The following is a 56,628-nucleotide window of genomic DNA, read 5'->3' on the forward strand; positions in this document are numbered from 1 at the left end:
CGCGAACGCACTCCCGCGCCTTGACACTGTGATGCATCCCATGCCATGATTCCGTACATCATCAATAAATTGCGTAGTGTGAAACTATAGAACATCTGATGAAATTTATTTCAGTTGTTTCACGCTCGCCCCGGGACTTGGGATAGGTGCACCATGAACCAACCGACGCAGTCTCTTCTCGTCGACCAATCCGTCATCGATCGACTCGCTGCGCTGCCTGCTGCCAATATCGGCGACGCCATGCAACGGCTGGGCATCGCTTCAGCAGACATCCAGGCAGTGTGGGAGGGCGCCAAAATTTCCGGTCCTGCCTACACCGTCTGGGTGGCGCCCGGCGACAATGCCGGAATCCACGAAGCACTCAAGCATGTCCAGCCCGGACAGGTCATCGTTGTCAACGGCGGAGGCTACACCGATCGCGCACTGCTCGGAGAGCTCATCGGCGAGCGCGCCATATCCAAAGGTGTCGCCGGATTCGCCGTCGACGGGGCGATTCGTGATGCCGTGGATCTGGGCGAAATCAATCTTCCGGTATTTGCCCGGGCCACCAGCCCCGCCGGGCCCTACAAAAATGGCCCCTTCGAAGTCAACGGAACCATCGCCTTTGGCGGTGTTGCGGTATCGCCCGGAGACATCGTCGTCGGGGACTCTGACGGATTGGTGATCATCCCGGCAGAACGTGCCGAAGACATCGCCACCGCCGCAGAAGCCGTGAATCTCGATGAATCCCAGCGCCGCGCGGCCATTCTTGCTGACCGCAATATCTCCCTTTCCTGATTGTCGAAGGTTATAAGACTATGAAATGTGCACTCATCGGACTAGGCGAGGTCGGACAGATCTATGCCGCCGCGCTGCTTGACGCGGGACACCAGATCACCGGCTACGATCCGTTCATCAGCCACGCCCCGCAGGGCGCGCTTCTAGCGCAGTCGGCAGCAGAGGCAGCCAAGGACGCCGACATGGTTCTGGTCCTGACCGGCGCCGGCGCCGCACCGAAGGTAGCCCGGGAATGCTTGCCCGTGATGAAGCCGGGCTCCGGCTACGCAGACCTCACCAGTTCATCCCCCAAGACCATGGAAGAACTGGGGTCCACTTCGGGCCAGGTCAATTTCATCGATGTCGCGATTCTCGGGCCAGTTATTGCTCAAGGGGCGAAAACTCCATTGATGGCCAGCGGCCAGGGCGCAGCATCCTTTGCCGACTTGCTCGCAACTGCGGGGGCACCGGTTGAAGTCGTGGAGGGTGGCCCAGGCAGCGCCATGGCCCATAAGCTGCTGCGCAGCGTCTTCACCAAGGGCCTTGCCTCCGTGGTGATTGAAGCTGTTCGAGCCGGTGCCGCTGCAGGGCTTGAACCATGGATCCGGGCAGAAATCTCCAAAATGCTGGCAGGCGACGGGCAGGCAACTATCGACCGCTTCCTGACCGGCACCGCCAAGCATGCAGTGCGCCGCGCAGCAGAGATGCGCTCCACCAGCGGGTACTTGGAAGACTTGGGCGTGCCCCGCGAAATGACCAACGCCTCAGCCAGCGCCATGGAGCGCATGGCTCTCGATAATAAGATGGCAGCTGGCTAGCAGCGGCGCTGGCACGCTCGGGAAGGAAACAGCATGATTGGCATCTGGGCGCTGGGCGTCTACCTCGCGGTCATCATCATTTGGACGGTGCTGATGCGCCGCAACGTCGGCGAAGCGATGATACTCGGCTTCATCGTGGCCGCAGCGTTCAGCGGCAGCCAGGTCCTGTCCGTTGGCTGGGCCGCGCTCTATGACGCGCTCACCGACGAAATCGTCTATGCAACGGTGATTTTCGTGTTCATGGGCTACCTGCTGGAACGAGCCGGGGTGATGGAGCGCATGATCAACCTGCTGGACTCCTTGATCGGCGGCAGCAAGGGCGGAGCCGCCTATGTGTCCACGGTGTCCTCGGCAGGCTTGGGTAGCATCGTGCATAATCAGGCAGCCATCGCTGCGACGGTCGGATCAATTACCATCCCGTGGATGGAGCGCTCGAAGATCGACCGTCCCACGGCTGCCACCATCGTGGCCGGCAACGCAGGCATGGGAATCACCTTTCCGTTCAGCGCCTCAATGTTCGTTCTGGTTGGCTCTTCCACGGTTGGCCCGTTGCTCTCGGCCAATGAACTACTGGTCCCCTTGATTTTCGGCGGGCTTTGGTGCGTAGCGCATCGAATGGTGGTGACCTATATCCTGGTTCGCCGCAGTGGCGCGCAAGCCACGCCAAAGGAACACCGGCAGCAATTGTCGGTGGCATTCCGGCAGGGCTGGAGCACCCTCCTGCTCTTTGTCGGTGTTGCCATTCCGATGATCATCACCAGCGGTGCCATCGCCGAGGCTCTGAGCAACTACACCCAAACCAGCGTGGCCAAGGCGATCAGCCCGATCTTCTGGATCCCCATCGCGTTGATCGCCATGGGCCTGCTGCTGGGATGCCGGCAATTGCCGCGCAGCCTCAAGGCCTGGTCATCCATGCTTGAGGACTCCATCCCCCGCTTTGGCATTGTCGGCGTCACCGTGCTCTTCGCCTTCGCCGGGGCCAATGCGCTGGCCAGCACCGGACTGCCCGAGCAGCTGACCGCGGTGCTGAACCAGCTGTCTCTGCCGGTGTGGCTGCTCGCACTGGTGATCGGGCTGATTGTCATTGCCGTGGCGGCTCCGCTCTCCTCAACGGCGACCATGGCTGCCGTGGGCACCGTGGGAGTGGCCGCCCTGGTGGCCGCCGGAGTTCCGGCGCCGACGGCCGCCGTTGCCGTACTGGTATTCTCCTCGTGCGAGGCGGCTGTTCCCCCGGGCGGAGCGCCACTGTATGTTGCCTGCGGCATCGCCGGAGTCAACCCGTACAACACCTTCCGCCGGATGATGCTGTTCTACGCGCTGCCGCTGTTGGCCATTGGCGTGTTGATCGCGTCCGGGATCTTGCCGGTCTAGCTATACAAGGAGCCAAAATGTACCAATTAATACTTCGTAAAACCTTCGTCGCCTCGCTGGCCCTGGCTCTCTGCGGCGGAATGGTGTTTGTGCTGCTGCAACTAGCCGGGATTATCCTCGGCAACGCACCGCTGCTGACCGGGCCCAATGCGGTATTCAAGACGGTCCTGTGCATCTGCGCATCCATCGCCTCGATCGCCGCCTACCTGCTGCTCCACGTGGGCTCCACCCCGGTGAAATATGCACAGGAGAACGCCCCCAAATGAGCGAGAAGAAAAAATACCCGACTCGTGCCGAGCTCAAGCAGCGTCCGGGCCAGCTTGCCGGCACCTCTTGGGGCCTGTTCAGTTCTCCCTCTGCCGGCGCTCCAGATAAGATTGATGCGGCAAAACGCGTCCAGGCGGCCGCGTCGGTGCGCCTGGGCGAATGCTTCGGTCTGGATTATCCGATCGATGCCTTTTCGCCGGGGATGTCCAAAACCCGTGGCGCGCCAGAGCACCATATTTTTGGCAATCATCCGGCCCATCGCGACGACTATCTGGATGGCTTCTACCTGCAGGGCTCGTCGCAGATCGATGGGCTTCGCCACCGCCGTTCGGACGAGGTCGGCTTCTACAACGGCGTGCCCGACGAAAAGATCGTCCCGGGAACCACCGAGCTGGGAATCCAGTACTGGTCGGATCAGCCCATCGTGACCCGTGGCCTTCTGGTGGACCTCGACGGGTTTGCCAAGGCCCGGGGGCGGCAGCTGGATCACGCAAACGGGGAGCAGATCCCGCATTCCCTGCTGCTCGAAGCCCTGGACCACCAGGGAATCACGGCAGAAGAAGGCGATGCGCTGATGGTCCACACCGGCTGGAGCCAGTGGTTCCTGGCGCTGTCCCCCGAAGAGAAATCCAGGCAGCGCGACTGCGTCAAGGCTACCGGGCTGGTGCAGTCCGAACAGCTGCTGGATTGGGCCTGGGATTCGGGGCTGAGCATCCTGGCGGCAGATAACTTTGCCGTCGAATGCCTGCCGCCGGCCGCCAACTCCCCGTTCCTCGCCTCGGCTCCGAATGACCGCGGAATGATGCACCAGGAATTCCTGGCGAAGCTCGGCCTTCCGCTCGGAGAGCTGTGGCGCCTAGGCCCGCTGGCACGGCGAATGAGCCAGCTGCGCCGCTGGGAGTGCCTGCTGACGATCAAGCCATTAAACGTTGTGGGAGGCACCGGCTCGCCGGCCAACGCCACCGCGGTACTTTAATCCCCAAAGTCCCGCTGGGCCGCCGAGGCAGCCCAGCGGGACTTGGTTTTCCGGGGATGTCTTTAACTACAGCGCCTTGGGACCAATCTCGGCCAGGAACTGGCCCGGGCCGGGATTGGCGGCCGCGTCTTCGCCGCCCAGGTGCCTGACCACGCCCCACAGCGCATTCAGGCCCGTGGTCACCGCGCCTTCAGCCCAGCCGGCAGTCCACGACACGTCGTCGCCGGCCAGGAAGATGCCGCGGTGCGCAGCATCCATGCCCTGCTGGTCGAAGTGGGTGTACAGGCGCTGCTGGTAGCGGTAGTGACCGGGCAGGTTGGCCTTGAAAGCGCCCATGAAGTTCGGATCGGACTCCCAGGACACGGTGATCGGCTGGCCCACGATGTGGCTGCGGATATCCACGCCCGGATAGATCTTCTCCAGCGAATGCAGCATCAGCTCCATCCGGCGCTCGGCCGACAAGGACAGCCACTTCAGCGCATCGTCGTTCCAGGTGTAGGAGAGCAGGATGACCGCCGGCTGGTCCTCGCCGTTATCCAGCAGGTAGGTGGCGCGGTTCAGCCGGTCGGTGAGCGTCATGGACATGACGTATTCTCCGGTCACCGGGTCGCGATCCTTCCAGAACGGGCGATCCACCATCACGAAGGTCTTCGAGGACTGCATGTAGTGGCTGCGCTCGATCGCGGTCCACAGTTCTGCGCCGAACAGCTCCTCGTCGGTGTCGATCCCGGTGGACAGCAGCCAGGACTGCACCGTGGAGACCACGGCGCCAAATTCCGCGGTACGGCCAAAGCGCTCGGTGACCTCAATGGTGTTCGCGCCGTTGAAGCCCGGGTTGCCGGTGCGGTAGACCTTGGCCACCGCGCCGCGCGGGGCGCCTCCGTGCAGCGAGGACAGGCTGGTCCCCGCCGGCCAATGCGCCATCTTTTCCGGCGCGTGGTTCCACAGGGCCTCGGGCAGCTTGGCCGCTCCCCCGGAGATGCCGCGGTGGTAGTCGTCGGCGTCGGTGTAGACCACGCGCAGGATCTCCAGGATCGAGTTGGGGAAGTCGGTGTCCCAGCCGCCGGAGCCGAAGCCCACCTGGCCAAAGGCCTCGCGGTGCTCGAATCCGGCCTGCTTGAAGGCCTCGGAGTTCGCGATGAACCCGTAGAAGCTTTCCTCGTCGAACTCCTGGAGCATCGAGTCCCAGAGTTCCTTGATCACCTTGGCATCGCGGTCGCGGATGGCCTGCTGCATCTGCTCGAAGTGGGCGTCCTCGCGCAGCGCCTGCTTCCACGCGTCGGCCACTTCCTGGTAGAAGACCGGCAGGTCGGCCGGGTCCTCCACGTAGATCTTCTGCCCCTTGAGCTCGATCACCGTGGAGTCGGTGGGCTCGGCCAGCGGGTTCGGGAAATCGTAGGTGTCCAGGCCCAGCAGCTCGATGTAGTGGTACAGTGCCTTGCTGGAGACCGGGAAGCGCATGCCGCCCAGGTCGCAGGTGATCTGCGGGGCCGCGGCGAAGCTTGCGGTGCGCAGCCGCCCGCCGATCTGGTCGGCCTCGTACACCACCGGCTTCAGGCCCAGCTTCATCAGCTCGTAGGCGGTGACCAGGCCGGAAAGCCCTGCGCCGATCACTGCCACCTCGGTGCCGTAGAGCGACTCGGGCACCGAGCCCAGGCCGGCGTCATTGGCCAGGTAGAGGTCGTAGCTGAACGGGAAGTCCGGGTTGAGCATGGTGATGGGATTGGTGCTGTTCATGAAAAATCCTGTGTTCCTACTTGCTGTTCAAAAGATGGCTGTCGATATATTCCTGCTTGCTCAGCTTCCCGAGCACCGAGCGGCGGCGTCCATAGGCCAGGTACAAGATGATGCCCACGGCCATCCAGGCGCCGAAGACCAGCCAGGTGTGCCAGCCCAGCTGGCTCATCAGGAACAGGCAGGCGGCCACGCCGAGGATCGGGGTGATCGGGTAGAGGGGCACCTTGAAGGTGCGCGGTGCCAGCGGCTGCTTGCGGCGCAGGTACATCACCGAGACGCCCACCAGCGCGAAGGCGAACAGGGTGCCGATGCTCGTCGCGTCGGCCAGCGCGCCCAGCGGGATGAACCCGGCGGTGATCGCCACCAGGATGCCGGTGATCAGGGTGCCGATCACCGGGGTTCCGGTGCGCCGCGAGATCTTGCCGAAGGCCGCCGGCACCAGCCCGTCGCGGGACATGGACAGCAGGATGCGGGTCTGCCCGTAGAGCACGGTCAGCACCACCGAGGCGATGGCCAGCACCGAGGCCAGCGCGAAGACCAGCACCAGCCATGGCTGTCCGGTCAGCTCGCCGACGATCTGCACCAGCGCCGCTTCGGTGCCCTCGAACCAGGTCCACTCGCGGGCGCCGATCGCGGAGACCGCCACCAAAACGTAGGTGATGGTCACGATCAGCATCGAGAGCATGATCGCGCGCGGCAAATCGCGCTTGGGGTTCTTGGCCTCTTCGCCGGCCGTGGAGGCGGCGTCAAAACCGATATAGGAGAAGAACACGCTGGAGGCCGCCGCGGTCACGCCGGCAGCGCCCATCGGCAGCAGCGGCTCGAAGTTGCCGGCGTTGAAGGCGCTGAAGGCGACGATCGAGAAGAAGACGAGGATGCCGGCCTTGATGACCACCACCACGGTATTCACAATGGCCGATTCGCGGGCGCCGCGCACCAGCAGCAGGGTGGCCAGCACCACGACGATCAGCGCCGGCAGGTTCACCACCCCGCCTTCGGCCGGCCCGCCGGCCAAGGAGGCGGGCAGCTGCATATTAAAGGCCCGCAGGGTTTCGTTGACGTATTCGCCGGCGCCCACCGCCACCGCGGCCACCGAGACCGCGTATTCGAGCACCAGGCACCAGCCGCAGATCCAGGCGATCCCTTCGCCCATGGTCGCGTAGGAATAGGAGTAGCTGGAGCCGGCCACCGGCACCATGCCGGCCATTTCCGCGTAGGACACGGCCGAGAGCAGCGCGGTCACGCCAGCGATCACGAAGGAGATCCAGATGGCCGGGCCGGCGATCGGCACGGTCGCGCCCAGGATCACCAGAATGCCGGTTCCCATGGTGGCGCCGACGCTGATCATGGTCAGCTGCCACATGCCCAGGGTGCGGCGCAGCGCACCGCCCGATGAGCTGGATTCCGCGTCGCCGATCATCTGCTGGATCGGCTTGCGGCGCCGCAGCTGCGGGCCAAGGCCAGTGGCTTGTTTCGGCCTGGCGCCAGTGGTGCTGTTCATCTCGGGTCCTCGCTGCAATGTGGATTGTGCTGCACTGTGGTTTTTCTTCCGCCTTCAAGCCTAGATCTGTGATCCGGCTCTCAAGCTGTAAGTTTTGAACTAAAATAGTTTCTCATGGGACATTCCGCACCACAGCAATCAGCGTCCGACGCGACGGCTCCCGGCATCACGCTGCGCCGCTTCCTGCGCCAGCTGCCCCCGGAAATTTCCCTGGTCCACGACGCCGGCGATCGGCCCTTGCGCTGGGTCGAGGCCAGCGACATGGACGATCCCACCGACTACCTGCTCGACGAGGAAATGATCCTCACCAGCGGCTACCCGCTGCTCGGCCACGATCAGGACCCCGAGCAGGTCCGGCAATTCATCGCCCGGCTCGCGCAGGCCAAGGTCAGCGCCATGGGCTTCGGCCTCGAGCCCTACTTCACCACCATCCCGCCCACCGTGCTCGACGCCTGCCGCGAACATGACCTGCCACTGCTGGAAATTCCGCCCAGCGTCCCCTTCGCCGCCATCGGCATCGCCTTCGCGCAACTGGTCGAGGCCGACAATGCCGCCCAGCTGCGCGGCAGCGCCGAAGCCAACCGCGCCCTCATGCGCTGCCTGGCCCACCCTGATCCCGAAGCCCAGCTGGCCGCCGTCCTCTCCCAGCGGCTCAAGGCCAGCGTCCGCCTGCTCGGATCCGAGGGAAAGGTCCGCCATGAGGCCTCCACCGCCGAAACCGCCAACCTCGGCGACCGGCTCAAATCCGAGCTTTTCGAACAGGCCGCCAGCGGCTCCAGCAACCAGCAATTTGCCATGCACCGCTCAGATTCACAGGTTGACCTGGCTTTTCCGATCCGTGCCACGCTAGCCTCGTCCGGCCGCGCGCCACTGCTGGGCGTGCTATGCATCGGCTTCGCGCGCACCCCTTCAGCCTTTGACCACAACCTGATCACCACCGCGCTGGGCCTGCTCGACGTGCTCGCGCGCGAACGCGCTGCCAGCTCCCCCGCCTCAACCCAGCTGGCCACCGCACTGCTTCTGCGTTCGCGCGCCACCCTCGAAGCTTCGGACCTCGCCCTGCTGGCTGCAAGCCTTGGCGGCGGCACCACGCAGCCCATCCGCGTTGCAGTCATTTCGCCGCTGGACGACTCCGCCGAACAACCGCTTGCACTGCACCTCACCCACCTCCAGTCGCTCCTGGACACCCGCCTGGCAATGCAGCAGGACGACCACTTCATTGCGCTCACCCGGGCCAAGCCGACCCAGGCCATATTCGATCGACTCAAAACTTCCGGGTACGTCGCCGCCTTCAGCACCCCCGAACCAGCTGACCTCCAACTCGGCGAAAAACTCGGCGATCTGCAAGCCCAGGCCACCGGACTACTCCCCCGCATCCGCGAAAAGCGCCAGAGCCTCGATGCCCGATCCATTCCGCGCTCTTTCCTTTCCCTCCTGCCGCCGCAGGCAGGCAAGCAACTCGCCGAAGAGGCTCTCGCGCCAATCCTTGAACTGCCCGATGCCCGTCGCGACCTCTATCTGGAGGTGCTTCAAGGCTGGCTGGAGGCCAACGGATCGTGGGACCAAACATCAAAGAACATCGACCTGCATCGCAATTCTGTGCGCCGCCACATCGCTACCATCGGCGAGGTTCTCGACAAAGACCTGAACCGGGCAGACGTGCGCCAGGAGCTCTACCTCGCACTGAACTTCCTCGCCAGGAGCTAGGCAGAACCAGCCTGGCTCTGGTTAAAGTTTTCCACATTACTCGAAGACATGTTCGAGATTACGAAGTATAATTAGAATATGTCCGAAGCAAAGGCGCACGGAGATAGCCTGCCCCCAGCGGTAGGGCCGGAGGAGTTCGAAAACCACTGGCTCGCACTGCAGAAAGAACTGGCGTGGATGCAAGACCACGGCGGTAAAGCGGACTGCGTCCGTGGCATTGAGGTGCTCGAAGCCCTCATAGCTTCTGCCCGATTCCAGCAAGCCTGTCTTTCCTATCAACTGGAGAAAGAGTTTGTTCGCGATCATGAAGAACGCGGAGTCAACTTGGATGATCAGACCCGCGGCGCAGCCGGCAGCGTGGCCATCGCCCGCAAACAATCCCCAACTGGATTCCGCAACTACCTAGTCAACTGCCGCATCTTGCTAGAAGACGCACCTAATATTGCCGCCGCTTTTTCCAGGGGTGAACTTACCGAACCCCAAGTCTTGGCAATCCTCAACGAGCTGCAGACCGTCAAAGCGCAACGCCGTACAGAATTTGATGGGATCTACGGCCAGAATCCAGACATGTTCGAGTCCATGGGACGGAACCAGATCAAGGACACCGTTCGGAAATTCACGCTCTCCTACAATTCCGATCCGGTCTCCAAGGAGCATAAAACCATCGAAGAGCGCCGATTCGCTCGCATGGAGGTCGATGAAGCGTCCGGCAGCGTGAAGCTAACTGCGCAGTTCCCGCTGCTTCCCGGCATGGGACTTAGAAACTATCTCTACAAGGAGTCCCGCAAGCTCAAGAAGAAGGGCGACAAGCGCACTCTCGAACAGATCAGGGCAGATATCCTCTTTAGCTACATGATGATCGGCGAGCCTTCAAAGATGCCAATCAATTTGCAGGTTGGCGTCATCATGACTGATCGAGCCCTGTTCCAGGGCGAACGGGAACCCGCATACCTTGATGGCTACGGATACATCCCCGCACAGGATGTGCGTGAATGGATCGGCGGACACCAAATCGAGAACGAACTGACCTTTGAAGAGATGGAAGCAAGGCTTACTCGGGAACACATCGAGCAGATCGAAGTGCTGACTGAACTTTCCAGGATCTACACGGCACCCGGAGATCAGGATTTGATAAGCATGGATTCCAAAGCCCGGATCTTCCCGGAGAAGCTCAAAAAATTCATCAGCATTCGAGACCGGCATTGCCGCACACCTTTTTGCGACGGACTCGTCGAAGAAGCAGACCACGTGAAGCAGTACGCAAAGGGTGGAAAGACCAGCGTGCATAATTGCTGCGGCCGCTGCAAGGTCTGCAACAAAACGAAAGAGGCCCGCGGCTGGTTTGAATTTACCCTCTTGAAGGACCAGCACACCATGCTCATCAATCCGGTATCCGGGATGTCATATCGGTCCACAGCTCCGCCAGCCACCGGATACATTCACAAGCCTTTCCCGCAGTTGATGACCGATTCAAAATGGTTCAACGACTTCAAGGAAAAACTGAGCCAGCGCGATGCCCCGGAAGCCACTGCGGCATAACCGCAATTCCAAAACTCAAGGTGTTTCCACACGGCGCTTCGCCGTGTGGAAACACCCTAGAAGTTGATCATTCCGCAGATTGCCATTGATCGTAAAGGTCCCGTCGAGCCTGCGAAAGATACGGAACTTCAGCTCTGATCTGCGCCAAAGAACTCACGTCAATCTCGGCTGCAAGAAGTTCTGCACCAGATCCTGCTTGGGCCAAGACGGCACCGTCAGCACCGGCGATGACGCTAGTTCCCGCCAAGTCGAATCCAGCTTCAGAACCGCAGTGGTTCGCATAGGCAATGAAAAGCTGGCTTTCCATTGCACGAGTCGGAACCAAACGAGTGCATACCTGCTCATAACCGCGCCCCATGGCCGTCGGGACGAGCAATAGTTGCACCGAACGACGAGCGGCCTCACGGACAACCTCAGGAAATTCCACATCGAAGCAGATCACCATGCCCAACGTCATTCCCTTGTAATCGAATGATGCAGGAGGGTTGCTGCCCGCGATGAAAACTTCATGTTCTTCAGCTCCAAAGAGCTGGACCTTCTGATAATGAGCACGCTTCACTCCGCGATCATCAAGGAAAGTTGAAGTGATCAGCCAGCCATCATCAGTGATTTCGGGAAGGGAGTAAACCAGTGCTATCGAATGCTTCGCCGCAATGTGCGACAGCCGCTCATGCGCGGAGGGCAACAGGGAAACATCCAGCGAATCACGCAGGACGTAAGGCGCATAGCCCACGACAAAAAGTTCGGAGGTGAGCAAGATTTTTGCGCCATCTCCAGCGGCACGCTCCGCAGCTTGATCGATGGCATCGAGATTGCGCTCAATCCCCAAGACCTCTGCTTCGCCCTGCATAACAGCGATGCGCATGTGGCTCCCTCCGAGCATCATTGATGACTAAGATTAACCCTATTTCGAACACATCATCACTCGAATAGGGTGTTTGGCACCGAACCAGAGCTGATGAGTACTTTTCGCACCAATGAGCACGCCTCCCGGAAACACCTCCCTGGACGGCGCCATCACAACTGCTTAGTGGCAGCTTCAGCGAGAAGCTCGACCACGTGGCGGTATTCCTTTCCGGTTGCCCTCGTCATTCCCAATTCACAGGTGCGGTTGCACGAAGCATGGGCCGCGGCATCAAGATCGCGAACCTCGGCTGCTTCGCGCGCGGTTGCCGAATCGGTCAGCTCAGGATGCAGCATGCCGCGATCCCCGGCGAAAGCACAGCAGCCCCAATTCATCGGGGTATTCACCGTCTGCGCCACGGCCTCAGCAATTTTCTGCAAGTCCGAGTTGAGGCCCATCTGGGTCGACGAACAGGTCGGGTGCAGGGTCAGAGAGGAAATCTTCTCGATCCGAGGCAGCTTCTCCAGCAGGTGCTTCGAGGTGAACGCCAACAAGTCGATCACCTCGTAACCATGCGCCTCAAGGGTGTGTGCAAAGCCTTCTGTGCAACTGGACGCGTCCGAAATCACCGGCAGGTTCTTGCCAGGCATAGCCGCGCGAACTTCTTCGAGCACCCGAGTGGCCATTGTTTCATGCCCATCGGCATAGCCCTTGGAAGTCCATGGGGTGCCACAGCACATGGATTCGATGCCCGGCGGAACAAATACCGAGACACCCGCGGCATGCAACAACTTGGTGAAGGCCGAAGCCACACCTTCGCCCTCGCCGGCCGGTCCGAACATCGAGTTCACACAGGCCGGGAGGTAGACGGCCAGCGGTTCGGAGCCAGCAGTACCCAGATTGCCCGCCAGTGGCTTGCGGGCCTTGCCGCCGCCAGGAAGTTCCGCATCGTAGCGTGGCATAAAGTCGGTGCTCACGACCTTGCGGGCCGCATCGGTGATGCCTCCCACCAGAGTGGCCGGGAATTTATCGGCAATGCTGAGCGCTATCGAGCCGGCCCGGGTAGCAGGGCCCCAGCCCTTAGCAGCGGCTTTGAATCCGGCGGCCAGCACCGGGTGCGCGTCTTCGCGGCGCAGGCGCTTGACCAGCAGGCCGGTGTTAATGCCGACCGGGCAGGCGGTAACGCACATTCCGTCCACGGCACAGGTCTGCACGCCGTTGTATTCGTAATCGCGCTCCAGCTCGGCGGCCAATTCGGCGTTGCCCTCAGCCTCGGCCTTGGCGATGGCGCGACGCACCACGATGCGCTGGCGCGGGGTGAGAGTCAGGTCCTTGGAAGGGCAGACCGGCTCGCAATAACCGCATTCCACGCAGTGGTCAGCCTCAACTTCAATGGTTTCATTGAGCTTGATGTTGCGGATGTGCGCTGCGTGGTCCTCGTCGATGATCACGCCCGGGTTCATCATCAGGCGCGGGTCGCAGGCGGCTTTGAGTTCCAGGTGCACGTCGTAGAGTTCGTCGCCGTACTGCGCACGGACAAATGGCGCCATGGCGCGGCCGGTTCCGTGCTCGGCCTTGAGGTTGCCGCCCTTGGAGAGGATCAGCTCGACCATTTTCTCGTTGAAGGCGTTGTAGCGGTTCAGTGCCGCATCGCCCTCGAATCGGTCGGTGAGCATGAAGTGGATATTGCCGTCCTTGGCGTGCCCGAAGATCACCGAGTCCTCGTAGCCGTACTCGGTGAACAGTTCCTGCAGGCTGCCACAGGTTTCGGCCAGGGATTGAACGGGGACGACCACATCTTCGAGCAGGGCGGTGGTCCCGGAAACACGGGCACCGGCCACCGAGGCGTAGAGCCCCTTGCGGAATTTCCAGGCTGCCTGGCGGTTCTTGGCGTCCTGGGAGAGCAGCGCCGGGGCGCGCAGCGCAGCCGAATCCAGCAGGCGCTGGCCGGCGTTTTGCAGTCCAGCCAATTCCTCGGCAGCGTCGGCATGGTATTCAATGAGCAGCGCGGCCTGTTGATCCACGTCAAAACCCATAATGGCATCGGGGACACCGGGCACCCCTTGGCCCACGCGCAGCGAGGTGGAGTCCATGAGTTCCAGGGTGGCGGCACCGGAATCCAGCAGTTCGGGCAGTGCACGGGTGGCCAGATCGAGGTTATCGAAGACTGCCAGGGTGGCGACCGCCAGTTTGCGGATGGGCACGGTGCGGAACACTGCCTCGGCGACAAAAGCCAAGGTGCCTTCGGAACCGATGATCAGATGGGCCATCAGCTCGGCCGGGGTGCCATAGTCCAGGAAGGCGTTCAGCCCATAGCCCATGGTGTTTTTCAGGGCGAAGTGCTTCTGGATCTTGGCTACCGAGGCCGGGTTGGTGCGCACGCGGTCCAGCAGCTTGTCCAGGGTGGCGACCAGCTGTGGCTCGGCGGCGGCCAGCTGGCGGTCGGCGTCGGGATCGGCGGTATTGATCATGGTGCCCGAGGGCAGCACGAAGGTCATCGATTCCAGGGTGCGGTAGGTGTTGAATTCGGTGCCGCAGGCCATGCCCGAGGAGTTGTTGGCGATCACTCCGCCGATGGTGCAGGCGGCCTCGCTGGCGGGATCCGGGCCGAGCTTGGTGCCGTAGACTGCCAGGCGCGCGTTGACCTGGCGCACGGTGGCGCCGGGCTGGACGCGCACGCGTGCCCCATTATCGAGCACCTGGATCTCGCGGAAGTTGCGGCGCACATCGATCATCAGGCCGTCGCCGCTGGCTTGGCCGGCCAGCGAGGTGCCGCCCGAGCGCAGGGTGACCGGCTGGTTGTTACTGGCTGCCGCACGCAGCAGGGCCGATACTTCGGCGGCGTCCTTGGCCAGGATCACGGCCTGCGGGGTGTACAGATAGTGCGAGGCATCCGAGGCGTAGGCGACGCGGTCGATGGATCGGGTTTTGACGCGCTCAGGTTCGCTGACGAGGTCGAGAATGCTGGATGAAACCGTAGGTTCACCGAGTGCCGGCGTGCTCAATGCCATGGTGCGCTCCTGTGTGGAAGGCAAGCAAAACCTGCCCAAGAAGGAAATTGTCTAACAAGTACACATGCCATCGTAGTACGATTCATGGGATACTTGCATAGTTATTTTCTGCCGGCGCGAAAGGATCCCAGTGGCGGCCCGTTTAGGAGTGGTTTCGGTGGTCCAGGCGATCATCGCCTCGCTGCGCACCCGGATCTTCAGCGGCGAGCTGGCTCCCGGCACGCCCTTGGGCGAAGTGGATGTGGCCGCGCACTATGAGGTCGCCCGGCCCACGGCCAAGGCCGCACTGGAAAATCTGGTGGCCAGCGGCCTGCTGACCCGCAATGCGCACCAGAGCGCCCGGGTTACGCGCCTTTCCTCGGCCGACGCCCGCGATATCTACCGCACCCGCGCGATCATCGAGGCCGAAGCGGTGCGCCTGCTGGCCAGCACCTCCCGGGTTCCGGAAGCCGCCCGCGAGGCCAACGCGGAAATCACCGCGCTCTCGGAGGCTTCGCCGATCCAGATCGTCGATCCCGACGTGCGATTCCACAGCGCGCTGGTCCAAGCCTTGGGGTCTTCTCGCACCAGTGCCATCTATGGCCAGCTCAGCGACGAGATCCGACTGTGCATGACCCAGGTCCAGGACGCGACACTGCTGAACACCTGCGACATCGCTGACGAGCACGCCCGCCTGCTGGAGAGGATCGCCGCCGGCGACCAGCAAGGCGCCGCAGAGCTCTTGGCCCGGCATCTGGAAAATGCCAGCAACCGGCTCGCCGCGCATCTAGATAGCCTGGCGGCAGGTTTCCAGCAGGCGTAGCCAAATTTCGCTGATGGTCGGGTAGGCCGGAACCGCATGCCACAGCCGATCCAGCGGGATTTCACCGACGATCGCGATGGTGGCCGCATGAAGCAGCTCGGCCACATCTTGGCCAACAAACGTCGCCCCGATCACCACCTGGCGCTCCTTGTCGATCACCAGCTGGGCGCGCCCGGAATAGCCATCGGCATGCAGGCTCGCACCGGCGACCTGGCCCAGGTCATAGGCCACCGTTTGCACGGGGATTCCAGCGTCCTTGGCCTGGGATTCGGTCAGCCCCACGGCAGCCACCTCTGGATCGGTGAAGATGACCCGCGGAACGGCGTGGTGATCGGCCGTGGCGGCATGCGCACCCCACGGCTTGGCTGACAGCGGGGTGCCGTTCAGCCGGGCTGCGATCGCCGCCCCGGCAATGCGCGCCTGGTACTTGCCCTGGTGGGTCAGCAGTGCCCGGCCGTTCACATCGCCCACGGCGTAAAGCCAATCGGTGCCGGCAACGAGCATGGTGTCATCAACGGCGAGCTTGGCATCCAGCCCGACGGCCTCCAGCCCCAGCTCAAGGGTGGCAGGGGTGCGCCCGGCCGCCACCACCAGTTCGCTGGCGCGCAGCGATGATCCATCGTCCAGGGCGATAGCGACCATGCCATGCTGGTCGCGGTCAACGCGAGTGGGGGTGGCCCCGAAGCGCACCTGGACTCCCGCGTCCTTGAGCCCGGCGGCGGCATATTCACCGGCAAATGGTTCTTCGCGGCCCAGCAACGGACCGCGCGAGATCATCGTGACGGCGGATCCCAGGGAAGCGAAGGCGAAGGCCATCTCGGTGCCGGCCACCCCTCCGCCGAGGATGGCCAGGGATTCGGGAACATGGTCCGCCGCGGTGATTTCGCGCGTTCCCCAGGGCCGGGCTTCGGCCAGCCCCGGAATGTCCGGGAGCTTGGGGATCGATCCGGTGGCCAGCGCCACGGCGCGGGCGGTGAGAATCCGGTCGCCGACCTGCACCTTGCCGACCCCCAGCAGCCGGCCGCGGCCACGGATCAGCTCGATCCCGGCGGACTTCAGCCATTGGGCCTGCCCGTCGTCTTTCCATCCGCTGGTGAATTGCGTGCGCCTTGCCAGCACCGCGCTGGCATCAAGTTTTCCGGTGGCCGCTTCGCTGGCGCCGGGCAGCCGCTGGGCCGCGCGCAGCGCATGTCCGCTGCGCAGCAGCGCCTTGGAGGGCATGCACGCCCAGTAGGAGCATTCCCCTCCCACCAGTTCGGACTCGACGATGGCCACGCGCGCCCCCTCGCGGGTCGCATAGTCGGCCACATTTTCACCCACCGGTCCAGCGCCGATGACAATCAGGTCGTAGTTCTCTTGCTCGCTCATGCTCTAGCCTTTCGAAGCTTGAGGCCCAATAGGATCAGCTGGCCTCGTGGCTCCCGGGCTCATAGCCGATCAGCCAGTGCAGCCCATAGCGGTCGCGCACCTGCCCGTCGCTCGCGCCCCAGAGCTTCACCGAGAGCGGGTCGATGACTTCGCCTCCGGCGCTGAGCTGGTCGAACCACCGGTGCAGCACCTCGGGTTCCGCGGTGCCCAGCAGCGAGAGCATCATCCCCTCGGCGCGAAACGGCCGATCCGCCGCGGAGGCATCGGATCCGGCCAAGCAGACCACGCCATTCAGCTCGCCATGGGCGATGGCCTGCGGGTCGCCATGGGCGATGGCCTGCGGGTCGCCATCGGTGCGGTTGAATTCCGCAAGGGTGTACAGCGCGAGCTCGCCACCGAATATGCCGGCGTAGAAGTCCAGCGCTTCGCGGGCGGTGCCCGGGAAATGGATATAGACCTTGGGACCTTGCATCAATCGCTCCTAATTGGCTGGAAATTCTATGATCTGGCTGCGGATCAAGAAGCGCTTGCCTTCCGGAGCCTCTACCGAGAACCCGGAACCGCGCCCGGCCACCACGTCAACGGTCAGCTTGGTGTGCTTCCAATACTCGAACTGCTCCTTGGACATCCAGAATTCGATCTCGCCCAGTGATTGGCCCTGCCCATCATCCAGGGGAAGCAGGCCGAGCAGGATATCCGAGCCGCCGGTGCGGAATTCGCCGGCCGGATAGCACATGGGAGAGGAGCCGTCGCAGCAGCCACCGGATTGGTGGAACATCAGCGGGCCATGGATCCCCCAGAGCTTGCGCAGCAGTTCCAAGGCCTCGGGGGTGAAAGCCACCCGGGAGAAGCTTTCCCCGTCGATGCCCGCCCTGGTTTCTCTCGCGGTACTCATGATTCGCTCCTGCGTGAAGTTGTTGTTGCCAGTGTCCTCCATTTGATCAATGCAGTCCACGGTGCTGGGGCGGTGTCCGGCCTTAGAAGAAGCCGAGCTTGTCCTCCGAGTAGGAGACGAGCAGGTTCTTGGTCTGCTGGTAGTGGTCGAGCATCATCAGGTGATTCTCGCGCCCGATGCCCGAGGACTTGTACCCGCCGAAGGCCGAGTGCGCCGGGTAGGCGTGGTACTGGTTGACCCAGACGCGTCCGGCCTGGATGGCCCGGCCGGCACGGTAGGCCACGTTGCCGTTGCGGCTCCACACACCCGAGCCCAGCCCGTACAGGGTGTCGTTGGCGATGGAGATGGCATCGTCGTAGTCCTTGAACTTGGTCACCGCGACCACCGGGCCGAAGATCTCCTCCTGGAAGATGCGCATGTCATTGGTGCCCTCGAAAATGGTCGGCTGCACATAGTAGCCTCCGGAGAGCTCCCCGCCCAGATCCGCGCGCCCGCCGCCGAGCAGCACCTTGGCACCTTCAGCCTTGCCGATCTGAATGTAGGAGAGGATCTTCTCTAGCTGGTCATTGGAGGCTTGGGCGCCCATCATGGTGTCGGTATCCAGCGGGTGGCCCTGCTTGATGGCCTTGGTGCGAGCCACCACATCCCCCATGAAGCGGTCGTAGATGCTCTCCTGAATCAGCGCGCGCGAGGGGCAGGTGCAGACCTCGCCCTGGTTCAGCGCGAACAGGGTGAACCCTTCCTGGGCCTTGTCATAGAAGGCGTCATCCTTGGCGGCGATGTCCTCAAAGAAGATGTTCGGGGACTTGCCACCCAGCTCCAGGGTCACCGGGATCAGGTTCTCCGAGGCATACTGCATGATCAGCCGGCCGGTAGTGGTCTCGCCGGTGAAGGCGATCTTGCGGATGCGCTTGTTGGATGCCAGCGGCTTGCCCGCTTCCACGCCGAAGCCGTTGACCACGTTCAGCACGCCGGCGGGCAGCAGATCGCCGATCAGTTCCATGAGAACCAGGATCGAGACCGGGGTCTGCTCGGCCGGCTTGAGCACGATCGCGTTGCCGCCAGCCAGCGCCGGGGCGAGCTTCCACACGGCCATGAGCAGCGGGAAGTTCCACGGGATGATCTGCCCGACCACGCCCAGCGGCTCATGGTAGTGGTAGGCGGTGGTGTCATCGTCCAGCTGGGAGAGGCTGCCCTCCTGGGCGCGGATGGCGCCTGCGAAGTAGCGGAAGTGGTCCACCGCCAGCGGGAGGTCGGCATTCAGGCATTCGCGGATGGCCTTGCCGTTGTCCCAGGTTTCAGCCACGGAAAGCATTTCGAGGTTTTCCTCGATGCGGTCGGCGATCTTGTTCAGGATCACGGCGCGCTGCGCAGGACTGGTCTTGCCCCAGGCGCCGGCCGCAGCATGGGCCGCGTCCAGGGCGATCTCGATGTCCTCGGCGGTGGAGCGGGCCACCTCGCAGAAGACCTTGCCGGTCACCGGGGTGACGTTCTCGAAGTACATGCCCTTGGACGGGGCGACCCATTGCCCGCCAATGTAGTTCTCGTAGCGCGGCTTGAAATCGACCAGCGCGCCGTCGGTATTCGGGTTTGCGTAAATGCTCATGGTGACTCCTTTGTCAGTGGCTGATGCCGCGGATTCGGCCCCGCAGCCTCTTGAGTGAGACTGTAGTCACAGCTACGTTGCACTCAGGTTGCAATGCAGTCCGGCCCCCTAGGCTTCGAGCCCCTGGATCTCGGCAACGATCAGCGAGCGCGCTGGAGAGCTGGCGGGAAGCTCGCGCAAGGCGGCGCGCAGCAGGTTGGAATCGGCGAGCTGGCGTCCGAGATTCAGCAGTTGCTGGGCGCTGCCCCGGTCCATCACCAGTTCGCGCAGCGCGGCCTCTGCGCGGTAGCGCAAGGCGAGGATGCCCGGTGCTTGCGATCGCTCGAGCATTCCCGGGGAATACAGCTGCAGGGCAGTTTCGATATCGCCGCTTTCCAGCGCGCTCCACAGGCGCCCGATGGTCGTTTGGAGTTCCCATTGCAACCGGTATGGGCGCGAGGTCAGCGATCGGCCCGGGGATGAAGCCAGGACCTTGCGCAGCCGGACCATTTCGGCACGGACCGTGCCTTCAGCAGCGGCATCTGGCCGCTCGAAAAGCTCATCAACCAGCTGGGCGCTGGATAAGCCATCACGATGCTGGGCCAAAAGCGCCAGAATCTCCGCGTGGCGCAGGGAGACGGGGCAGGAGCCGAGGTGCGCGCCGTCCGGGCGGCCCAGGTCCAGGTAATCGGGATCGGCCACCACCCCGGCCCCGGGAAGCAGCAGCTGGGTTTCTGCCGCCATGACGGCCGCCTGCAAAAGCGGCAGCGAGTGCGTTGCGATGGCTTCCGGTCCACCGGTCAGGTCGATGGCGCCAATCACCTGTCCGGTGCGCGGATCCCGGATGGGCACAGCCGAACAACTGTACTGCTGGGCCTGCTCATACAGATGCTCCGCCCCCGAAACCTGCGATCCGGAACCAGTGGCCAATGCCATGCCGGGCGCGGAGGTGCCCACGGACTGTTCCGCCCAGTCGGCACCGGCCGTGAAGCCCACATGCTCGGCTTGGCTCATCGTGCCATTGCTTCCAGCCACCCACAGCAAGGTTCCCCCGGCATCCGCGAGGGCGACCAGAAGATTGGCATCGGTCGCGGCCGGCACCAGCAGTTTCTCGAACACGGGCCAGATCCGCTGCAGCTCGCTGCGCTCACGCGCAAGGCGCAGCCTGTCATTGCTCAAAACCGGCGGGCCCTGGACTGAGCCAGCTTGGGCCAGCGACCGCCTCCAGGATTCACGCACGTCATTGCGCAATGGAAGGTCGCTGATTCCAGCTTCCTTCGAGGAAAGCAGCTCGCGGGCCTTTTGCGCGTGCAGATTTGCGTTGGACCAGTCGATGGCTGACGCGCCCATGCTCCCCCTTCGCTTCGCTGGAAAGATGGTTCTGTGCGGTTCCCACCAGACTAGGCGAAGGGCCGGAACTTGAGAAGAGCACAGTTCCAGCTGCTACTTCAAAAGGTCGATCAGGGCATCCTCGTGGGTGAGCTGCAGGTGGTGCCCAGCGGAGGGAAGGGCATGCAGTTCCACCTCGGGCTTAGACCCCAGGTGCTCGATTGCCGAGGGCAGCAACGGGTCTTCGGTTCCCCAGATAATGCTCAGCGGCCCGTCATAGCGATCGAGCGCCTCCCGCAATTCTCCGCGCCATCGCCCGGAACTTGCCAGAGCCAGGTGCGCAGCTGCCGCTGCGGCGGAGCTTCGCTTCAGATCGCTGGCGCTGGAGGCCAAGGCCGTGGAGCTCGCTGCACTTCCGGTCAATTGGCGGGAAAGCCGTGCCGCGCTGGCATGGCGCAAATAGCTTCGAACCAGCGGCTGGAACTTCGCCGCCCTCCCTGCGGGCCCTTGCAAGAAGAACGGCGCGACCAAGGTCAAGGAGCGGATCCTGCCTGGGTGCTGATCGGCGGCGAGCACTGCAGCGGCTGCTCCGATGGAGTGCCCGATCAGGTCCACCGGCCCACCTTGCAGAAGGGCGGCGAGCCAGCGGTCCCAATCCGCGATGCCGTTCCCGCCACTGAGTCCAAGGCCTGGCAGGTCAACGGCCCTTCCTCCAATTCCTTGGGCAACGCCGGCCCAGGTATCGGCATTCACCGGAAGTCCAGGGAGGATCAGCTTGCGTGCCTCGCGGTCGCCCAGTTCAAAGGTTCTCACTCCCCCGACATCGACAAAGCGGCGTGCATCAGCTGGTGCGGCTCCGAATCGGTGGGCGGCCAGATAGTCGGCCCAGCGCTCTAGCGAGAGGCCAATATCAGGCATCTGGAGTCCATGCCGGTTGGCGAATTCGATCGCGGGCCCGGTCGGATAGCGATCCGCGGACATGAAATGGAGCGTTTCCGGATCGGCCTTGGTAATCCATGAAGGAAGCGCCTTGATAAGCCCCACGGGCAAGCGCAGCTTGGGAACTTTCGCGCCAAGATGGCGGCCAGTGCTGGCCAGCAGTTGCCCCAGTGGCGCGGTGGCGTCATCCAGCAGCCAATAGGATGCGCCAATTGCTTCCGGAGCAATAGCCACGGCCTCCATGAACGCGGCCATGTAGTCGACCGTGAGCACCGGCAGGAAAGTCGAGTCGCCTGCAGGCAGGGCAGCGGTTTTCCCTTCCCAGAGTTGTTCAATGGTGCTGGCCAGCCCAATGTGCTGATCTGTTTCCCCGGTAATGCTGTGGCCGATGACGCTCGCCGGATTGACGATGCTCCAAGGAATTCCGCGGTCGTTGCCCAGAGCCTGGAATACCGCGTCGGACTCCACCTTGGAGGCTTCGTACGCGCCAAGTGTCCGGTAGAGCCGATCGCGATAATCTTGCGGCCAAGGAATGAGCGAGGGGTCCTGCCCGCCGACTCGATATCCTGAAATATGAACGATGCGTTGCAGTTCAGGCAGCGCTGCGGCAAAATCCATCAGCTTCTCGACGATGCCGACGTTGGCGCTGCGGGCTTCTTGCGCGCTCATGCCGAATCGGTAGGTTCCGGCGCAATTGTGGATTTCGGTGATGTCTGCGAACGCTGCTGGTCCGCCGGCCAGGATTTCGGGGGCGCCGAAGTCAACGATCGCCGTCTTGATCCCTGGTGCCGCGCCGTGCAGGTCCAGCCATTTTTTGAGCCTTGCTGCAGATTCAGGACTCCGGACAGCTGCTGTCACCTGCGCTCCGGCTTCCAGCAGGGCAAGGATGAGGTGCCGTCCGATAAGCCCCGAGGCTCCGAAGACCAGTGCCCGGCGAGAATCCGTGCCGTGCATCAGTTCTGTGTCCCTTCGCCCTGGCGGCGCAGGCCGATGAGCTCTCCTACGACGTCCGCCGCAGCCAGCAGCGGCTGCGTGTTCTTCATCGCCCGGGAAAGGATGGCCGCCCCTTCGATGGTCGAGACAATCACCGTTGCCAGGGACTTTGCCTGGGCGCGATCCACGCCGTCTGCTTCGAGCAGGGCGGCGGTCGGAGCGATCCATGATTCGAAAGCTGTGGCGCAGGCCTGCCGCAGGCGTTCACTTGAATCCCCCATTTCCAAGGTCACCACCGAGACCGGGCAGCCTAAGCGGAAGCCGCTGTCGCTGATGATGGCGGCCAGCGCTTGGATGGCGAGCTTGGCCGCTTCGCCAGCACCGCCTGCGCTCTGGGCAGCCTGGATAATCATGGCCTCGAATTGCTTGGCGGCCAGTGCTACCGCGGCAACCCCCAGCTCCTCCTTCCCATCGGGAAAGTGGAAATATACCGATCCCTTTGGTGCTGAGGCGTGCTCGCTCACGGCGTTGAGGCCGGTGCCGCTGTAGCCGCTGGTCTGGATAAGTTCAAGCATGGACTGCGCGAGCCGTGCCTTGGTGAGGTCCCCTTTGGAAGTCATGGAGTTAAAAATAGACCAGTCTATATATTTTGGCAATCCGGTCTCGCGAGCAACCTGTGCGGCGCAATAGCCCTGGATCGCTACCCAATGGGAGATAAGTCTTCCATTTCTCGCTAAAAATATAGGTGATAAGTAGACTACTGGCAATCAATTTTGATCCGCCTCTTTACTCGCGTCGCGCCATGGGGGTAATATACAACCAAATGGTTGTATATGAGTTGAGCGAAGAACAGACAAACAAGGTCTTCCGCGCCTTGGCCGATGCCACACGACGAGATATCGTGCGGCGGACCCTTCATGCCGAGGTGAGCGTTTCGGAACTTGCCGCAAGCTACGACATGTCTTTTGCGGCCGTTCAGAAGCACGTCGCAGCACTGGAAGCCGCTGGCCTGGTCATAAAAATCGCACGTGGCCGCGAACGCATAGTTCGCGGGCAGCCGGACACCATCCGGCACGCACAAGAACTACTCTCTTCCCTCGAAGACATCTGGCGCCAGCGCATCAGCCGGCTCGATGATTTCCTCGCCGACGAGGACACATAAGGAGCATTCCCATGCCTGTCACATCCGTAGTCAAAGATCCCGAAGCACTCTCGCTCACCGTCCACGCCGAATTCCCGGTCAAGGTTTCCCGGCTCTGGGACGCCTACCTGGACGCCCGGCAGATCGAGAAGTTCTGGGGACCGGTCGAATACCCGGCAACGTTCACCCGCCACGACGCAACGCCCGGCGGCCGTTCCAACTACCACATGACCTCGCCCGAAGGCGAAGAGTTCCACGGTTATTGGCTCTGGCACGAAGTCGTCGAGCACAAATTCTTCGAAGTCAGCGACGGCTTTGCACATGCCGACGGCACCCCGAACTCCGATTTGCCGGTCAACCGCATGGTTTTTTCCTTCGACCCGACCGCTGAAGGATCAAAACTGACCATTACCGCCGCCTTCGATTCCGCCGAGGAACTGGAACAGGTCGTGGAAATGGGCATGATCGATGGCACCCGTTCGGCCATGAGCCAGATAGAACAGGTCCTGATGGACTTGCGCAACTATGCCCAGAATTTCGGAACCGATACGCAGATCCTGTCGGACACGCAGGTGCGCATCACCCGCCTGGTTCGCGGGACGGTCGAGCAAGTCTGGCGGGCCCACCATGACGAGCAGCTCATGAAGCGCTGGATGCTCGGCCCTGACGGATGGCAGATGACCGAATGCGTGACGGCGCAAGAGGCCGGGGAAACCTACCGATACTGGTGGGAACCGCTCTCGGCCGATGCCGGCTCGGGCTTTGGATTCACCGGAACCGTGCTTGAAACGCTGCCCCGCTCCTACGAACGGACCACGGAGCAAATGATCGACACCCAGTACCCGGCCACGGTGAACGAGCTGACGCTGACGCCAAATCAGGGCGGCACCCTGCTGACCGTCCTCATCACCTACCCGGACGCGCAAACCCGCGACATGGTGCTCGCCACCGGAATGACCGACGGAATGGAGGCCAGCTACGCCCGGCTCGAATCGATCCTCTAGTTGGCGATTCGCCCCACATCCGGCGCCGAGGCGCGCGCAAATATGAAACACTTGGAAGCATGAGTTCTCACAACGCGCGCGCAGGCCTGGACAAGAAGGCCGATCAGGTTCAGGACATGTTCGACAAGCTGGCTCCACGCTACGACTTGCTCAATACCTTGATGACCGGCGGCATTGTGAACTACTGGCGCAAGATCACCACCGAGGCCATCGCGCCGAAGCCCGGCGAGCGCATCCTCGACCTGGCCGCCGGCACCGGAACCTCCTCGGTCCCGCTGGCCGAGGCCGGAGCGAAGGTGACCGCGTGCGACATGTCCAACGGCATGCTCGCCGAGGGGCGCAAGCGCTACCCGCAGTTGGACTTCGTCTACGGCGACGCCCACGACCTGCCCTTCGAAGACGACACCTTTGATGCGGTCACCATATCCTATGGGCTGCGCAATATCGACGACACCGAAAAGGCGCTGTCCGAAATGCGCCGTGTGACCAAGCCTGGCGGGCGCATCGTCGTCGCCGAGTTCTCCACCCCGACGGTGGCCCCGATCAAGGTGGCCTACCAGCAGTTCCTGCCGCGCGTCATCCCGGCGCTGGGCTACCTGGTATCGCCAAACCCGACCGCGTACGCCTACCTGGCCGAATCCATCGCGGCGTGGCCGAACCAGGAAGACCTGGGCACCAAATTCCTCAACGTCGGCTGGAAGAATGTGGAATACCGCAATCTGACCGGCGGCATTGTCGCTGTGCACCGCGCCTGGAAGTAGTTCTTCCGCAGCTTTGGCTTTTCGGCCCGCATCCACCGATGGATGCGGGCCGAATGCCGTTAAGCGCCCGCCGGGGGTTACGAGCCGAAATCCTTCCTGCTACACTCGATGGCATGGATACCTACTAAGCCAGCCAATGACCACGCGCCGATTCTGACCGGTGCACCTTGTTCATTTCGGCTACCGGCTTCGGTATCCATTTCTTTTCGGCTCCCGTTGAACGTTGAGCCAGCTTTTTGATTCCGCCAGTCGGCAGCCTCTTCACCAAACGTGGGAGGAATATATGTCTTTGACACCACCAATCACCCTGAAAAACCTCAGTTTCGCCTGGCCCTCGGGGGAACGCGCCTTGGCCTATGTGGACGGCACATTTCCCTCCGGCCGGACCGGGTTGATCGGCGCCAATGGCAGCGGCAAATCGACGTTGCTGAAATTGATCGCCGGGCAGTTGCAGCCCACCAGCGGAACCGCAGAAGCCAACGCGCCACTGGGCTATCTTCCGCAAACCCTCGCTTTGGAGCAGGACACCACCGTCGCGCAGCTGCTCGGGATTCATCGAGTCCTGGCCGCCATCGAAGCCATCGAATCGGGCAGTGTCGATCCGGCAGATTTCGATGCGGTCGGCGCGAACTGGAATGTGGAAGCCCGGGCTCGGGCTGAGCTGGCTCCGCTGGGCTTTGGCGGCCTGGACCTGGGCCGCGAGATAGCCACCTTATCGGGCGGGGAAACAATGCTGCTGGCTGTGCTCGGCCTGCGCTTGGCGGACTCGCCCATCACGCTGCTCGACGAACCCACAAATAACCTCGATCGGCCAACCCGTGAGCTGCTCTACGATATGGTGCGCTCGTGGAAGGGCACCTTGGTCGTGGTGAGCCACGATATCGAGCTGCTCGAGCTCATGGAGCATACGGTGGAGCTGCACGACGGGGAGCTCAGTGTTTTCGGCGGCCCCTTCAGCGCCTACCGCGAGCAACTCGAAACCGAGCAGCAGGCGGCGCAGCAGGCAGCCAGAACCGCCCAGGCATCCTTGAAGGTGGAAAAACGCCAGCGGGTCGAAGCGGAAACGAAGCTGGCGCGTGCCAAGCGCCAGGGACGGGCCGTCCAGCTTTCCGGCGGAATGCCCAAGATCCTGGCCAACCACCTTCGCCAGAAATCCGAGGCCAACGCGGGAAAGATGCGCTCCAACCTGGATGGCAAGGTCGATTCCGCCCAAGCCAGGCTCGATGATGCCGATCAGCGCGTGCGGCAGGTCGAGCACATCAACATCGAGTTGGCCGATCCGCTGCTGCCCTCGGGCAAGCAAGTGGCGATGCTGGGTTCGGCCGATCGCCAGTTCATCATCCAGGGAGCAGAACGAGTAGGCCTTGTCGGCCCCAACGGCTCGGGGAAAACCACGCTGCTCAAGGCGATGCTCGCAGGAGTTGATACCGGACCCTCACTGGGCGGAAAGCTCTTCCTGGACCGGGTTGGATATCTGCCCCAGCGCTTGGACGGCTTGGACGAGGAGTTGAGCGCCATGGACAATGTGGCCGCTGTGGCGCCCAAGGCAACCGCGAATCACGTGCGCAACATGCTGGCCCGGTTGCTGTTGCGCGGCTCCAGCGCCGACCGGCCGTTGGCGGTGCTTTCCGGAGGCGAGCGCTTCCGGGTATATCTGGCGACGCTGCTGCTGGCAGAACCCGCCGCGCAGCTGCTAATCCTCGACGAGCCCACGAATAATCTGGATATGGACAGCGTGCGCCAGCTCGGCGAAGCGCTGGGCGCCTACAAGGGTGCGTTGCTGGTAGTCAGCCACGATCAGCATTTCTTGTCGCAGCTGGATCTGGACTACTTGCTGGAGGTGGGCCCGCACGGGAGCTTGGTGAAGTCCTACCCGAATCCGGCGTGATTCCCCCACGGCGGTGTGCTGTCGGTCTAGACTTGTTCAAAGCACACCGCCGAGGACCCCGAAAGCAAGTTGACCATGTCCTATCCCCAGCGCACCGTCGAAGTCATCAATACCGGCCTCGTGATCGATCAGTCCGCAACCCTGCTCTGGCAGGACATCAAACGTGCCTTCATCTATGAAACCGGCTCCGGCCAGGATGCCCTCACCTGCGCTGAATTCATGCTGGTTGAGGGCTACAGCGTGGAAATAAACAGCCAAATGCCCGGCTGGGATGCAGCTCTTGAGCATCTGCCCCAGCGCATCAGCAATCTCGTCGACGAACGCTAGAGACCCCTAGGAGTACTGCCATGGCAACCATTGTCTTGTTCCACCACGTCCAAGGGCTTACCCCCGGAGTCCAGGCAATGGCAGCGGAATTGCGTGCCGCAGGGCATGCGGTTCACACGCTTGATCTTTTTGCGGGCAAGCTGCCCAAGGATCTTGAGGCTGGCATCCGCATGGCCAACAAGCTCAGCGAAGACAAGATCCAGGAACGCGTTGACAAGCTGTTCAGCAAATTGCCCGAAGAGCTGGTGTACATCGGCACTTCGTGGGGCGCAGCGCTGGCCCAGCAGTGCGCGCAGCAGCGTCCCGGAGCGGTAGCTGCCGTGCTTCTGGAATCCTTCGTTGGCCTCGACGCTGAATGGAGCTTCGGCCCATGGCCGGAAAATGTTCCGGTGCAGATCCATGGCATGGACGAGGATCCATTCTTCGCCAAGGAAGGCGATCTGGAAGCCGCGCAGGACTTTGCGCAAGGCGAGGGCCGGGAGCTGGCCCAGCTGTTCACCTACCCCGGAAACAAGCACCTGTTCACCGATAGCTCGTTGCGATCCCACGACTCCGAGGCTCGCGCCTTGGTCATGGAGCGCATGATCAAGTTCCTGGAGCCCTACGCCTGAGTGCTGGGGACGCCGTAGTTCCTGAAAATGAGGCTGGGACGCCAATGGCGAATCAGCGGCTCCAAAGTTGAGCGCTGATCCAGGCTCTTATATCCGGGGCGTTCAAAAAGCACCAAAGCATCCGTTGTTCGCCCATATGGCTGGGCGGCCTGCCCAGCCCCGCAGTTAAGACGAAAATAGGATCCAACTTGCAGGGGCAAGCTGGATCCTATTTCATTTTTGTGCGCCCTGCGGGGATCGAACCCGCGACCAATGGATTAAAAGTCCAGTGCTCTACCAGCTGAGCTAAAGGCGCACGGCACAAGGCCAAAATCCATACTACCCGATGGAACCGCATGAGTATTAATCGGCGGTTTCCGCCGGTGCACTGGCGATGAAACTGGCTGAATCGCGGGCGATATGAGGCGCAACACCCGTTAACGAAGCACCAAGGTTCAGCGAGTATTCTTGAGCCCATGAAAGGTGCACGCGCAGGATCCAAAGTTGCCCAGGATGCCGGATACCGCCATCACAAACCACGCCCATTCGCGCCAGAGGAATTCGAGCCCTACGAAGGCGGGGCCGATCCGGCGCGCGTTTCGGAAGCCGCCCACCTTTCAGCCCAGGCCTTTGTGCGCCGGGGCATCGAGAATAATGATCCGGACGTTTCCCACCGGCTGATCGCGGTGGCAGAAGACGAGGGCCTGGAAGTCCTGGCTGAGCTGTGGAGCGAGGCACCGGCCCATTCGCTGCCCGGTGCCCTGTGGAGGCTGTACGCGGTACGCGCGGCGACCATGGGCAAGCCCGAAGTGCACTCGGCCCGCTTCCAAGCCGGTGCCCACCGCGCGCAGGTGGAACGCATCGTCGCAGGTGTTGCCGAGCCGCCGACGGCTGAAGAGCTGAAGAAGATGACCGGGTCGATTCTTTCCGGCGCTTTTGACGGAGACTTTGCCCACGCGCTGGAACGCACCGCGGCTTACTGCCGGGTGCTGGTCCTGGGCATGACCGAGCACGCAGACGCCGCTGACCTGTCCAATAGCGAACGCGGGACCAAGCTGACCCAGCAAGCCCGAGCCTTGAGCAAGACCGCCGACGACTTGGAAATTTGTGCCCGGCTTTGGCGGCAAGACGCGTTGGACTGAAATACCGGATCGGAGTTCTAGGATGGACGAGGAACTAGTCCCGCAATTTTAGGCAGGTGCGCGTGGTCGCCGAATCGAAAGCGAGCTCTTCGGGGATTATGCGCTGGCTGGTGATCCTGATCGCCACCGGGCTGCTTTCGCAGACCGCATTGAACCTCGTTCGGCCGGTCACCACCTATAAGCTCATTTCCTTCGGTTCAGGTTCCTTCACCGTGGGTGCGGTGACCGCAGCCTACGCAATCCTCCCGCTGTTCACCGCCATGATGCTGGGAAGGGTCAGTTCGCGCATCCGCAGGATTCGATTCCTGATGGTCGCCGGCGTGGGACTCATCGCCGTTGGCGGCTTGGGCATTAACCTCGCCCCCAATGCGCTGGCGGTGGCACTGGCCAGCGCCGTGCTGGGCTTGGGGCATTTGATGTTCACCATTGGCGGCCAGTCCTCCATTGCCCGCTATTTCCCGGACAGCGACCTTGACAAGGGCTTCGGCTGGTTTACCGCCGCCTATGCCGCCGGGCAGTTTGCCGGCCCGCTGATCGCCGGCATGGTGCTGGGCTCTGGCACGGATGCCGTTTCGGCGGAACGAATCGCGGATATCGGCCTGTCCCTGTGGATCGGCATGGGCGCCGCATTGCTGGCGGTGCCGTTCCTGCTCCCGAATTGGCAGCCGCGGGTTTCCAAATCGGTGTCTGCCGCCTCACCGGAGCGTTCTTCGGCGTCAATTGGCTCGGTGCTGCGGATCAAGGGCATGGCATCGCATATTTTCGCGTCGATGACGCTGCTGTCCATGCTTGACATCCTCACCGCTTTCCTGCCGCTGGTCGCCGAGAAACATAGCGTCACACCGGCTGCAGTCGGTGTGCTTTTGGCCATCCGGGGTTGCGCCTCGGTGGTGTCCAGATTGTTCATTCCGAAACTCTCCGCGCATTTCGAGCGCCGGCAATTGCTGGTGACCAGCCTGTATGTCTCCGGGGTTTCCATCGCGCTGGCCCCGGTCTTCATCGACGTGCTGTGGGCTTCCGGCCTTGCCCTGCTCATTGGCGGCTTCTTCCTGGGGCTGGGCCAGCCGATGACAATGACGATGATTTCCACCTCGGTGCCACCGGTGGACCGCGGTGCGGCGTTGGCCGTGCGATTGATGGGAAACCGGCTCGGACAAGTGGCTTTGCCGGTGATTTCGAGCACTGTGGCCGCGGGCTTGGGGCCGGCTGGCGCGGTGTGGTTCTGTTGCGCGCTGTTGTGCTTGAGCGGGGCAGAAAAGAATCTGCGCCATTAGCGTGAGAAAACGCACGCGCCGGCCGCTGTGGTTGACAGCAGGGGCGTTGGGCGAGAAAACTAGGTAGCGGTGTCGGGCCGCTGGTAACCCCGGGCTCCAAAATTCTGCCGCTTCGAGCGGCCTTCCGCCGAGAGGCGTTCCCGGTCCGACATCATCAAGCCCCGGCGTTAACTTCCACGTCGTAAACTGTTCTGCGTTGGTACCCGAAGCAGTCGATCCGAATGGTGCGCCCAAAAGTGAAGTTCCAGGTCTTTCCCTCCTCCTCGCGTGGCATCGAGCTGCTACGCGCGTTGACCACCACTATTCGTGGATCGGTGGAGAGCGTGGCCGAAATGATCGGCAGCCCGAGCACCCGTTCCGAGCGCCTGCGCGATCTGGCGGGCGCCGAGGCCGAAGCTTCCGACCTGGTGCACGCGGTGATGACCCACCTGCGAACCAGCTATGTCAGTCCGCTGCCGCGCGAGGACATGTACGCGCTGTCGCGCTTCCTGCACGAAACCATGGAGCATCTACGCGGCACCGGCGAGCTGATCATGACCGTTGGCTCCACCCCGCTCTCGGAGCGTTCCTCGGAGCAGCTGGAATTGATCTCGCAGCTCGCGGAGCTGGCCTCCGATGCGGTGCAGCGGCTGAACAACCTTGATGACCTGGAAGATAACTGGCTGCAGATGCTGCAGTTCTCCAAGCGCGCCTCGCGCACCCATCTGGTGTGGGGCCATGAAATCGCCAATTTTTCCAAGGCCAGCACCATTCATCGGCATCAGCTGGTTGCTGACCAGCTGATGCTGACCGCCAACACCCTGCGCCAGTTCGCCGATCACCTCGGCCGCGTGCTGGTCAAGGAGTCCTAAGGCCCATGACCCTGATTTCGGTCCTCACGGCGATTGCTGTTGTCCTGACACTGGCCTACGCGGTGCTCAACGGCATGCGTGATGCTTCCACCGCGGTGGCAGCCTCGGTCAGGACTCGGGCGCTGCGCCCGGGCATTGCGGTGTCCGTGGCGGCCTTTTTTGCCTTCCTGGGCACCATGGGCACCTCGGGGTTGAGCGTGGCTCTGGTGCAGGAATTGAACTTCAATGTGCCCGAGGGCGTTCTCGGGTTGAAACTGCTGATTTGCAGCCTTCTGGTGGCAGGGGCGTGGGGCATCTACTGCTGGTGGCGCGGCCTGCCGATCAGTTCTACCCATGCCCTGCTTTCAGCCCTGGTAGGTGGCAGCGGCGCTTCGGCGTTGATGGGCGACCAGTCGGTGGGCAACGCGTGGGGGCTGCTGCTCTCCTCGGTGATTCTTCCGATGCTGCTCGCCTCGGTTATCGCCTACACGCTCTCGTATCTGCTGGTGTTCCCGGCGACCAGGCTGCTGCGCTACAACACCTCGCGATCGGTGAATGAAGGTTCCCGCGCGGGGCAGGCTGTCGCGGCCGGGGCCGTGGCCCTGGGCCTGGGGCTCCAAGATGGCCAGCGCACCGCCGCCCTATTGAGCCTGGTGCTGATTACTGGCCGGGCGATGGATCCGGGACCGGTAACCCTGGCCATCCAGCTTTCCGCGGCGTTCGCCTTGAGTTTTGGCGTGCTTCTGGGTGGATGGCGGATTACCTACACGATGGGCCGCCGCCTGGTGAATTTTGATCCGCTGCGCGGCATGATCGCGCAGGGCGTTGCCGCCCTGATGCTTTTTGTAGGTTCGCTCGTGCTGCACCTGCCGCTGTCAACGAACCAGTCGGTAACCAGTGGCATCGTCGGTGCCGGACGGAACCAGGCCTTTGAATCGGTCGTGTGGCGCAATGTGTTCAGGGTGTTCCGGCACTGGCTTTTGACACCGGTTTCCTGTGTTGCCGGCGGGGCGATCCTCACCCTGGCGGTGCGCCCGCTGCTTGTTGCAGGCTAGTGCTCGCCGGGGCTGAACAGGTCCTCGATGCGGCAGTTGAAGACAGTGGCAAGCTTGAAGGCGAGGGGCAAGGATGGGTCGTAGCGCCCTTTTTCCAGGGAGATGATGGTCTGCCGGGATACACCGAGCTGGTCGGCAAGCGACTGCTGCGAGAATCCGTGTTCCTTGCGGTAGTCACCGAGGTTGTTCTCCATTAGCTTTCGACTCGCTTAATTACCAGGTAGCGGATCGCGAAATCCACCATGGCCACGAGGACTATGCCGGCTAGGGCCAGTCCCAGCGAGACGGCTGCCGGAATGAATGAAAACAGCGCTGCGCCAAGGCCGCACACGATCAGCAGATCCTGGAATACCCCGACGGCCGCCTTGTCATGCCATTGGCTCTCCACGGATATCTCCGGATTTCTTGTGGCACCGCGCAAGGTGTTCCGGTCCAGCAGCAACGCCCAGCAGGCTGTTGAAATCACCGGCAGCAAACCTGCGGCCATGATCAATGCGGCCAGCATGAGATGGTCCGGGGCATTGAGCCGGGCGAACAGCAAGCCGGCGCCAGCCGACAGCACCACGCCAGTGACGAGGCTGGCAGCGACCAGGGCGCCCGGGCCGCCGCCAAAGCGCGAACGGCCCCACCTGCTTTGAGTTGCAGCTTTCATCTCCACACCATTGCTCCCATTCGACTTGATGTAAACCTTACTTTACTGACAAGCACGCTTTACAGTCAAGGGTGCTTTACATGAGGAATTAAAAACCAACGGCGCACCAGTACTGGTGCGCCGTTGGCGGTGATCCCCTCCAGGATCCCCGGAAGACCCCCCTTCCGGTTCGTCTATCGCCAGCTCAAGAAGCGGCGATATCCGAAATCTTTATCCGAAGCGTCCGGAGACGTAGTCTTCGGTGGCCTTCTGCTCCGGGTTGGAGAAGATGGCGGTGGTGTCGTTGAACTCGATGAGCTTGCCCGGCTTGCCGGTGCCCGCAATGTTGAAGAATGCAGTCTTGTCGCTCACTCGCGCAGCCTGCTGCATATTGTGGGTCACTATCACCACGGTGAAGTCGTTCTTCAGCTCGTTGATCAAGTCCTCGATGGCCAAGGTCGAGATCGGGTCCAGTGCCGAGCAGGGCTCGTCCATCAGGATCACGTCCGGCTTCACGGCGATGGTGCGGGCGATGCACAAACGCTGCTGCTGGCCACCGGAGAGGCCGGAGCCCGGCTTGTCCAGGCGGTCCTTGACTTCGTTCCACAGGTTGGCGCCGCGCAGCGACTTCTCCACCAGGTCATCGGCGTCGGAGCGCGAGATCTTGGTTCCGTTCAGCTTCACGCCGGCAAGCACATTGTCCTTGATGGACATGGTCGGGAATGGGTTCGGACGCTGGAAGACCATGCCGATCTGGCTTCGCACGGTCACCGGATCAACACCGGCACCATAGAGGTCGTCTCCGTCCAGCAGCACCTGGCCCTCGACGCGGCCGCCGGGGATCACTTCGTGCATGCGGTTCAGGGTGCGCAGGAAGGTGGACTTGCCGCAGCCCGACGGGCCGATGAAAGCGGTGACGGATTTCGGCTCGATGTTGATCGAGACGCCCTCAACGGCCAGGAACTTGGAGTAATAGACGTTCAAATCTTTGACGTCAATGCGTTTTGCCATGATGTATTCCTTGAAAAGTTTGGAGTTGTCCGGACCGGAGCCTTAGCTCAACGGCCCTTCTTTGGAGCGAAGATCGAGGCGACCAGACGGGCGATGAGGTTCAAAGCCATCACCATCAGGATCAGCAGCAGGGCCGCGGCCCAGGCGCGCTGTACCGACGGGTCGACATTTGTCGGGCTGGTCGGGGTCAGGATCTGGTAATAGATGAAGGTCGGCAGCGTGGACATCCAGTTTGCGAAGACGTTCATGTTGATCTGGCTCGCGATGCCTGCGGTGACCAGAATTGGCGCGGTCTCGCCGATCACGCGGGCGATAGCCAGGGTGACGCCCGAGGCGATTCCGGAGATCGCGGTCGGGATGACCACCTTCAAGATGGTGCGCCAGCGGCGCACACCCAGTGCGAAGGAGGCTTCGCGCAGCTCGTTCGGGACGATCTTGAGCATTTCCTCGGTGGAGCGGACTACGGTTGGAATCATCAGCACGCTCAAGGCCACCGCGGCCACGATGCCCATGCGGGCATTCGGCCCGAGGATCAGGCCGAAGAAGGCCGCCGCGAACAGGCCGGCGACGATCGAGGGGATACCGGTCATCACGTCGACGAAGAAGGTGATCGCCTTGGACAAGGCCTTTCCCTGTCCGTATTCGACCAGGTACACGGCGGTGAGCATGCCCACCGGAACCGAGATCAAGGTGGCCCAGAGGGTGATCAGCAAGGTGCCGATCACTGCGTGGTAGGCGCCGCCGATAACTGGCTCGCCGTTGTCCACGGTCTGGTTGTCAATTGCGCCGGTCACCCCGTTCATGGAAGAGAACAGGAAGTGGCTGTTGATACCGGGCAGGCCCTTTTGCAGAACGGTGTAGAGCACCGAGGCCAGCGGGATCAGCGCCACGATGAAGGCGGCGTAGATCAGGTAGGTCCACATGGCGTTCTTGCCGCGGCGCTTGCCTTCCACCACGGTGGTGATCACGGAGGCCGCGACCAGGAAGATGATTGCCGAGTAGATGGCAAAGGCGGCGACGTTGAAGCCGGTCAGGGTGGAGGCTGCGGCGCCGATGATGATCGACCCAGCGGCGATGGCCCAGATGGCCCACTTTGGCAGCTTGCCCTTGGCCAGGGAGTTGCGCTTGCGCACCGGCGGGGTGGAATTGCCGCTGGCCTGGTTGCTGAGGTTGGTTGTGGTGGCACTCATCAGTTAGCTCCCGAGAATTCCTTGTGGCGGGCGATGATTGCGCGGGCGATCATGTTCACGATCAGGGTGATCAGGAACAGGACGAGGCCGGCGGCGATCAGCTCCGAGAGGCGCAGCCCGAAGGCTTCTGGGAAGTTCAACGCGATTTCCGCGGCAATGGTCTGGTTGCCGGTTTTGATCAGCGATGGGATCAGGTTGCCGGTGGAGAGCACCAGCGCCACGGCCATGGTCTCGCCCAAGGCGCGGCCCAGGCCCAGCATGACTGCCGAGATGATGCCCGGACGGGCGAAGGGAATCACCGCGGTGGTGATCATTTCCCAGCGGGTTGCACCCAGGGCCAGCGCTGCTTCCTCGTGCAGCTTCGGAGTCTGCAAGAAGATTTCACGGCTCAGCGAGGTGATGATCGGAAGCACCATCACGGCCAGCACGATGCCGGCGGTGAGCATGGTCTTGCCGGTCTGCGAGGCAGGGCCTTCGAAGAGGGGGATGAAGCCCAGATTCTTCGACAGCCATTCAAAGCCCGGAACCAGGGCCGGTGCCAGGACCATGTAGCCCCAGGCGCCGTAGATCACCGATGGGATCGCGGCCAGCAGGTCGATCAGGTAGCCCAGCGGGCCGGCGACCTTGCGCGGAGCGAAGTGCGAGATGAACAGTGCCACGCCAATGCCGATCGGGGTGGCTACAACGAGCGCGATGGCCGCTGCGATAACGGTGCCGATAACAATCGGCCAGATATAAGCGAAGAATCCATTGCCGCCGGAAATCTCGGCCGGATCGGCGAAGAACGTCGGCAGCGCCTGGATCAGCAAGAAGACCGCGACCGCGAAGAGCGTGATCAGGATCAGGACACCGGCAGCCAGGGCGGCGCCGGAGAAGATCTTGTCGCCTGCGCGGCCGGAAGTCGATGACTTGCTTGTCAAAGCATTGGTAGTCATGGCTAAAGCCTTTACGAAACGGGGGTGAAGCAGTTTTCACTGCTGGGGGTGGAGGGGTGTTGCTGGTGCGGGTGGCTGAGTCACCACCCGCACCATGTGCCGGTTGCCCGGCAGGAGTCCTACTTGGCTACGGTGATCGAGTCGATCGCCTTGGCAGCCTTCTCGGCGATGCTTGCCGAGATCGGGGCGTTGCCGGCCGATTCCTGAGCGGTCTTCTGGCCCTCATCGGAAACCACGTAATTGCCGAAGGCCTTGACCAGGTCCACGGTGGCCTGATCCTTGTAGCTGCTGCAGAAGATGTGGTACGAAACCAAAACGATCGGGTAGGTGCCCGACTCGGTGGTGTCGCGCTTCAGGTCCAGTGCGAGATCGTTCTCGGAGGCGCCTTCAACCGGGGTTGCGGCTTCCAGGGCCTTGGCAGCTGCATCAGCCGAGATCTTGGTGTACTCGTCGCCCACCTTGACGTTCACGGTGGACAGGCCGCCCACTGCAGAGAAGTCAGCGTAGGTGATGGCACCGTTGGTGGAGGTGGTGGTCGAAACCACGCCGGAGGTGCCCTTGGCGTTCTCCGACTGGATGTCGCTTGGCCAGTCGCCGGAAACGTCGTAGCTCCAGACATCGGCTGCAGCGGCCTTCAGGTACTCGACGAAGTTCTCGGTGGTACCGGACTCATCGTTGCGGTGAACCACGGTGATGGCGGTGTCAGGCAGTTCCACATCTGGGTTCTGCTTGGCAATAGCCTCATCGTTCCACTTGGTGATTTCCTTCTTGAACACCTTGGCGATGGTGGCTGCGTCCATGTTGATCTCTTCAACGCCTTCGAGGTTGAAGGCAACAGCGATCGGCGAAACGTAGGCCGGGATGTTGAAGGCGCCGTCCGGGCCGCAAACTTCCTTGGCCTTGGTGGCTTCTTCTTCCTTCAGGTAGGCATCCGAGCCGGCGAACTGTGCGCCGCCTGCCAGGAAGGCTTCGCGGCCTGCGCCGGAGCCATCTGGCGAGTACTGGACCTGTGCTTCCGGGTTAGCGGACTTGAAACCGGTTGCCCAGGCTTCCATGGCCGACTTCTGGCTGGAAGCACCGATACCGGTCAAGGTGCCGGTGACGCCAGCTGCCGACGAGCCGGCTGCGCTCTCAGAGCTGGCAGCGGTTGGATTGTCTGAACCGCAAGCGGTCAGTGCGATTGCCGCGACAGAAAGGACGGCAGCTGCACTGCCAAGGCGATTGAGCTTCACGAGTTGTACTCCCCATGTTGAATACTAAATGTAAGAAACTTCTGAGCGGATTCTGCCCCGCTTCATATATGACGGTAAGGAGCCAAGGTAACCAGCTCACCCGGTGAAGGTGAACAAGAGGTTAACAGCTTCTACGTCGGCTGGTGATCCTGCTCACGGAAGCAATATGGGCGCATGTTCATCGGCTTCGCGGCTGGTCCGTGGGAGACTGTGCCTATGGCTATTGGGAGCACGCCGAAGCGGATGCCGGCAAAGGTTACCGGCTTCCTCGCCGCGCGAAACCGCTCGGGGCTGCTGCGCGCGCGCAATTCGCTGCCGAGAATCCTGCGCATGACCCTGGGCGCCATTGGCGCTTTCTGGATTGCAGAGAGCATCTGGGGACACACGCAGCCAATTTTTGCCGCCACCAGCGCCCTGATCTCCCTGGGCTTCGGCGCCTCCACCACGGTGCGCAAAACCGCCGAAGTTGCCCTTGGGTGCACCCTCGGCGTGGCCCTGGGCGATACCTTGATGCACTGGTTCGGCCAGGGGATCTGGCAGGCCGCCCTGGTGATGTCGCTGAGCCTGGTTGTCGCCCGCTACCTGGATTCGGGCACCATCTTCTCCACCCAGCTGGGCATGCAATCGGCACTGGTGGTGCTGCTGCCGATCAGCGTCGATGGCCCTTTTGCCAGATCCATCGACGCACTGACCGGGTCCCTGCTGGCCCTGCTGGTCATCGTCTTCTGGCCCACCGACCCGCGCCGCACCCCGGTCGCGGCGCTGAGCGAACTGTTCAAGGAACTCTCCGAAGCAATCCTCGAATGCTCGTGGGCGATTCGCGACGATGACCGCCGTTCGGCCTTCCATGCGCTGATCAAGGCCCGCGGAACCCAAAAGCACCTCGATCAGCTGCCGGGCGCCTTCAGCGTGTCCAAGGAAATCGCGACGATCTCCCCCGCTGGCCGCCGGCACCGCCACGAACTGAACCGGCTCTCCGAGCGCTTCAACCATTACGACTGGACCGCCCGCAACCTGCGCGTTTTTGCCCGCCGGCTGGCTTCGGTGCTCAGCAACGGGGCCTTGACCCCGCAGGGCGCCCAAGCCCTGGCACCGCTGCTGCGCGAAGTCTCGGAGGCGGCGAACTCGTTGTCCCACTCGGTGCGCGAGCAAACCGTTGCCGGGCAGCGGAAATATGAAAAGGCCGCCGTGCTGCAGCTTGAGAATGCCGCGGCGCAGCTTGATCCGCAAGCCTTGGGAGTTGAAGGCTTGCAGGGTGAAGGGCTGGTGCTGCTGCTGCGCCCGATGATCGTGGATCTCCTGGAAGCGGCCGGGCGCAATCATGATGAGGCCATCGAAGCCCTGCCCAAGCTGTCTTGAGCAATTTTGTCCTCCCGGCTCGATAGCATGGGCCTATGGCCAAAACCTCCACACGCAGCAAGTCCTCGCCCACATTCAAATGCTCTGAATGCGGCTGGACCACCATCAAATGGGTGGGGCGCTGCGGTGAATGCCAGGCGTGGGGCACCGTTGAAGAAGTAGGCGTCGTCTCGGCGCGCACCGTGGCCGCGGCCAAGGTGGCGCATCCGGCCAAGCCCATCGCCCAGATCGACGGTTCCGAAGCGGCCTTCCGCCCCAGCGGCGTCTCCGAGCTGGACCGCGTGCTGGGCGGCGGGCTGGTCCCGGCCGCCGCCATCCTGCTGGCCGGCGAGCCGGGTGTCGGCAAGTCGACGCTGCTGCTGGATGTGGCGGCCAAGGCCGCGCAGACCGGGCTTCGGGTGCTCTACCTGACCGGCGAGGAATCAGCCGCCCAGGTCAAGTCCCGCGCTGAGCGCATCAATGCCATTGCCGACACCCTGTACCTGGCCGCCGAAACAGACCTCGCATTGGCTCTGGGGCAGATCCAGGAAATTGATCCGCAGCTGCTGATCCTCGACTCGGTGCAGACCTTCTCCTCCGCAGAGATCGACGGGGCGGCCGGCGGTGTCTCCCAGGTGCGCGAGGTGGCCGCCTCGATCATCAACGCCGCCAAGACCCGCGCCATGTCCACCATCATGGTCGGGCATGTGACCAAGGAAGGCTCGGTTGCCGGACCCCGACTGCTCGAGCACCTGGTGGATGTGGTCTGCCAATTCGACGGCGAGAAGCATTCGCGCCTGCGCATCCTGCGCGCGCTGAAGAACCGCTACGGCGCCACCGACGAGGTGGGCTGCTTCGACTTGAACGAAGACGGCATCGAGTCCCTGACCGACCCGTCAAAGCTCTTTGTCACCCGCACCCGCAATCCGGTTCCCGGCACCTGCATCACGGTGACCCTGGAGGGCCGCCGCCCCCTGGTGGCGGAGGTGCAGACCTTGCTCTCGCGCAGCAATGCCCCGGCTGCCCGCCGCGCCACCAGTGGGCTGGACGCGGCTCGAGCGCAAATGGTGGTCGCGGTATTGCAGGCGCGGGCGCATATGGATTTATCCGCCATGGACTCCTACATCGCCACGGTCGGCGGAGTGAAAATCGCCGAACCGGCCTCGGATTTGGCCTGCGCGCTGGCCTTGGCCTCCTCGATGAACGAGTTCCCGCTGCCGCAGGATTTTGTGGCCTTCGGCGAGGTGGGGCTGGCCGGCGAGGTCCGCCAGGTGCCCGAGATCTCCCGCCGCATCACCGAGGCGCAGCGCCTGGGCTTCTCCTTTGCGATGGCTCCGGCCACCCCTGAGCCGCTGAAGAACATCCCCGACGGGATCCGTGTTTTCCAGGTGGAGAACATTGCCCAGGCCCTGGATATCGCCTTCGCCCAGCGGCAGAAGCCAGCACGATAAACTAGAGCGTTGCCGCCCGCCGAAAGGACGCACGTTGAAAGCGAACTCATCCCCCGGTTTTCTTGCCATCCTGGCCCAGATCGCCCCGGGCACCGAACTTGCCCAGGGGCTCGAGCGCATCCAGCGCGGCCGCACCGGCGCCCTGATCGTGCTGGGCCATGACAAGGTGGTTGAATCCGTCAGCTCCGGCGGGTTCAGGATCAACACCGAATACACTCCCACCCGCCTTCGCGAACTGGCCAAAATGGACGGGGCGATCATCCTCGATGGCACCGCCCGCCAGATCCTGCAGGCCGGGGTGCAGCTGATGCCCGACGCGCGGATCGACACCCAGGAATCAGGCACGCGCCACCGGACCGCAGAACGCGTGGCGGCGCAGACCGGGTTCCCGACCATCTCGGTGTCCCAGTCCATGCAGACCATCACGCTCTATGCCGCCGGCGAGCGCCACGTGCTGGAACCTGCCGAGCGGCTGCTGGCGCGAGGCAACCAGGCCATCGCCACCCTGGAGCGCTACCGGCACCGGCTGGACCAGGTCACCAGCGCCCTGTCGGCTGCGGAAATCGAGGATGTGGCCACCGCCCGCGAAGTATTGGCGGTGTTGCAGCGCACCGAAATGCTGCGGCGCACCAGCGAGGAAATCTCCCGCAATGTCCTGGAGCTGGGCATCGACGGGCGCCTGCTGGCCGCCCAGCACGCAGAATTGCTCTCCGGCATCCAGATCGACAACCAGCTGCTGATGCACGACTATGCGCAGGCCGAAGGCCAGGAGCTGGATATCGACGTCGCCCTCGAGCGCCTGCACGAGGTCTCCGACGCGCAGCTGATCGACCTTGAGCCCCTGGCCAAGATCCTGTTCCCGCAGGGCACCATCGGACAGGACGACCAGCTCACGCCCAAGGGCTACCGGCTGCTTTCGCAGATTCGAACGGTGCCCAAGGCCATTGGCGACCGGCTGGTGGCGTCCTTCGGCAATTTGCAGCTGCTGATGGCGGCGTCGACTACCGCGCTGATGGAAATCGAGGGTGTCGGCGAACAGCGTGCCCGTTCCATCCGCGAAGGCCTGGCCCGCATGGCCGAGTCCTCACTGCTGGACCGCTACATCTAGGGGCTACTCCAGGGTGAAGCTCACCGGTTCGGATTCGATTTCTCCGATGGCCGCGGTGAACTTGTAGGTGCCCGGGCGCGGCTGCACGCTCACGGCTTTGCAGCCCGGGGCCGAGCGATCGCGGTTCCAGGTGAAGCGGGCATCCTCCTTCTGCCCGGGGGCGAAGACCAGCTGGACATCCTCGCCGTTTTGCAGGCAGTCCACGGTGGAGAAGACCCTGTCGGCGCCGCTGGAGATCAGGAATTCCTGCATGCTGGTGCCCACGTTCAGTTCGCACTCGCGCTTGGAGGTATTTTCGACGCCCAGGATCAGTACCGGATTTTTGCCCGCGGCATAGCTCTTCGCGTCCGTGGAGGCGGTGACCTTGACTTCGCCCGCCTTGCACTTCTTGCCCGCATCCTGATCGGAGTCCGGGCTTTGGGCAGGCGCGCTGGACTGCGCCGTGGGGGCGGGTGCTGCAGGATCTTCTGGATCCGGTGACAGCAAGCCGGCAATGGCGGCAATGCCCCAGATGATCAAGCCCACCAGTACCAAGGCGATCACCGCGAAGGTGATGCGCCGGCGCCGATAGACGCTGGCTGGAAGCTTTCCCCCTGATGCATTGCTCATGGCTTAAGGCTAGTTCATTGGCGCCCGGGAACCCGGTAATGGCAGGGGAATCGAGGCAATGAAGCGTCGTTGGCTACAGTGGTGTGGTGCAACAAATCCATCGCCAAATCAATCAGTGGTACCAGAAGAACTCCCGGGACCTGCCATGGCGTCGAGAAGGCGTGAGCGGCTGGGAGGTGATGGTCAGCGAATTCATGCTGCAGCAGACCCCCGTGGTGCGTGTTTTGCCGGTCTGGGAGGAATGGATGCGCCGCTGGCCGCAGCCGCAAGATCTGGCGGCCGAACCGCTGTCCGAAGCGCTCAAGGCCTGGGGCCGGCTGGGATATCCACGCCGGGCCCAGCGCTTGCATGCCGCCGCCGTGGAAATCACCACCGAGTACAACGGCCAGGTGCCGCGCACCGAAGACGCGTTGCGGGCCTTGCCGGGCGTCGGTGACTATACGGCTGCGGCTATCGCCTGTTTTGCCTTTGGCGAGCCCACCGTGGTGGTTGATACCAATATCCGCCGGGTTCATGCCAGGCTCTTTGGCGGCATGGCCCTGCCCGAGCCCAGCCCGCGCGCCAGCGAATTTGCCCGCGCCCGGCAGGTGCAGCCAGAGGATGCCGAGCAGGCCAATGCGTGGAACATCTCGGTGATGGAACTCGGTGCGCTGGTGTGCACCGCGCGCAGCCCCAAATGCGATTCCTGCCCCGTCTTTGAGAGCTGCGCATGGATTGCTGCCGGGCAGCCCGCCCCGCATTACACTCCCAAGGGCCAGGCCTGGAAGGGCACCGACCGCCAGGTGCGCGGAGCGATCATGGCGGTCCTGCGTGAACATGAGCACCCGGTGCCGCAGGCTTCCTTCCTGGCGGACCTTGGCTGGCAGAAGCATCCCGCCTATGTGGCGCTGGAAAAATTGCAGGCCGAATCCCAGCAGCGCGAGCGGGCACTGGCCGGATTGCTCAAGGACGGGCTGGCAGTGCTCGAGGATGGCGGCGTGCGCCTGCCATCCTAGCTATGCTTGGCGCATGAACGATTCGGTTGCCCCGCCCGCTGCCGCCCAGCAGGCGGCACGTCACCCGCTCTTTGAGCGCTTGGCCCGGCTGGGCTACGTCGCCAACGGCATTTTGCACGCCACCTTGGGGGTGCTCGCCTCCGTGGTGGCCGCCGGCGGCAAGGCCCAGGCCGATCAAAGCGGCGCGATGCGGGCGCTATCGGCCCAGCCCTTTGGTGTTGCGCTGCTGTGGATCTGTGCCATTGGAGCCCTCTTATTGGGGCTGTGGTCGCTGGCGCAGCTGCTGCTGCCCGGTAAGAAAACGCGAGAACGGCTCAAGCTTGCGGGCACCGGGCTGGTCTTCCTTGCCGCAGGGTTCACCTTTGGCCGTTTTGGCCTGGGCAATCCCAGCGACTCGGAGCACACCGCCACCAGTCTCAGCGGCGAGCTGATGAAGTCCTTGGCCGGCAGGGCGGCACTGGTGGCTCTCGGTGCGGTGCTGCTGGTGATGGCCGGCTACTACATCTACAAGGGCGCCAGCAGAAAGTTCCTTGATGACTTGCACCGGTCCAGCCGGCGCGAAATCTCTTGGGCGGTCAGCTATTCCGGGATGATCGGCTACCCGGCCAAGGGGCTGGTTCTTGGGGCCCTGGGCTTGCTGTTCATTGTGGCCACTATCCAGGGTGATCCCGAGGAAGCTAGCGGCATCGACGGCGCGCTCAAGGCGATCCGCGACCAGGATCATGGTTCGGTGGCCTTGGCTGCCATCGCCGCTGGGCTGATCAGCTACGCCCTGTACCTGATATTGCGTGCCCGCTATGACCGGATGGACTAGCCGGGGCTAATCCAGGGCGATGATCATGCGGGTATTGCCCAGGGTATTGGGCTTGACCCGGGCCAGATCCAGGAATTCGGCGACGCCCTCATCGCGCGAGAGCAGGATTTCCTGGTACACCGATGGGTCCACGGCGCTTTGATCGGCCATCACGCTGAAGCCCTGGCGCTCAAAGAAGGACACTTCGAAGGTCAGGCAGAAGACGCGGGCCACGCCTACGGCCTTGGCCCGGCGCAGCAGTTCCTGCAGCAGCAAATGGCCTACGCCCATGCCGCGAACCTGATCCGAGGTGGCCAGGGTGCGGATCTCGGCAATATCTTCCCAGATCACGTGCAGGCCGCCACAACCAACAACATTTCCGTCCGCGTCTTGGGCTATGACGAATTCCTGGATGGACTCGTAATAGGTGACCGCTTCCTTATCCAGCAAGATGCGCTCTTCGGCCAGCGGCCGGACAAGGTCGCGAATTGCCGGGACATCACTGGTTTTGGCGGAGCGGACGGTAAAAGTATTCACCTTTCAAATCCTATGCCCGATGGCCGGCAGATCCGAAGCCGGTGCCGGATATGTCATAGTGCCCGGGAAGCAGGCTCGCTGGTGCAAGAACTTGGCTAGAATCGCGGTAGCGCCTAGCAAAGGATGAGGATGATAGCCAGAGAAGCACGCCCCGGATTCGGGCTGCTGGCCATCCTCCTGGCAGCAGTCGGCATTGCTCCGCTGCTGAGCTATGGGCTGAACGCCACCAGCGATCTGGTGATCCGCGACCTGGGCATCAGCGAATCCCAGTTCGGGCTCTTGGCTACGGTCTGCTTTGGCTGCGCTGCCATTGGCAATCTGGCTTTCGGGAAGTTCTCCGATGCACAGCCCGATGCCCGGTTGATGCTGATCATCTTTGGCACCGCGGCCCTGGCCATGGGCTTGGCTGCGGTGGATGCCGGGTATGCGCTGCTGCTCGCGGCGTCGGGGATCGCTGGCTTCGCGCAATCTTTTCCCAATGGGGTGACCAACCGGATCCTGGCCCAGCGCGTGCCCAGCGCCTGGCGCATTGGCTGGACCGGAATCAAGCAGTCCGGCGTGCAGGTCTCCCAGCTGGTGGGCAGCCTCGTCTTCCCCCTATTGGCCGCGTTCATCGGCTGGCAGGGTGCCTCCTTGGCCGGGGCGGTGGTGGCCGCTGGCCTGGCGCTGCTGGCACTGCGCATTCTCAAGTCCGCCCCGTTGCTCGCGGCCCCGGCACCCGGCAAGAGCAGCCCGAGCGGCACGGAGAACAGCGAGCCGGCAGCCGGCGCGGCGGCCTCCACGCGGTTCATCATCTACGCTTTGAGCCTTTTCGGGTTCATCAACGGTGTGGGCGTGCAAGCCACAAACGTCTATTTGGCGCTGTTTGCGGTGCGCGAATTGGATTTCTCGCTGGTGGCTGGCGGGCTGACCGCTGCCATGGCCGGGATCGTGGGGGTCAGCGCACGGGTTGGCTGGGGGCAGATGATGTCCCGCGGAGTTGCCGCGCCCAAGCTGCTGCTTCTATTGGCGCTGCTGGCCACCTGTGGCGGCACGAGTTTCCTGTTGGCCCAGCAGCTGCATTCGCCGATTCTGCTCTGGGTTGCGGTGGCACTGCACGGTGCCTCGGCGCTCGGGGTCTCCGTGGTGCTGATGGCGGCGCTGCTCCGCGTGGTTCCGGCCAGCCGCTTGGGCAGCTCCAGCGGCCTGGTCTCCGCAGGGCAATTCGGCGGCTTCACCGTGGGACCCTTGGCCATGGGGCTTCTGGTTGGTTCTCCTGGCGGTTTCACCGCAGGGTGGATCTGCGTTATCGGGGTGTACCTTTGCTGCACGCTGTTGGGCGCCTTCCTGGTCCTGCGTTCGGCTCGGAGGCGATAGCCCATGGATACCCAGGCGCTGAAGGTTCTGGCTCACCTTCGCCGGGCCAAGGATTTGATGGACCGGCACTACGATCAGCCGCTGGACGTCCCGGCGATGGCCAGCAAGGCAGTGATGTCCCCCGCGCACTTTTCGCGCGAGTTCAAGCGGGCCTACGGCGAGACGCCCTATTCCTACCTGCTGACCCGGCGCATTGAACGGGCCATGCACCTGCTGCGCTCCGGGGTCACGGTCACCGATGCCTGCATGCAGGTTGGCTGGAGCTCCCTGGGTTCTTTCAGCACGCGCTTCACCGAGGTTGTCGGCGAGACGCCCACCGCCTACCGGGAACGCGATCACGAGGATTCGGAACATATCCCGGCATGCATCGCCAAGATCCTGCTGCGGCCTTCGAGATTCTGAGCAGTTTTGAAGAAGCCGTGGACACCGTCCAGCTTCTAAGCTGAATCCATGGCAAATATTTCAGTTCAGCATTTCCCGCTCATCGTTCTCGACGTGGACGAAGCCCTGGCTTTCTACCGCGACGGCTTGGGCCTCGAGGTCGTTTCAGATGTAGCCAACGGCGCCTTCCGCTGGGTCTCCCTTGGCGTTCCAGGACAACCCGGCTTGAATATCGTGCTCTCCGCTCCGGGAGCCGGCCGCTCGGACGAGGATGCACAGGTCATTGCGGAGCAGGTGGCCAAGGGCGCCTTCGGGCCATTGGTCTTTTCCGTGGCTGACCTTGATTCGCTCTTCGAGTCGCTGTCGGCCAGTGGCGCCGAGGTGCTGCAGGAGCCGGCTCTCCAGCCGTGGGGTCCGCGCGACTGCGCATTCCGCGACCCTTCGGGCAACATGATCCGCATCAACCAGGCAGCCTAGGAGCCAAAGATGGCAAACGAAGAAAAGACCGGCTTCAGCGACGCCGAGAAAGCCGCGATGAAGGATCGCGCGGCAGAGGTCAAGGCGACGAAGAAGCGCATGACCAAGGCGGAGAAGGCCGCCGCGGCCCTGGCCGCGGTGGAAGAAAAGATCGCCTCCTACGAGGGCACCGACAAGGTGCTGGCCCAAGCGCTGCATCGGATCATCACCTCAACGGCGCCCGAGCTGGAACCCAGAACCTGGTACGGGATGCCGGCCTACGCCCTGGACGGCAACATCCTGTGCTTCATCCAGGATGCGGCCAAGTTCGGTGCCCGCTACCTGACCCTGGGCTTCAACGATGCGGCGAAGCTGGATGACGGGACGCTGTGGGCCACATCCTTTGCCATCACCTCGTTGGATGGGCAGCAGGAGCAGATGATTGCGCGGCTAGTCAGCAAGTCCGTGGGACGCTAGCTGTGCGCCAATAAGGTCACACCGGTTTCGGCATACCACGCATCCCCTGAATCCGTCCTAAAGTGGATGCGCTCTCATGTGTGATGGCTTCTCTGAAAATAGGTAGCCATCACTCGTCGGAGCACTCAATGCTCCATAATCACTGGCTTTAGTGGTTAAATACGCCAAAGATGCTTAGCACGCAGTAAAACAACTTCTTCAAGTTCTTCAAGTTCTTCAAGTTCTTCAAGTTCTTCGGACTATGGATTTCTAGCTTGATTCATCCGTAACGTCGTATTCCTCATGAACCGCATCTTCCGAGCCAGGCAGGCTCGGATGATAGGGAACTACAAGCCAATTGGCCCAGTCGGCCGGGCGCATAGGCCAAGCGTCCACAAGCCATTTAGGTGGTTTCGTCGCAAAACCAACTGTGACTCGCTTGGCCTTCAGGTCCCAGAAGGAAGCTCCGGGATCAAATATGCGGATACCCTCCAAATACAGGAATTTAAAAGGCAGACATTGTGAAGCCTCCACAATGTCCTTGAGTGACGCCACTGAGATGAAGCTGACTATCTCAGGCCATTGATTTGACGGAGGGGAAACGTGAACTGTACGGGAGTTCTCAACGTTGAGTTCTTTCAAAGCTGATAGCTTTTCCCAAGCAAATCGAGTTTTGGACTGCGTCAATTGACGCAAGGTCACCGTATTCAGCGCACTGGGGGCCAATCCAAGAATGCCCATTGGAGCGCCTTCAAGTTCCAAAAATTGCAAATCAGGACATTGGATCAGGGCCTCGCTCACACCCTTAACATACGTGGCAATGACTCGTACCAATGGAAGCTTGGATACATTTCCCTCGTCGTCGAGAAGCGCCTGTTTCTTCGCGTAGATGCTAATTACTCTCACGTTGCGGAGTTGGCTTATGCCGGTGAGGTCAACGATCGGTTCCGCGCCGCCTTGCTCATCGAGTATGAAGTTGATGAGTCCAACGTCAGGGTGAACCGCTTTAATCTCATCAGAAAAGCGTCCGTCTTCCGGCAGTTTACGAATACGTACACACGTTAGTTTCTCGGTCCGGTCGCTTCCAACCCGGGTTCTTTCCCGCTGAACGTTCCAAACGAGGCCTGTTTCAGATTCAAACTTTGCGGACATGACTTCCCATTCACATCAGGCCGGCTTGGCCGGCAATGCCTGCTAGACGGTAGCATGCCCTATGGCGGCGTGGCCAGGGCCTGCTCCCTGCCCTAAGATCAGACACTTGATTATCCGAGCAGGAGATTCTACGCCTCGAGTGTTTCCTGCTTTGCCCGTGGCAACGACCACGCCAGGACCGGAGCCGAGAGCCCAAATACGACGACTAGTCCAAGCAGCCCCATGCCCACCGGCAGGGAACCAGTTTCCTGTGCTTCCCGCCCCAGCACGGTCATGAGCATGGATGCGCCCAGCGAAAGAATGCCGAACCCTGCCGCGAGGAAGCACACGACGATGGCTTTGGGACCTGGATACCAATGCCCCAGGGAGAGGAAGTCGCGATAGGCCAAAATTCCGATCAGCAAGCTGATGGCGGCGACTGCTCCAATGACCAGGACTGCAAGCCACAGCGGGCCATAGCCGGCGCCGTCGGGGCCCGCATGCCGAACCAGCTGGCCGGGCAATAGCGGTCGCAGCACTGCATAGAGCACGGCGTACGCCACGATTGACAGGCCCGAAATAGCAACCAATTGGCCGATTCCGCTTCGCTTCATGGAATCAGCCTACGATAAATGGAATTTAAGGCAACGAGCCGCGGAACCAGTTTCATCTGGTTCCGCGGCTCGTTGATAGTCAGGTGCTGCGCTTAGCTTTCCAGCGCGGCCGGTGCCGGCTCACCTTCCAGCTGGCCGGTACCGCCCTCAGCGTGGAAGACGAACTTCTGGTCCGCCCCCTCGCCTTCGACATCCACCGTGACCTTCTGTCCGGCAAGGATCTGGCCGAAGAGGATCCGCTCGGAGAGCTGGTCTTCGATATCGCGCTGGATGGTGCGGCGCAATGGACGGGCACCCATGGCTGGGTCGTAGCCGCGCTGTGCCAGCAGGCTGCGGGCAGCCTGCGTCAGCTCGATCGTCATGTCGCGTTCCTTCAAGCGCTTGGCCAGGCGGCCAACAAACAGGTCGACGATCTCTTCGATCTCGTCCTGGTTCAGCTGCGGGAAGACCACGGTGTCATCAACACGGTTCAGGAATTCAGGGCGGAAGTGCTGGCGCAGCTCTTCCTGGACCTTGGCCTGCATCCGCTCATAACCGGTCTTGGTATCCGCGGCCGACTGGAAGCCGGTCATCACACCCTTGGAGATGTCGCGGGTACCGAGGTTGGTGGTCATGATGATGATGGTGTTCTTGAAGTCCACCACGCGACCCTGGGAGTCTGTCAAGCGGCCGTCTTCCAGAATCTGCAACAGCGAGTTGAACAGGTCGGCGTGGGCCTTCTCCACCTCATCGAAGAGCACGACGGAGAACGGACGGCGGCGGACCTTCTCGGTCAGCTGTCCGCCTTCTTCGTAGCCGACGTAGCCTGGAGGGGCACCGAACAGTCGGGAAACGGTGTGCTTCTCCGAGTATTCGGACATGTCCAGAGTGATCAGCGCATCTTCCTCGCCGAAGAGGAACTCTGCCAGCGCCTTGGCCAGCTCGGTCTTGCCGACACCGGTTGGGCCGGCGAAGATGAACGAGCCGCCTGGGCGGTTTGGATCCTTCAGGCCTGCACGGGTGCGGCGGATCGCCTGGGAGATGGCCTTGATCGCCGAATCCTGGCCGATCACGCGCTTGTGCAGTTCGTCTTCCATGTTCAGCAGGCGCGTGGACTCTTCCTCGGTCAGCTTCACTACCGGGATGCCGGTGGAGTTTGCCAGAACTTCGGCAATCAGCTCTTCGGTGACCTCGGATACTTCATCCATGTCACCGTTGCGCCACGACTTTTCCTTTTCGTTGCGCGCCTCGATGAGCTTGGACTCCTTGTCGCGCAGCGAGGCTGCGCCTTCGAAGTCCTGCGCGTCGATCGCCGCTTCCTTCTCCAGGCGTACGGTCGCGATCTCCTCGTCCATTTCCTTCAGGGCGGGAGGCGCGGTCATTCGCTGGATGCGCAGGCGGGCACCGGCTTCATCGATCAGGTCAACTGCCTTGTCTGGCAGGAAGCGGTCCGAGATGTAGCGGTGGGCCAGCGTTGCGGCAGCCTGCAGCGCGCCATCGGTGATGGTCACGCGGTGGTGTGCCTCGTAGCGGTCACGCAGGCCGCGCAGGATCTGCGTGGTCAGCTCAACGGTTGGTTCCTTGACCTGGATCGGCTGGAAGCGGCGCTCCAGCGCAGCATCCTTCTCGATGTTCTTGCGGTACTCATCAAGGGTGGTGGCACCAATGGTCTGCAGTTCTCCACGAGCCAGCATGGGCTTGAGGATCGAGGCAGCGTCAATAGCGCCTTCGGCGGCACCGGCACCCACGAGGGTGTGGATCTCGTCGATGAACAAGATGATGTCGCCACGGGTGCGGATCTCCTTGAGGACCTTCTTCAGGCGCTCTTCGAAGTCACCGCGGTAGCGCGAGCCGGCCACCAGGGAACCGAGGTCCAAGGTGTACAGCTGCTTGTCCTTGATGGTTTCTGGCACGTCGCCGCGGACGATCGACTGGGCCAGGCCCTCGACGACAGCGGTCTTGCCAACACCAGGCTCGCCGATCAGTACCGGGTTGTTCTTGGTGCGGCGCGAGAGGACCTGCATGACGCGTTCCATCTCGTGCTCGCGGCCAATCACCGGATCAAGCTTGCCTTCGCGGGCCGCGGCGGTGAGGTTGCGTCCGAACTGGTCCAGCACTGCTGAACCAGCCGGGGTGCCTTCCTGCTGCCCGGCCGAGCTGACACCAGCGGAGGCAGTCTCCTTGCCGCCCTGGTAGCCCGAAAGCAGCTGAATGACTTGCTGGCGCACGCGGCCGAGGTCGGCACCCAGCTTTACCAGCACCTGGGCGGCTACGCCCTCGCCTTCGCGGATCAGGCCGAGCAGGATGTGCTCGGTCCCAATGTAGTTATGTCCCAGCTGCAATGCTTCGCGCAGCGACAATTCCAAGACCTTCTTGGCGCGAGGAGTGAACGGGATGTGACCGGAAGGCGCCTGCTGGCCCTTGCCGATAATCTCCTGAACCTGCTCGCGTACGGCACCCAGCGAAATATTCAGCGACTCTAGCGCTTTTGCGGCTACACCGTCACCTTCGTGGATTAGGCCGAGCAGCAGGTGCTCGGTGCCGATGTAATTGTGGTTGAGCATGCGCGCCTCTTCTTGGGCGAGCACGACAACTCGACGGGCACGGTCGGTAAATCTCTCAAACATCTTCGGCACACTCCTTGCTTACCAATAATTCGATGCTACGCATCTAGCGCCTTCAATTCGCCCTTGTTCGCCACGGGGATAACCCGATCAGTTGCTTCAGTCCTGATTGCCGGCTCCGGGAAACGGGAACGAATGCATTTTAGTTATTGCACAAACACTATTATCTTCAACCAAATTAAATGGATATATCACGATCGCCGTTATAAGAAAATGAGTCGGCACATAGAATGTGCCGACTCATTTGAAGTCTATCTGCAACCGAATGAATTACTTCGTGCGGTTGCGTCCGCCTTTGCGCATTGCAGCGTTGTAGGCATCTACAACTTCCGCATTAAGGCGCCCGCGGGCGTTGACCTTAATATTATTCTCTTTTGCCCAGGCGCGAATAGCTGGAGCTTCGCTGGTTGCAGTCTGCTTCGACGAACGCGCAGCTTCTACATACGGTTCAATAGCCGCGTGGAATTGTGCAGCATGCTCGTCGTTCAAATCAATTTCGAAGTGCTGGCCAGCAACACTAAAAGCAATTGATTCGGTTGCTTCGCTACCATCAATATCATCAATCAGGGCAATTTGAACCTGACGTGCCATCTGAGGATTCCTCCGAGCTTGAATGTGCTGGACTATCTGGTTTGAACCCACCAGTCCTTTTCAATGTTCAAGCTTATACAAATAGCGACTGAGAATTCTAATTCTGATCAGAATTCACAAGCTTCTTTCAGGAATACCCTAATTCTCGTTAGACGGATTATTGGAATCCGAACGATTTTGAATAAGCGCATCTGCTTCCGCTTCGGCTTGGCGCTCTTTTCGGTCCGCGTTTGTAATAGCTTTCATCACGTACCAAAAAAGCAACGCCAGACAGATAGTCGGAACAATTGCCTCGATATATGGCATTTCTATGCCTCCGGCTTGAGCAGTGGGAAGAGAATGGTTTCGCGGATGCCGACATTGGTAAAGAGCATCACCAAGCGGTCAATGCCCAAGCCGATGCCGCCCATTGGCGGGGCGCCATATTCCAAGGCACGCAGGAAGTCTTCATCGAGCTGCATCGCTTCGGGATCGCCGCCGGCGGCCAGCAGGGACTGCTCGGTGAGGCGCTCGCGCTGGATGACCGGGTCGATCAGCTCGGAGAACGCGGTTCCGCGTTCCATGCCGCCGATGATCAGGTCCCACGCCTCGATAACCCCTGGCTTCGAGCGGTGCGGACGAGCCAATGGCTGGGCCAGTGGCGGGTAGTCGCAAACGAAGGTCGGGTCGATCAGGGTCGGTTCGACGATCTCGCCGAACAGCTCAATCACCAGCTTCTGGGCACCCCAGGCCGGATCGATCTTGACGTCGTGCTTTTCGGCGATTTCGCGCAGCACCGAAGCCTCGGTGTCGGGGGTGATCTCGACGCCCACGACCTCGGACAGGCCCGGGTACACGCTGAGCCAGCGCCATTCGCCATCCAGGTTGGCGGTGCCCTTGGGGGTCTCGATGCTGCGGCCGGCTCCGATGGCGTCGGCGGCATTGAGGATGATCTCCTTGATGCGGTCGGCCATGACGTACTGGTCTGCATAGGCTTCGTAGGATTCCAGGGTGGTGAATTCCGGCGAGTGGGTCGAGTCGACGCCTTCGTTGCGGAAGATGCGTCCAACCTCGAACACGCGGTCCACGCCGCCGACAACGCAGCGCTTCAGGTAGAGCTCGGTGGCGATGCGCAGGGTCATTTCCTGGTCAAAAGCGTTCAGGTGGGTCTTGAATGGGCGGGCCGAAGCGCCACCGTGGACCAGCTGCAGCATCGGGGTCTCAACCTCGACGTAGTTGTGGTTCTCGAGGGTGTTGCGCACGGCGCGAACAATTGCTGCGCGCTTGTAGACCATCTCGCGGGCTTCATTGCGCACGATCAGATCGGCGTAGCGCTGGCGAACGCGGGTTTCCTCGTTCAGGTCGGCATGCAGCACCGGCAATGGGCGCAAAGCCTTGGAAGCCATCTCGAATGCATCTGCCATGATTGACAGCTCGCCGCGGCGGGAGGAAATCACCTTGCCGCTGACAAAGACGTGGTCACCCAGGTCGACCAGGGACTTCCATGCAGCCAAGCGCTCTTCGCCGACATTGGCCAGCGACAGCATGACCTGCAGGCGCACGCCTTCGCCCTTGGGGCCGCCCTCCTGCAAGGTGGCGAAGCACAGCTTGCCGGTGTTGCGCATGAACACGATGCGGCCGACAACGCCCACCACATCTTCGGTTTCTTCGCCGGCTTCGAGGTGCTCGTATTTGTCGCGGATTTCCAGCAGGGAGTGGGTGCGGGCCACACCCACAGGGTAGGCTTCCTCACCCTTGGCCAAGAACTGGTTGCGCTTATCGGCACGAACCTGTCGCTGGTCGTTGGGATCAATGGGCTGTGCGGGATTATTTTCGGAAGTCACAATAGTCCATTCTACGTGTCATTGTGCACGGATAAAGCCCATCATGATCAGACTTACACCCCGAAGTTCAGCCAGCGACGACGGCAGGGCACCGGAAAAGCGAACTTTCCGATGCCCTGCCAGAGTGTTTTGAATATTACCAGATTTCAACGCGCTGCGCTGGATCCAGCCACATGCCATCCCCCGGCTTCGTGCCGAAGGCCTCGTGGAATGCCTCGAGGTTCTTGGGAACCTGGTTGCAGCGGAACTCGCCCGGCGCGTGCGGGTCGGTGCGCACCCGGACCACAGCGGTTTCCGGGCGGATGAGGGTGCGCCAGCATTCAGCCCAGGAGTAGAAGAAGCGCTGGTCGCCGGTGACACCGTCGATCACCTCGTCCTCGGTGATTCCGCGGGCCGCGAGCTCGAGCTTGTACGCCTTATAGGCGATGCCCAGTCCGCCCAAGTCGCCAATGTTTTCACCCAAGGTCAGGGCGCCATTGACATTGTGCTCTGGCGCTTCGGTAGGCGAGAGCGCGTTGTACTGTTCTACCAGCTTGCCGGTGAGCTTCTCGAAAGCGGCGCGATCATCATCGGTCCACCAATTGGTCAGCTGGCCGCTGCCGTCAAACTGCGATCCCTGGTCATCAAAGCCGTGGCCGATCTCGTGTCCGATCACCGCGCCGATGGCGCCGAAGTTCGAAGCGATATCCCGGTCCACATCAAAGAACGGCAAGCGCAGGATGGCTGCGGGGAAGGCGATCTCGTTCAGCAGCGGGTGGTAGTAGGCGTTCACCGTCTGCGGGTACATGAACCACAGCTCGCGGTCAACGCCGTCGTCGATCTTCTTCAGCTCGCGCTTGAATTCGAATTCGTTGGCGGATGCCAAGTTGGCGATGACGTCCAGCTCATCGGTGGTGATGGACGAGTAGTCGATCCACTCGTTCGGGTAGCCGATCTTCGGGCGGAACTTCGAGAGCTTGTCCAGCGCCTTTTCAATGGTCTGCTCACCCATCCACGACAGCTCGCCAATGGAGATCCGGTAAGCCTCGATCAGACGCTGCACCAGCTGGTCCATGGCGGCTTTGGCTTCTGGCGGGAAATTCTCGGCAACGTAAAGCTGGCCGATATCCTCGCCGACCGCGCCTTCGGTGAAGGCGACACCACGCTTCCAGCGGTCCTTGATCTGCTCCACCCCGCCGAGCTTGGCGGAATAGAAGGAGAAGTTCTCATTCACGAAGTCGCTGGAGAGGTAGGGCGCGAAGGAACGCAACACCTGTACGCGCAGCCAGTTCTTCCATGCTTCCAGCGGCTGCTCGGCGACTAGTCCCGAGAGCCCCTCGAGGTAGCTTGGCTGCCAAACGACAACTTCCCCATAGTAGTTGGCATCGATTCCGGCACCAGACAGCCACTCTTTCAGCCCAGCGAAGAGGTCAAAGAGCTGCTCGCCGCTCAAGAGGTTGTAGCGGGCCTGGGCATCGCGGACCTTTACCCGGTCCCAGTGGTATTCGGCGATGGCCGTTTCGAGCTCGACGACTTGAGCCGCGGCTTCCTCGGCGCTGTCTAAGCCGCCGAGGCTGAGCAGGCGCACCAGGTGCTCGCGGTAATCGGAAACGGTCTCTGCCAGTTGCTCGTCGTGGTAGTAGGACTCGTCCGGAAGGCCCAGGCCGCCTTGGAGGAAGGTCAGCAGGTTGCGCTCCGGATTGCCCGCATCGTTCATGGCCCCGATCTCGAGGAATCCGCTGATGCCCTTGCGGTAGAACGAACCAGAGAGTTCAAGCAGGGATTCGACGCTTTGGATTTCGGAGATGGCCTGCAGGTATCCGGCGATCGGTCCCGCACCGCGCTCTTCGATGACCGCTTCATTCATGAATGAGCCATACAGGTGGGCGATGCGTTGTGTTGCTCCATCGGTCGCTGAGCCCGACTCGTAGGCCTGGACTGCTTTCTTGATGATGGCGTGAACGGCTTCTTCTGCCTGGTCGCGCAGTTCCATGAAGGAACCGTAGATCCCTTGGTCTCCGGGGATAGTGGCGGTTTCGAACCACTTGCCGTTGCTATGGCGGTAGAGATCGTCCTGGGGACGAATCGAATCGTCGCGATAGCGCAGCGGGCTCGTTGTCTCAGTGGTCAAAGCAGGGCTCCCTCGGTAGCAGATCTCGTTTTATCTACTACACACTGTAACCAGTTCCCCGATGAAATTGAGCGTGAGTACCGCTGGTGCGCGGACGGCTTAAACAAGTTTGGGCCCCGACACACGATCGTGTCAGGGCCCAAACCATATATTCAAGTTAAGTCCGGCGGTGACCTACTCTCCCACACCCTCACGAGTGCAGTACCATCGGCGCAATGGGCCTTAGCTTCCGGGTTCGGTATGGGACCGGGCGTTTCCCCCACGCTATGACCGCCGTAACAATCACGAAGCACACAAACCAATCCCTGGTCGTGTTTCCAGTGCCAGGGCCAAAGCCCTGCACCTGCAAAAAGTTTCATGGTTTCAGAGGTTGTTGTCTCGTAACCGCATAGTGAACGCGAGCAGCATTGAAAACTTCATTAGTTCAATATTGCATTATTGTGTGTTGAAAGTCATCGGCCTATTAGTACAGGTCAGCTACACAAGTCTTCAGTCCTTGCTTCCACATCCTGCCTATCAACCCAGTGGTCTAGCTGGGGGCCTCACACACTCAAGGTGCATGGAAATCTCATCTCGAAGCAGGCTTCCCGCTTAGATGCTTTCAGCGGTTATCCCTTCCCAACGTAGCTAATCAGCGATGCACTTGGCAGTACAACTGACACACCAGAGGTTAGTCCGTCCCGGTCCTCTCGTACTAAGGACAGCCCTTCTCAAATTTCCAACGCGCGCAGCGGATAGGGACCGAACTGTCTCACGACGTTCTAAACCCAGCTCGCGTACCGCTTTAATGGGCGAACAGCCCAACCCTTGGGACCTACTCCAGCCCCAGGATGCGACGAGCCGACATCGAGGTGCCAAACCATGCCGTCGATATGGACTCTTGGGCA

52 protein-coding genes, 1 tRNA gene, 2 rRNA genes and 1 pseudogene (1 of these 56 cut by a window edge) are annotated in these 56,628 nt (G+C 62.1%); 27 read left to right on the plus strand and 29 right to left on the minus strand.

The window, feature by feature from the left end:
- Positions 1-153 precede the first annotated feature (153 nt).
- From ACT7DV_RS04770 to ACT7DV_RS04790, 5 genes are read left to right on the plus strand one after another with little or no spacing between them, the layout of a single operon-like run.
- The gene (locus tag ACT7DV_RS04770) at positions 154-777 is read left to right on the plus strand and encodes an RraA family protein (RefSeq protein WP_444661119.1); all 624 of its coding nucleotides are present in this window, start codon (positions 154-156) and stop codon (positions 775-777) included.
- A 20-nt stretch (positions 778-797) separates the two neighbouring features.
- Positions 798-1,574, plus strand: coding sequence for a DUF1932 domain-containing protein (locus ACT7DV_RS04775; protein WP_444661120.1), 777 nt, complete (start codon positions 798-800; stop codon positions 1,572-1,574).
- Between the two features lie 33 nt (positions 1,575-1,607).
- A complete protein-coding gene (locus ACT7DV_RS04780) occupies positions 1,608-2,945 on the plus strand; it encodes a TRAP transporter large permease subunit (RefSeq protein WP_444661121.1) in 1,338 nt (445 codons plus the stop codon).
- 17 nt (positions 2,946-2,962) lie between these two features.
- Positions 2,963-3,211 (plus strand): hypothetical protein, encoded by a 249-nt coding sequence (locus ACT7DV_RS04785; protein WP_444661122.1) that lies wholly within the window; start codon positions 2,963-2,965, stop codon positions 3,209-3,211.
- Complete coding sequence (locus ACT7DV_RS04790) at positions 3,208-4,188, plus strand: cyclase family protein (protein ID WP_444661123.1); 981 nt, start codon at positions 3,208-3,210, stop codon at positions 4,186-4,188. Before ACT7DV_RS04785 ends, ACT7DV_RS04790 begins: the two co-directional genes overlap by 4 nt.
- Positions 4,189-4,254: 66 nt before the next feature.
- Here the strand turns inward: ACT7DV_RS04790 and ACT7DV_RS04795 are convergent, their stop codons facing one another.
- Together ACT7DV_RS04795 and ACT7DV_RS04800 are read right to left on the minus strand one after the other, a co-directional pair.
- Positions 4,255-5,925, minus strand: coding sequence for a flavin monoamine oxidase family protein (locus ACT7DV_RS04795; RefSeq protein ID WP_444661124.1), 1,671 nt, complete (start codon positions 5,923-5,925; stop codon positions 4,255-4,257).
- Positions 5,926-5,941: 16 nt separating this feature from the next.
- Positions 5,942-7,426, minus strand: coding sequence for an amino acid permease (locus ACT7DV_RS04800; RefSeq protein ID WP_444661125.1), 1,485 nt, complete (start codon positions 7,424-7,426; stop codon positions 5,942-5,944).
- Between the two features lie 114 nt (positions 7,427-7,540).
- On the opposite strand from ACT7DV_RS04800, the gene ACT7DV_RS04805 reads away from it, so the two are divergent.
- Positions 7,541-9,133: a PucR family transcriptional regulator ligand-binding domain-containing protein gene (locus ACT7DV_RS04805; RefSeq protein WP_444661126.1), complete on the plus strand. Its 1,593-nt coding sequence runs from the start codon at positions 7,541-7,543 to the stop codon at positions 9,131-9,133.
- A gap of 78 nt (positions 9,134-9,211) precedes the next feature.
- A complete protein-coding gene (locus ACT7DV_RS04810; protein ID WP_444661127.1) occupies positions 9,212-10,672 on the plus strand; it encodes an HNH endonuclease in 1,461 nt (486 codons plus the stop codon).
- Positions 10,673-10,739: 67 nt separating this feature from the next.
- Here ACT7DV_RS04810 and ACT7DV_RS04815 read toward each other — a convergent pair whose 3' ends face one another.
- Entirely contained in the window at positions 10,740-11,537 is a 798-nt protein-coding gene (locus ACT7DV_RS04815; RefSeq protein WP_444661128.1) for a carbon-nitrogen hydrolase family protein, read from the minus strand.
- A gap of 152 nt (positions 11,538-11,689) precedes the next feature.
- The gene (locus ACT7DV_RS04820) at positions 11,690-14,527 is read right to left on the minus strand and encodes an FAD-binding and (Fe-S)-binding domain-containing protein (protein ID WP_444661129.1); all 2,838 of its coding nucleotides are present in this window, start codon (positions 14,525-14,527) and stop codon (positions 11,690-11,692) included.
- Positions 14,528-14,657: 130 nt separating this feature from the next.
- On the opposite strand from ACT7DV_RS04820, the gene ACT7DV_RS04825 reads away from it, so the two are divergent.
- On the plus strand, positions 14,658-15,329 hold the full coding sequence (locus ACT7DV_RS04825; RefSeq protein WP_444661130.1) for a GntR family transcriptional regulator: 672 nt from the start codon (positions 14,658-14,660) through the stop codon (positions 15,327-15,329).
- On the opposite strand, the gene ACT7DV_RS04830 is transcribed toward ACT7DV_RS04825, so the two are convergent.
- The 7 genes from ACT7DV_RS04830 to ACT7DV_RS04860 form a co-directional block, all read right to left on the minus strand.
- A complete protein-coding gene (locus ACT7DV_RS04830; RefSeq protein ID WP_444661131.1) occupies positions 15,294-16,697 on the minus strand; it encodes a dihydrolipoyl dehydrogenase family protein in 1,404 nt (467 codons plus the stop codon). The genes ACT7DV_RS04825 and ACT7DV_RS04830 overlap by 36 nt on opposite strands.
- A 34-nt stretch (positions 16,698-16,731) precedes the next feature.
- A complete protein-coding gene (locus ACT7DV_RS04835) occupies positions 16,732-17,169 on the minus strand; it encodes a VOC family protein (protein ID WP_444661132.1) in 438 nt (145 codons plus the stop codon).
- 9 nt (positions 17,170-17,178) lie between these two features.
- Entirely contained in the window at positions 17,179-17,592 is a 414-nt protein-coding gene (locus ACT7DV_RS04840) for a DUF779 domain-containing protein (RefSeq protein WP_444661133.1), read from the minus strand.
- An 82-nt stretch (positions 17,593-17,674) separates the two neighbouring features.
- Positions 17,675-19,198, minus strand: coding sequence for an aldehyde dehydrogenase (gene adh / locus ACT7DV_RS04845; RefSeq protein WP_444661134.1), 1,524 nt, complete (start codon positions 19,196-19,198; stop codon positions 17,675-17,677).
- A gap of 108 nt (positions 19,199-19,306) precedes the next feature.
- Complete coding sequence (locus ACT7DV_RS04850; protein WP_444661135.1) at positions 19,307-20,527, minus strand: GAF domain-containing protein; 1,221 nt, start codon at positions 20,525-20,527, stop codon at positions 19,307-19,309.
- A 93-nt stretch (positions 20,528-20,620) separates the two neighbouring features.
- Positions 20,621-22,399 (minus strand): alpha/beta fold hydrolase, encoded by a 1,779-nt coding sequence (locus ACT7DV_RS04855; protein ID WP_444661136.1) that lies wholly within the window; start codon positions 22,397-22,399, stop codon positions 20,621-20,623.
- Positions 22,399-22,998, minus strand: a complete 600-nt coding sequence (locus ACT7DV_RS04860; RefSeq protein ID WP_444661137.1) for a TetR/AcrR family transcriptional regulator — start codon at positions 22,996-22,998, stop codon at positions 22,399-22,401. The genes ACT7DV_RS04855 and ACT7DV_RS04860 overlap by 1 nt, the downstream gene beginning before the upstream one ends.
- A 203-nt stretch (positions 22,999-23,201) precedes the next feature.
- On the opposite strand from ACT7DV_RS04860, the gene ACT7DV_RS04865 reads away from it, so the two are divergent.
- The 6 genes and pseudogenes from ACT7DV_RS04865 to ACT7DV_RS04890 all read left to right on the plus strand — a co-directional run.
- Entirely contained in the window at positions 23,202-23,540 is a 339-nt protein-coding gene (locus ACT7DV_RS04865) for an ArsR/SmtB family transcription factor (protein ID WP_060703242.1), read from the plus strand.
- Between the two features lie 11 nt (positions 23,541-23,551).
- A complete protein-coding gene (locus ACT7DV_RS04870) occupies positions 23,552-24,523 on the plus strand; it encodes an SRPBCC family protein (protein WP_444661138.1) in 972 nt (323 codons plus the stop codon).
- 59 nt (positions 24,524-24,582) lie between these two features.
- Positions 24,583-25,284, plus strand: coding sequence for a class I SAM-dependent methyltransferase (locus tag ACT7DV_RS04875; RefSeq protein ID WP_444661139.1), 702 nt, complete (start codon positions 24,583-24,585; stop codon positions 25,282-25,284).
- Between the two features lie 283 nt (positions 25,285-25,567).
- On the plus strand, positions 25,568-27,172 hold the full coding sequence (locus ACT7DV_RS04880; RefSeq protein ID WP_444661140.1) for an ABC-F family ATP-binding cassette domain-containing protein: 1,605 nt from the start codon (positions 25,568-25,570) through the stop codon (positions 27,170-27,172).
- Between the two features lie 75 nt (positions 27,173-27,247).
- On the plus strand, positions 27,248-27,499 hold the full coding sequence (locus ACT7DV_RS04885; RefSeq protein ID WP_444661141.1) for a hypothetical protein: 252 nt from the start codon (positions 27,248-27,250) through the stop codon (positions 27,497-27,499).
- A gap of 11 nt (positions 27,500-27,510) precedes the next feature.
- Positions 27,511-28,110, plus strand: a pseudogene (locus ACT7DV_RS04890) (dienelactone hydrolase family protein); the annotation flags it as partial.
- A 222-nt stretch (positions 28,111-28,332) separates the two neighbouring features.
- Here the strand turns inward: ACT7DV_RS04890 and ACT7DV_RS04895 are convergent.
- Positions 28,333-28,405, minus strand: a tRNA-Lys gene (locus ACT7DV_RS04895).
- 160 nt (positions 28,406-28,565) lie between these two features.
- Here ACT7DV_RS04895 and ACT7DV_RS04900 point away from each other — a divergent pair.
- The 4 genes from ACT7DV_RS04900 to ACT7DV_RS04915 all read left to right on the plus strand — a co-directional run bounded on the left by ACT7DV_RS04900 (position 28,566) and on the right by ACT7DV_RS04915 (position 32,390).
- A complete protein-coding gene (locus tag ACT7DV_RS04900) occupies positions 28,566-29,231 on the plus strand; it encodes a hypothetical protein (protein ID WP_444661142.1) in 666 nt (221 codons plus the stop codon).
- 62 nt (positions 29,232-29,293) lie between these two features.
- On the plus strand, positions 29,294-30,505 hold the full coding sequence (locus ACT7DV_RS04905; RefSeq protein ID WP_444661143.1) for an MFS transporter: 1,212 nt from the start codon (positions 29,294-29,296) through the stop codon (positions 30,503-30,505).
- Between the two features lie 221 nt (positions 30,506-30,726).
- Positions 30,727-31,356 carry a hypothetical protein gene (locus tag ACT7DV_RS04910; protein ID WP_444661144.1) on the plus strand — a complete coding sequence of 210 codons (630 nt, stop codon included), beginning with the start codon at positions 30,727-30,729 and terminating at the stop codon, positions 31,354-31,356.
- A gap of 5 nt (positions 31,357-31,361) precedes the next feature.
- A complete protein-coding gene (locus tag ACT7DV_RS04915; RefSeq protein WP_444661145.1) occupies positions 31,362-32,390 on the plus strand; it encodes an anion permease in 1,029 nt (342 codons plus the stop codon).
- On the opposite strand, the gene ACT7DV_RS04920 is transcribed toward ACT7DV_RS04915, so the two are convergent.
- From ACT7DV_RS04920 to pstS, 6 genes are all read right to left on the minus strand, one after another.
- Entirely contained in the window at positions 32,387-32,584 is a 198-nt protein-coding gene (locus tag ACT7DV_RS04920; protein ID WP_444661146.1) for a helix-turn-helix transcriptional regulator, read from the minus strand. The genes ACT7DV_RS04915 and ACT7DV_RS04920 overlap by 4 nt on opposite strands.
- On the minus strand, positions 32,584-33,042 hold the full coding sequence (locus ACT7DV_RS04925) for a hypothetical protein (protein WP_444661147.1): 459 nt from the start codon (positions 33,040-33,042) through the stop codon (positions 32,584-32,586). Before ACT7DV_RS04925 ends, ACT7DV_RS04920 begins: the two co-directional genes overlap by 1 nt.
- Before the next feature lie 210 nt (positions 33,043-33,252).
- The gene (gene pstB / locus ACT7DV_RS04930; protein ID WP_264276505.1) at positions 33,253-34,032 is read right to left on the minus strand and encodes a phosphate ABC transporter ATP-binding protein PstB; all 780 of its coding nucleotides are present in this window, start codon (positions 34,030-34,032) and stop codon (positions 33,253-33,255) included.
- A 47-nt stretch (positions 34,033-34,079) separates the two neighbouring features.
- A complete protein-coding gene (gene pstA / locus ACT7DV_RS04935) occupies positions 34,080-35,222 on the minus strand; it encodes a phosphate ABC transporter permease PstA (RefSeq protein ID WP_444661148.1) in 1,143 nt (380 codons plus the stop codon).
- Positions 35,222-36,157: a phosphate ABC transporter permease subunit PstC gene (gene pstC, locus ACT7DV_RS04940; protein ID WP_444661149.1), complete on the minus strand. Its 936-nt coding sequence runs from the start codon at positions 36,155-36,157 to the stop codon at positions 35,222-35,224. Before pstC ends, pstA begins: the two co-directional genes overlap by 1 nt.
- Before the next feature lie 119 nt (positions 36,158-36,276).
- Positions 36,277-37,389 (minus strand): phosphate ABC transporter substrate-binding protein PstS, encoded by a 1,113-nt coding sequence (gene pstS, locus ACT7DV_RS04945; protein WP_444661150.1) that lies wholly within the window; start codon positions 37,387-37,389, stop codon positions 36,277-36,279.
- 216 nt (positions 37,390-37,605) lie between these two features.
- Between pstS and ACT7DV_RS04950 the strand changes: the two genes are divergently transcribed.
- From ACT7DV_RS04950 to disA, 3 genes are read left to right on the plus strand one after another with little or no spacing between them, the layout of a single operon-like run.
- Positions 37,606-38,748, plus strand: coding sequence for an FUSC family protein (locus ACT7DV_RS04950; protein ID WP_060703240.1), 1,143 nt, complete (start codon positions 37,606-37,608; stop codon positions 38,746-38,748).
- Positions 38,749-38,783: 35 nt separating this feature from the next.
- Positions 38,784-40,178 carry a DNA repair protein RadA gene (radA, locus tag ACT7DV_RS04955; RefSeq protein ID WP_444661151.1) on the plus strand — a complete coding sequence of 465 codons (1,395 nt, stop codon included), beginning with the start codon at positions 38,784-38,786 and terminating at the stop codon, positions 40,176-40,178.
- 34 nt (positions 40,179-40,212) lie between these two features.
- Complete coding sequence (disA, locus tag ACT7DV_RS04960; RefSeq protein WP_444661152.1) at positions 40,213-41,286, plus strand: DNA integrity scanning diadenylate cyclase DisA; 1,074 nt, start codon at positions 40,213-40,215, stop codon at positions 41,284-41,286.
- Between the two features lie 3 nt (positions 41,287-41,289).
- Here disA and ACT7DV_RS04965 read toward each other — a convergent pair whose 3' ends face one another.
- The gene (locus ACT7DV_RS04965; protein WP_444661153.1) at positions 41,290-41,895 is read right to left on the minus strand and encodes a hypothetical protein; all 606 of its coding nucleotides are present in this window, start codon (positions 41,893-41,895) and stop codon (positions 41,290-41,292) included.
- Positions 41,896-41,981: 86 nt separating this feature from the next.
- Between ACT7DV_RS04965 and ACT7DV_RS04970 the strand changes: the two genes are divergently transcribed.
- Both ACT7DV_RS04970 and ACT7DV_RS04975 read left to right on the plus strand, forming a co-directional pair.
- Positions 41,982-42,890, plus strand: a complete 909-nt coding sequence (locus tag ACT7DV_RS04970; RefSeq protein WP_444661154.1) for an A/G-specific adenine glycosylase — start codon at positions 41,982-41,984, stop codon at positions 42,888-42,890.
- Positions 42,891-42,903: 13 nt separating this feature from the next.
- Positions 42,904-43,704, plus strand: coding sequence for a DUF1206 domain-containing protein (locus tag ACT7DV_RS04975; protein ID WP_444661155.1), 801 nt, complete (start codon positions 42,904-42,906; stop codon positions 43,702-43,704).
- Positions 43,705-43,710: 6 nt separating this feature from the next.
- Here the strand turns inward: ACT7DV_RS04975 and ACT7DV_RS04980 are convergent, their stop codons facing one another.
- A complete protein-coding gene (locus ACT7DV_RS04980; protein WP_444661156.1) occupies positions 43,711-44,220 on the minus strand; it encodes an amino-acid N-acetyltransferase in 510 nt (169 codons plus the stop codon).
- A 129-nt stretch (positions 44,221-44,349) separates the two neighbouring features.
- Between ACT7DV_RS04980 and ACT7DV_RS04985 the strand changes: the two genes are divergently transcribed.
- Genes ACT7DV_RS04985 through ACT7DV_RS05000 form a run of 4 tightly spaced genes read left to right on the plus strand, consistent with a single transcriptional unit; the run spans position 44,350 to position 46,890 of the window.
- Complete coding sequence (locus ACT7DV_RS04985) at positions 44,350-45,576, plus strand: MFS transporter (protein WP_444661157.1); 1,227 nt, start codon at positions 44,350-44,352, stop codon at positions 45,574-45,576.
- Between the two features lie 3 nt (positions 45,577-45,579).
- On the plus strand, positions 45,580-45,978 hold the full coding sequence (locus tag ACT7DV_RS04990; RefSeq protein ID WP_444661158.1) for a helix-turn-helix domain-containing protein: 399 nt from the start codon (positions 45,580-45,582) through the stop codon (positions 45,976-45,978).
- A 48-nt stretch (positions 45,979-46,026) separates the two neighbouring features.
- A complete protein-coding gene (locus ACT7DV_RS04995) occupies positions 46,027-46,434 on the plus strand; it encodes a VOC family protein (RefSeq protein ID WP_444661159.1) in 408 nt (135 codons plus the stop codon).
- Between the two features lie 9 nt (positions 46,435-46,443).
- Positions 46,444-46,890, plus strand: a complete 447-nt coding sequence (locus tag ACT7DV_RS05000; RefSeq protein ID WP_060700227.1) for an iron chaperone — start codon at positions 46,444-46,446, stop codon at positions 46,888-46,890.
- Positions 46,891-47,139: 249 nt separating this feature from the next.
- Here the strand turns inward: ACT7DV_RS05000 and ACT7DV_RS05005 are convergent, their stop codons facing one another.
- From ACT7DV_RS05005 to ACT7DV_RS05045, 9 genes are all read right to left on the minus strand, one after another.
- On the minus strand, positions 47,140-48,021 hold the full coding sequence (locus tag ACT7DV_RS05005; protein ID WP_444661160.1) for a hypothetical protein: 882 nt from the start codon (positions 48,019-48,021) through the stop codon (positions 47,140-47,142).
- A gap of 128 nt (positions 48,022-48,149) precedes the next feature.
- Positions 48,150-48,614, minus strand: a complete 465-nt coding sequence (locus tag ACT7DV_RS05010) for a hypothetical protein (protein WP_444661161.1) — start codon at positions 48,612-48,614, stop codon at positions 48,150-48,152.
- A gap of 92 nt (positions 48,615-48,706) precedes the next feature.
- Positions 48,707-51,220, minus strand: a complete 2,514-nt coding sequence (locus ACT7DV_RS05015) for an ATP-dependent Clp protease ATP-binding subunit (RefSeq protein ID WP_444661162.1) — start codon at positions 51,218-51,220, stop codon at positions 48,707-48,709.
- Positions 51,221-51,487: 267 nt separating this feature from the next.
- Complete coding sequence (locus ACT7DV_RS05020; RefSeq protein ID WP_022876972.1) at positions 51,488-51,808, minus strand: histone-like nucleoid-structuring protein Lsr2; 321 nt, start codon at positions 51,806-51,808, stop codon at positions 51,488-51,490.
- Positions 51,809-51,946: 138 nt separating this feature from the next.
- Positions 51,947-52,114: a hypothetical protein gene (locus ACT7DV_RS05025; protein ID WP_444661163.1), complete on the minus strand. Its 168-nt coding sequence runs from the start codon at positions 52,112-52,114 to the stop codon at positions 51,947-51,949.
- A 2-nt stretch (positions 52,115-52,116) separates the two neighbouring features.
- Positions 52,117-53,631, minus strand: a complete 1,515-nt coding sequence (gene lysS, locus ACT7DV_RS05030) for a lysine--tRNA ligase (RefSeq protein ID WP_444661164.1) — start codon at positions 53,629-53,631, stop codon at positions 52,117-52,119.
- Positions 53,632-53,767: 136 nt separating this feature from the next.
- Positions 53,768-55,741: a M13 family metallopeptidase gene (locus ACT7DV_RS05035; protein ID WP_444661165.1), complete on the minus strand. Its 1,974-nt coding sequence runs from the start codon at positions 55,739-55,741 to the stop codon at positions 53,768-53,770.
- Positions 55,742-55,902: 161 nt separating this feature from the next.
- A 5S ribosomal RNA gene (gene rrf / locus ACT7DV_RS05040) occupies positions 55,903-56,019 on the minus strand.
- A gap of 164 nt (positions 56,020-56,183) precedes the next feature.
- Positions 56,184-56,628: ribosomal RNA gene (locus tag ACT7DV_RS05045) — 23S ribosomal RNA — on the minus strand (it continues 2,688 nt past the right edge of the window).

The organism is Glutamicibacter sp. TV12E (genome assembly GCF_052441935.1).
Taxonomy (GTDB): domain Bacteria; phylum Actinomycetota; class Actinomycetes; order Actinomycetales; family Micrococcaceae; genus Glutamicibacter.

Excerpts from the sequence above, each read along its gene's own strand:
- ACT7DV_RS05005 (WP_444661160.1), bottom strand. The coding sequence starts at position 48,021 with ATGTCCGCAAAGTTTGAATCTGAAACAGGCCTCGTTTGGAACGTTCAG.
- ACT7DV_RS04805 (WP_444661126.1), top strand. The coding sequence starts at position 7,541 with ATGGGACATTCCGCACCACAGCAATCAGCGTCCGACGCGACGGCTCCC.
- ACT7DV_RS04985 (WP_444661157.1), top strand. The coding sequence starts at position 44,350 with ATGATAGCCAGAGAAGCACGCCCCGGATTCGGGCTGCTGGCCATCCTC.
- pstB (WP_264276505.1), bottom strand. The coding sequence starts at position 34,032 with ATGGCAAAACGCATTGACGTCAAAGATTTGAACGTCTATTACTCCAAG.
- pstC (WP_444661149.1), bottom strand. The coding sequence starts at position 36,157 with ATGACTACCAATGCTTTGACAAGCAAGTCATCGACTTCCGGCCGCGCA.
- ACT7DV_RS04880 (WP_444661140.1), top strand. The coding sequence starts at position 25,568 with ATGTCTTTGACACCACCAATCACCCTGAAAAACCTCAGTTTCGCCTGG.
- ACT7DV_RS05015 (WP_444661162.1), bottom strand. The coding sequence starts at position 51,220 with ATGTTTGAGAGATTTACCGACCGTGCCCGTCGAGTTGTCGTGCTCGCC.
- ACT7DV_RS04885 (WP_444661141.1), top strand. The coding sequence starts at position 27,248 with ATGTCCTATCCCCAGCGCACCGTCGAAGTCATCAATACCGGCCTCGTG.
- ACT7DV_RS04920 (WP_444661146.1), bottom strand. The coding sequence starts at position 32,584 with ATGGAGAACAACCTCGGTGACTACCGCAAGGAACACGGATTCTCGCAG.
- ACT7DV_RS05000 (WP_060700227.1), top strand. The coding sequence starts at position 46,444 with ATGGCAAACGAAGAAAAGACCGGCTTCAGCGACGCCGAGAAAGCCGCG.
- ACT7DV_RS04910 (WP_444661144.1), top strand. The coding sequence starts at position 30,727 with ATGGTGCGCCCAAAAGTGAAGTTCCAGGTCTTTCCCTCCTCCTCGCGT.
- ACT7DV_RS04815 (WP_444661128.1), bottom strand. The coding sequence starts at position 11,537 with ATGCGCATCGCTGTTATGCAGGGCGAAGCAGAGGTCTTGGGGATTGAG.
- ACT7DV_RS04835 (WP_444661132.1), bottom strand. The coding sequence starts at position 17,169 with ATGCAAGGTCCCAAGGTCTATATCCATTTCCCGGGCACCGCCCGCGAA.
- ACT7DV_RS04830 (WP_444661131.1), bottom strand. The coding sequence starts at position 16,697 with ATGAGCGAGCAAGAGAACTACGACCTGATTGTCATCGGCGCTGGACCG.
- ACT7DV_RS04860 (WP_444661137.1), bottom strand. The coding sequence starts at position 22,998 with ATGACTTCCAAAGGGGACCTCACCAAGGCACGGCTCGCGCAGTCCATG.
- ACT7DV_RS04925 (WP_444661147.1), bottom strand. The coding sequence starts at position 33,042 with ATGAAAGCTGCAACTCAAAGCAGGTGGGGCCGTTCGCGCTTTGGCGGC.
- radA (WP_444661151.1), top strand. The coding sequence starts at position 38,784 with ATGGCCAAAACCTCCACACGCAGCAAGTCCTCGCCCACATTCAAATGC.
- ACT7DV_RS04950 (WP_060703240.1), top strand. The coding sequence starts at position 37,606 with ATGGCTATTGGGAGCACGCCGAAGCGGATGCCGGCAAAGGTTACCGGC.
- pstA (WP_444661148.1), bottom strand. The coding sequence starts at position 35,222 with ATGAGTGCCACCACAACCAACCTCAGCAACCAGGCCAGCGGCAATTCC.
- ACT7DV_RS04915 (WP_444661145.1), top strand. The coding sequence starts at position 31,362 with ATGACCCTGATTTCGGTCCTCACGGCGATTGCTGTTGTCCTGACACTG.
- ACT7DV_RS04875 (WP_444661139.1), top strand. The coding sequence starts at position 24,583 with ATGAGTTCTCACAACGCGCGCGCAGGCCTGGACAAGAAGGCCGATCAG.
- ACT7DV_RS04850 (WP_444661135.1), bottom strand. The coding sequence starts at position 20,527 with ATGGGCGCGTCAGCCATCGACTGGTCCAACGCAAATCTGCACGCGCAA.
- ACT7DV_RS05025 (WP_444661163.1), bottom strand. The coding sequence starts at position 52,114 with ATGCCATATATCGAGGCAATTGTTCCGACTATCTGTCTGGCGTTGCTT.
- ACT7DV_RS04975 (WP_444661155.1), top strand. The coding sequence starts at position 42,904 with ATGAACGATTCGGTTGCCCCGCCCGCTGCCGCCCAGCAGGCGGCACGT.
- ACT7DV_RS04965 (WP_444661153.1), bottom strand. The coding sequence starts at position 41,895 with ATGAGCAATGCATCAGGGGGAAAGCTTCCAGCCAGCGTCTATCGGCGC.
- ACT7DV_RS04870 (WP_444661138.1), top strand. The coding sequence starts at position 23,552 with ATGCCTGTCACATCCGTAGTCAAAGATCCCGAAGCACTCTCGCTCACC.
- ACT7DV_RS04995 (WP_444661159.1), top strand. The coding sequence starts at position 46,027 with ATGGCAAATATTTCAGTTCAGCATTTCCCGCTCATCGTTCTCGACGTG.
- ACT7DV_RS04865 (WP_060703242.1), top strand. The coding sequence starts at position 23,202 with ATGGTTGTATATGAGTTGAGCGAAGAACAGACAAACAAGGTCTTCCGC.
- ACT7DV_RS04780 (WP_444661121.1), top strand. The coding sequence starts at position 1,608 with ATGATTGGCATCTGGGCGCTGGGCGTCTACCTCGCGGTCATCATCATT.
- ACT7DV_RS04795 (WP_444661124.1), bottom strand. The coding sequence starts at position 5,925 with ATGAACAGCACCAATCCCATCACCATGCTCAACCCGGACTTCCCGTTC.
- ACT7DV_RS04990 (WP_444661158.1), top strand. The coding sequence starts at position 45,580 with ATGGATACCCAGGCGCTGAAGGTTCTGGCTCACCTTCGCCGGGCCAAG.
- ACT7DV_RS04785 (WP_444661122.1), top strand. The coding sequence starts at position 2,963 with ATGTACCAATTAATACTTCGTAAAACCTTCGTCGCCTCGCTGGCCCTG.
- ACT7DV_RS04820 (WP_444661129.1), bottom strand. The coding sequence starts at position 14,527 with ATGGCATTGAGCACGCCGGCACTCGGTGAACCTACGGTTTCATCCAGC.
- ACT7DV_RS04800 (WP_444661125.1), bottom strand. The coding sequence starts at position 7,426 with ATGAACAGCACCACTGGCGCCAGGCCGAAACAAGCCACTGGCCTTGGC.
- ACT7DV_RS04900 (WP_444661142.1), top strand. The coding sequence starts at position 28,566 with ATGAAAGGTGCACGCGCAGGATCCAAAGTTGCCCAGGATGCCGGATAC.
- ACT7DV_RS05020 (WP_022876972.1), bottom strand. The coding sequence starts at position 51,808 with ATGGCACGTCAGGTTCAAATTGCCCTGATTGATGATATTGATGGTAGC.
- ACT7DV_RS04855 (WP_444661136.1), bottom strand. The coding sequence starts at position 22,399 with ATGCACGGCACGGATTCTCGCCGGGCACTGGTCTTCGGAGCCTCGGGG.
- adh (WP_444661134.1), bottom strand. The coding sequence starts at position 19,198 with ATGAGCATTTACGCAAACCCGAATACCGACGGCGCGCTGGTCGATTTC.
- ACT7DV_RS04840 (WP_444661133.1), bottom strand. The coding sequence starts at position 17,592 with ATGAGTACCGCGAGAGAAACCAGGGCGGGCATCGACGGGGAAAGCTTC.
- ACT7DV_RS05010 (WP_444661161.1), bottom strand. The coding sequence starts at position 48,614 with ATGAAGCGAAGCGGAATCGGCCAATTGGTTGCTATTTCGGGCCTGTCA.
- ACT7DV_RS04770 (WP_444661119.1), top strand. The coding sequence starts at position 154 with ATGAACCAACCGACGCAGTCTCTTCTCGTCGACCAATCCGTCATCGAT.
- ACT7DV_RS04810 (WP_444661127.1), top strand. The coding sequence starts at position 9,212 with ATGTCCGAAGCAAAGGCGCACGGAGATAGCCTGCCCCCAGCGGTAGGG.
- ACT7DV_RS04775 (WP_444661120.1), top strand. The coding sequence starts at position 798 with ATGAAATGTGCACTCATCGGACTAGGCGAGGTCGGACAGATCTATGCC.
- ACT7DV_RS04790 (WP_444661123.1), top strand. The coding sequence starts at position 3,208 with ATGAGCGAGAAGAAAAAATACCCGACTCGTGCCGAGCTCAAGCAGCGT.